Source organism: uncultured Fibrobacter sp. (genome assembly GCF_946062555.1).
In the GTDB taxonomy this organism is placed as follows: domain Bacteria; phylum Fibrobacterota; class Fibrobacteria; order Fibrobacterales; family Fibrobacteraceae; genus Fibrobacter.
Genome location: NZ_CAMGVQ010000020.1, coordinates 1 through 55,939 on the forward strand (window position 1 = coordinate 1; position 55,939 = coordinate 55,939).

The 55,939-nt window shown below is 51.5% G+C and carries 55 protein-coding genes and 2 tRNA genes; 47 read left to right on the forward strand and 10 right to left on the reverse strand.

Annotation, left to right across the window (positions count from 1 at the left end):
* From Q0P86_RS07690 to Q0P86_RS07780, 19 genes are all read left to right on the forward strand, one after another.
* Positions 1 to 293: hypothetical protein (locus Q0P86_RS07690; RefSeq protein WP_295038605.1), on the forward strand; the 293-nt coding region annotated here is incomplete at its 5' end.
* Between the two features lie 43 nt (positions 294 to 336).
* Positions 337 to 1,131 carry a 1,4-dihydroxy-6-naphthoate synthase gene (locus Q0P86_RS07695; protein ID WP_295038607.1) on the forward strand — a complete coding sequence of 265 codons (795 nt, stop codon included), beginning with the start codon at positions 337 to 339 and terminating at the stop codon, positions 1,129 to 1,131.
* A 126-nt stretch (positions 1,132 to 1,257) separates the two neighbouring features.
* Complete coding sequence (locus Q0P86_RS07700) at positions 1,258 to 1,458, forward strand: hypothetical protein (protein WP_072979155.1); 201 nt, start codon at positions 1,258 to 1,260, stop codon at positions 1,456 to 1,458.
* A gap of 25 nt (positions 1,459 to 1,483) precedes the next feature.
* Positions 1,484 to 1,648 carry a hypothetical protein gene (locus tag Q0P86_RS07705; RefSeq protein WP_175547424.1) on the forward strand — a complete coding sequence of 55 codons (165 nt, stop codon included), beginning with the start codon at positions 1,484 to 1,486 and terminating at the stop codon, positions 1,646 to 1,648.
* A gap of 4 nt (positions 1,649 to 1,652) precedes the next feature.
* On the forward strand, positions 1,653 to 3,170 hold the full coding sequence (locus Q0P86_RS07710) for an OmpA family protein (protein ID WP_295038610.1): 1,518 nt from the start codon (positions 1,653 to 1,655) through the stop codon (positions 3,168 to 3,170).
* Positions 3,171 to 3,181: 11 nt separating this feature from the next.
* A complete protein-coding gene (locus tag Q0P86_RS07715) occupies positions 3,182 to 5,428 on the forward strand; it encodes a tetratricopeptide repeat protein (RefSeq protein ID WP_294111131.1) in 2,247 nt (748 codons plus the stop codon).
* A gap of 73 nt (positions 5,429 to 5,501) precedes the next feature.
* Positions 5,502 to 9,395, forward strand: coding sequence for a tetratricopeptide repeat protein (locus Q0P86_RS07720; protein WP_295038612.1), 3,894 nt, complete (start codon positions 5,502 to 5,504; stop codon positions 9,393 to 9,395).
* Between the two features lie 187 nt (positions 9,396 to 9,582).
* A complete protein-coding gene (locus Q0P86_RS07725) occupies positions 9,583 to 10,203 on the forward strand; it encodes a MotA/TolQ/ExbB proton channel family protein (protein WP_290991871.1) in 621 nt (206 codons plus the stop codon).
* A 39-nt stretch (positions 10,204 to 10,242) separates the two neighbouring features.
* Positions 10,243 to 11,130, forward strand: a complete 888-nt coding sequence (locus Q0P86_RS07730) for a biopolymer transporter ExbD (RefSeq protein ID WP_290991873.1) — start codon at positions 10,243 to 10,245, stop codon at positions 11,128 to 11,130.
* 2 nt (positions 11,131 to 11,132) lie between these two features.
* The gene (locus Q0P86_RS07735) at positions 11,133 to 11,627 is read left to right on the forward strand and encodes a biopolymer transporter ExbD (RefSeq protein WP_295038615.1); all 495 of its coding nucleotides are present in this window, start codon (positions 11,133 to 11,135) and stop codon (positions 11,625 to 11,627) included.
* Positions 11,628 to 11,629: 2 nt separating this feature from the next.
* Positions 11,630 to 12,568: an AgmX/PglI C-terminal domain-containing protein gene (locus tag Q0P86_RS07740; RefSeq protein ID WP_291024675.1), complete on the forward strand. Its 939-nt coding sequence runs from the start codon at positions 11,630 to 11,632 to the stop codon at positions 12,566 to 12,568.
* A 185-nt stretch (positions 12,569 to 12,753) separates the two neighbouring features.
* Positions 12,754 to 14,064: a hypothetical protein gene (locus tag Q0P86_RS07745; RefSeq protein WP_294111116.1), complete on the forward strand. Its 1,311-nt coding sequence runs from the start codon at positions 12,754 to 12,756 to the stop codon at positions 14,062 to 14,064.
* 149 nt (positions 14,065 to 14,213) lie between these two features.
* Positions 14,214 to 14,588, forward strand: coding sequence for a hypothetical protein (locus Q0P86_RS07750; RefSeq protein WP_295038618.1), 375 nt, complete (start codon positions 14,214 to 14,216; stop codon positions 14,586 to 14,588).
* 171 nt (positions 14,589 to 14,759) lie between these two features.
* Positions 14,760 to 15,782, forward strand: a complete 1,023-nt coding sequence (locus tag Q0P86_RS07755) for a rod shape-determining protein (RefSeq protein ID WP_072979175.1) — start codon at positions 14,760 to 14,762, stop codon at positions 15,780 to 15,782.
* Positions 15,783 to 15,796: 14 nt separating this feature from the next.
* Positions 15,797 to 16,624: a rod shape-determining protein MreC gene (gene mreC, locus Q0P86_RS07760; protein WP_291024677.1), complete on the forward strand. Its 828-nt coding sequence runs from the start codon at positions 15,797 to 15,799 to the stop codon at positions 16,622 to 16,624.
* Positions 16,617 to 17,108, forward strand: a complete 492-nt coding sequence (mreD, locus tag Q0P86_RS07765) for a rod shape-determining protein MreD (RefSeq protein WP_290991606.1) — start codon at positions 16,617 to 16,619, stop codon at positions 17,106 to 17,108. Before mreC ends, mreD begins: the two co-directional genes overlap by 8 nt.
* Positions 17,101 to 18,960 carry a penicillin-binding protein 2 gene (gene mrdA, locus Q0P86_RS07770; protein WP_290991603.1) on the forward strand — a complete coding sequence of 620 codons (1,860 nt, stop codon included), beginning with the start codon at positions 17,101 to 17,103 and terminating at the stop codon, positions 18,958 to 18,960. The genes mreD and mrdA overlap by 8 nt, the downstream gene beginning before the upstream one ends.
* Positions 18,957 to 20,210, forward strand: a complete 1,254-nt coding sequence (gene rodA, locus Q0P86_RS07775; RefSeq protein WP_290991600.1) for a rod shape-determining protein RodA — start codon at positions 18,957 to 18,959, stop codon at positions 20,208 to 20,210. The genes mrdA and rodA overlap by 4 nt, the downstream gene beginning before the upstream one ends.
* Before the next feature lie 85 nt (positions 20,211 to 20,295).
* Positions 20,296 to 21,006 (forward strand): ComF family protein, encoded by a 711-nt coding sequence (locus tag Q0P86_RS07780; RefSeq protein WP_290991597.1) that lies wholly within the window; start codon positions 20,296 to 20,298, stop codon positions 21,004 to 21,006.
* An 85-nt stretch (positions 21,007 to 21,091) separates the two neighbouring features.
* Here Q0P86_RS07780 and Q0P86_RS07785 read toward each other — a convergent pair.
* Positions 21,092 to 21,172 (reverse strand) — tRNA-Ser (locus tag Q0P86_RS07785).
* Positions 21,173 to 21,324: 152 nt separating this feature from the next.
* Between Q0P86_RS07785 and Q0P86_RS07790 the strand changes: the two genes are divergently transcribed.
* Positions 21,325 to 22,371 carry an HD domain-containing phosphohydrolase gene (locus Q0P86_RS07790; protein WP_290991595.1) on the forward strand — a complete coding sequence of 349 codons (1,047 nt, stop codon included), beginning with the start codon at positions 21,325 to 21,327 and terminating at the stop codon, positions 22,369 to 22,371.
* Positions 22,372 to 22,462: 91 nt separating this feature from the next.
* Here Q0P86_RS07790 and Q0P86_RS07795 read toward each other — a convergent pair.
* Positions 22,463 to 22,535: transfer RNA gene (locus tag Q0P86_RS07795), tRNA-Phe, on the reverse strand.
* A gap of 187 nt (positions 22,536 to 22,722) precedes the next feature.
* Between Q0P86_RS07795 and Q0P86_RS07800 the strand changes: the two genes are divergently transcribed.
* From Q0P86_RS07800 to Q0P86_RS07820, 5 genes are all read left to right on the forward strand, one after another.
* Positions 22,723 to 25,233 carry a CotH kinase family protein gene (locus Q0P86_RS07800; protein ID WP_295038623.1) on the forward strand — a complete coding sequence of 837 codons (2,511 nt, stop codon included), beginning with the start codon at positions 22,723 to 22,725 and terminating at the stop codon, positions 25,231 to 25,233.
* A gap of 72 nt (positions 25,234 to 25,305) precedes the next feature.
* On the forward strand, positions 25,306 to 25,986 hold the full coding sequence (locus Q0P86_RS07805) for a ubiquinone/menaquinone biosynthesis methyltransferase (protein WP_295038625.1): 681 nt from the start codon (positions 25,306 to 25,308) through the stop codon (positions 25,984 to 25,986).
* Complete coding sequence (locus Q0P86_RS07810) at positions 25,983 to 26,597, forward strand: UbiX family flavin prenyltransferase (RefSeq protein ID WP_295038627.1); 615 nt, start codon at positions 25,983 to 25,985, stop codon at positions 26,595 to 26,597. Before Q0P86_RS07805 ends, Q0P86_RS07810 begins: the two co-directional genes overlap by 4 nt.
* Positions 26,598 to 26,662: 65 nt before the next feature.
* A complete protein-coding gene (locus tag Q0P86_RS07815; protein ID WP_295038629.1) occupies positions 26,663 to 27,574 on the forward strand; it encodes a 4-hydroxybenzoate octaprenyltransferase in 912 nt (303 codons plus the stop codon).
* Positions 27,561 to 27,794: a hypothetical protein gene (locus Q0P86_RS07820; protein ID WP_072979193.1), complete on the forward strand. Its 234-nt coding sequence runs from the start codon at positions 27,561 to 27,563 to the stop codon at positions 27,792 to 27,794. Before Q0P86_RS07815 ends, Q0P86_RS07820 begins: the two co-directional genes overlap by 14 nt.
* A gap of 330 nt (positions 27,795 to 28,124) precedes the next feature.
* Here Q0P86_RS07820 and Q0P86_RS07825 read toward each other — a convergent pair whose 3' ends face one another.
* The 4 genes from Q0P86_RS07825 to mltG all read right to left on the reverse strand — a co-directional run bounded on the left by Q0P86_RS07825 (position 28,125) and on the right by mltG (position 31,939).
* Entirely contained in the window at positions 28,125 to 28,997 is an 873-nt protein-coding gene (locus Q0P86_RS07825) for a biotin--[acetyl-CoA-carboxylase] ligase (RefSeq protein WP_295038631.1), read from the reverse strand.
* A 2-nt stretch (positions 28,998 to 28,999) separates the two neighbouring features.
* The gene (locus Q0P86_RS07830) at positions 29,000 to 29,425 is read right to left on the reverse strand and encodes a hypothetical protein (RefSeq protein ID WP_072979535.1); all 426 of its coding nucleotides are present in this window, start codon (positions 29,423 to 29,425) and stop codon (positions 29,000 to 29,002) included.
* A gap of 94 nt (positions 29,426 to 29,519) precedes the next feature.
* Complete coding sequence (locus tag Q0P86_RS07835) at positions 29,520 to 30,851, reverse strand: MATE family efflux transporter (RefSeq protein WP_295038634.1); 1,332 nt, start codon at positions 30,849 to 30,851, stop codon at positions 29,520 to 29,522.
* 80 nt (positions 30,852 to 30,931) lie between these two features.
* Entirely contained in the window at positions 30,932 to 31,939 is a 1,008-nt protein-coding gene (mltG, locus tag Q0P86_RS07840; protein ID WP_295038636.1) for an endolytic transglycosylase MltG, read from the reverse strand.
* A gap of 98 nt (positions 31,940 to 32,037) precedes the next feature.
* On the opposite strand from mltG, the gene Q0P86_RS07845 reads away from it, so the two are divergent.
* From Q0P86_RS07845 to Q0P86_RS07870, 6 genes are all read left to right on the forward strand, one after another.
* Complete coding sequence (locus Q0P86_RS07845; protein WP_072979199.1) at positions 32,038 to 32,475, forward strand: hypothetical protein; 438 nt, start codon at positions 32,038 to 32,040, stop codon at positions 32,473 to 32,475.
* A 177-nt stretch (positions 32,476 to 32,652) separates the two neighbouring features.
* Positions 32,653 to 35,184: a cellulase family glycosylhydrolase gene (locus Q0P86_RS07850; RefSeq protein WP_295038640.1), complete on the forward strand. Its 2,532-nt coding sequence runs from the start codon at positions 32,653 to 32,655 to the stop codon at positions 35,182 to 35,184.
* A 150-nt stretch (positions 35,185 to 35,334) separates the two neighbouring features.
* Positions 35,335 to 36,057 carry an AzlC family ABC transporter permease gene (locus Q0P86_RS07855; RefSeq protein ID WP_295038642.1) on the forward strand — a complete coding sequence of 241 codons (723 nt, stop codon included), beginning with the start codon at positions 35,335 to 35,337 and terminating at the stop codon, positions 36,055 to 36,057.
* Positions 36,054 to 36,371, forward strand: coding sequence for an AzlD domain-containing protein (locus Q0P86_RS07860; protein WP_295038644.1), 318 nt, complete (start codon positions 36,054 to 36,056; stop codon positions 36,369 to 36,371). The genes Q0P86_RS07855 and Q0P86_RS07860 overlap by 4 nt, the downstream gene beginning before the upstream one ends.
* 26 nt (positions 36,372 to 36,397) lie before the next feature.
* Positions 36,398 to 37,222, forward strand: a complete 825-nt coding sequence (locus tag Q0P86_RS07865; protein ID WP_295038646.1) for a hypothetical protein — start codon at positions 36,398 to 36,400, stop codon at positions 37,220 to 37,222.
* A 32-nt stretch (positions 37,223 to 37,254) separates the two neighbouring features.
* Positions 37,255 to 37,740 carry a hypothetical protein gene (locus tag Q0P86_RS07870; protein ID WP_291024698.1) on the forward strand — a complete coding sequence of 162 codons (486 nt, stop codon included), beginning with the start codon at positions 37,255 to 37,257 and terminating at the stop codon, positions 37,738 to 37,740.
* 17 nt (positions 37,741 to 37,757) lie between these two features.
* On the opposite strand, the gene Q0P86_RS07875 is transcribed toward Q0P86_RS07870, so the two are convergent.
* Positions 37,758 to 39,143 (reverse strand): MATE family efflux transporter, encoded by a 1,386-nt coding sequence (locus Q0P86_RS07875; protein ID WP_295038648.1) that lies wholly within the window; start codon positions 39,141 to 39,143, stop codon positions 37,758 to 37,760.
* 55 nt (positions 39,144 to 39,198) lie between these two features.
* Between Q0P86_RS07875 and Q0P86_RS07880 the strand changes: the two genes are divergently transcribed.
* The 5 genes from Q0P86_RS07880 (at position 39,199) to fabZ (ending at position 44,451) form a co-directional block, all read left to right on the forward strand.
* Positions 39,199 to 40,296 carry a hypothetical protein gene (locus tag Q0P86_RS07880; RefSeq protein WP_295038650.1) on the forward strand — a complete coding sequence of 366 codons (1,098 nt, stop codon included), beginning with the start codon at positions 39,199 to 39,201 and terminating at the stop codon, positions 40,294 to 40,296.
* A 111-nt stretch (positions 40,297 to 40,407) separates the two neighbouring features.
* Positions 40,408 to 40,653, forward strand: a complete 246-nt coding sequence (locus Q0P86_RS07885) for an acyl carrier protein (RefSeq protein WP_072979214.1) — start codon at positions 40,408 to 40,410, stop codon at positions 40,651 to 40,653.
* Between the two features lie 204 nt (positions 40,654 to 40,857).
* Positions 40,858 to 43,254: a beta-ketoacyl-[acyl-carrier-protein] synthase family protein gene (locus Q0P86_RS07890; protein ID WP_295038652.1), complete on the forward strand. Its 2,397-nt coding sequence runs from the start codon at positions 40,858 to 40,860 to the stop codon at positions 43,252 to 43,254.
* A 22-nt stretch (positions 43,255 to 43,276) separates the two neighbouring features.
* Complete coding sequence (locus Q0P86_RS07895) at positions 43,277 to 44,008, forward strand: SDR family NAD(P)-dependent oxidoreductase (RefSeq protein WP_295038655.1); 732 nt, start codon at positions 43,277 to 43,279, stop codon at positions 44,006 to 44,008.
* Entirely contained in the window at positions 44,005 to 44,451 is a 447-nt protein-coding gene (fabZ, locus tag Q0P86_RS07900) for a 3-hydroxyacyl-ACP dehydratase FabZ (RefSeq protein ID WP_295038656.1), read from the forward strand. The genes Q0P86_RS07895 and fabZ overlap by 4 nt, the downstream gene beginning before the upstream one ends.
* Positions 44,452 to 44,472: 21 nt before the next feature.
* Here the strand turns inward: fabZ and Q0P86_RS07905 are convergent, their stop codons facing one another.
* Positions 44,473 to 45,540, reverse strand: coding sequence for a GSCFA domain-containing protein (locus Q0P86_RS07905; RefSeq protein ID WP_295038657.1), 1,068 nt, complete (start codon positions 45,538 to 45,540; stop codon positions 44,473 to 44,475).
* A 113-nt stretch (positions 45,541 to 45,653) separates the two neighbouring features.
* Between Q0P86_RS07905 and Q0P86_RS07910 the strand changes: the two genes are divergently transcribed.
* Both Q0P86_RS07910 and Q0P86_RS07915 read left to right on the forward strand, forming a co-directional pair.
* Complete coding sequence (locus Q0P86_RS07910) at positions 45,654 to 46,211, forward strand: hypothetical protein (RefSeq protein ID WP_367181821.1); 558 nt, start codon at positions 45,654 to 45,656, stop codon at positions 46,209 to 46,211.
* Between the two features lie 177 nt (positions 46,212 to 46,388).
* Complete coding sequence (locus Q0P86_RS07915; protein ID WP_294111058.1) at positions 46,389 to 47,144, forward strand: geranylgeranylglyceryl/heptaprenylglyceryl phosphate synthase; 756 nt, start codon at positions 46,389 to 46,391, stop codon at positions 47,142 to 47,144.
* Positions 47,145 to 47,263: 119 nt separating this feature from the next.
* Here Q0P86_RS07915 and Q0P86_RS07920 read toward each other — a convergent pair whose 3' ends face one another.
* Complete coding sequence (locus Q0P86_RS07920; RefSeq protein WP_295038658.1) at positions 47,264 to 48,241, reverse strand: PD-(D/E)XK nuclease family transposase; 978 nt, start codon at positions 48,239 to 48,241, stop codon at positions 47,264 to 47,266.
* Positions 48,242 to 48,409: 168 nt separating this feature from the next.
* Positions 48,410 to 48,679, reverse strand: coding sequence for a hypothetical protein (locus tag Q0P86_RS07925; protein ID WP_295038659.1), 270 nt, complete (start codon positions 48,677 to 48,679; stop codon positions 48,410 to 48,412).
* A 561-nt stretch (positions 48,680 to 49,240) separates the two neighbouring features.
* Here Q0P86_RS07925 and Q0P86_RS07930 point away from each other — a divergent pair.
* The 9 genes from Q0P86_RS07930 to Q0P86_RS07970 all read left to right on the forward strand — a co-directional run bounded on the left by Q0P86_RS07930 (position 49,241) and on the right by Q0P86_RS07970 (position 55,905).
* Complete coding sequence (locus Q0P86_RS07930; protein WP_295038661.1) at positions 49,241 to 49,618, forward strand: hypothetical protein; 378 nt, start codon at positions 49,241 to 49,243, stop codon at positions 49,616 to 49,618.
* Positions 49,619 to 49,742: 124 nt separating this feature from the next.
* Complete coding sequence (locus tag Q0P86_RS07935; protein WP_295038663.1) at positions 49,743 to 50,372, forward strand: FISUMP domain-containing protein; 630 nt, start codon at positions 49,743 to 49,745, stop codon at positions 50,370 to 50,372.
* A 134-nt stretch (positions 50,373 to 50,506) separates the two neighbouring features.
* Entirely contained in the window at positions 50,507 to 51,793 is a 1,287-nt protein-coding gene (locus Q0P86_RS07940) for an ATP-binding protein (RefSeq protein WP_295038665.1), read from the forward strand.
* A gap of 623 nt (positions 51,794 to 52,416) precedes the next feature.
* Positions 52,417 to 52,755 (forward strand): DUF1232 domain-containing protein, encoded by a 339-nt coding sequence (locus Q0P86_RS07945; RefSeq protein WP_073323595.1) that lies wholly within the window; start codon positions 52,417 to 52,419, stop codon positions 52,753 to 52,755.
* A 37-nt stretch (positions 52,756 to 52,792) separates the two neighbouring features.
* Entirely contained in the window at positions 52,793 to 53,032 is a 240-nt protein-coding gene (locus Q0P86_RS07950; RefSeq protein ID WP_295038666.1) for a hypothetical protein, read from the forward strand.
* 12 nt (positions 53,033 to 53,044) lie between these two features.
* On the forward strand, positions 53,045 to 53,614 hold the full coding sequence (locus Q0P86_RS07955; protein ID WP_295038668.1) for a hypothetical protein: 570 nt from the start codon (positions 53,045 to 53,047) through the stop codon (positions 53,612 to 53,614).
* A 2-nt stretch (positions 53,615 to 53,616) separates the two neighbouring features.
* Positions 53,617 to 54,609, forward strand: a complete 993-nt coding sequence (locus tag Q0P86_RS07960) for a hypothetical protein (protein ID WP_295038670.1) — start codon at positions 53,617 to 53,619, stop codon at positions 54,607 to 54,609.
* 36 nt (positions 54,610 to 54,645) lie between these two features.
* Positions 54,646 to 55,482, forward strand: coding sequence for a hypothetical protein (locus Q0P86_RS07965; protein WP_295038671.1), 837 nt, complete (start codon positions 54,646 to 54,648; stop codon positions 55,480 to 55,482).
* A gap of 12 nt (positions 55,483 to 55,494) precedes the next feature.
* On the forward strand, positions 55,495 to 55,905 hold the full coding sequence (locus Q0P86_RS07970; protein WP_295038672.1) for a hypothetical protein: 411 nt from the start codon (positions 55,495 to 55,497) through the stop codon (positions 55,903 to 55,905).
* Positions 55,906 to 55,939 lie beyond the last annotated feature (34 nt).

Here is a 55,939-nt window from a genome sequence, read left to right on the forward strand (position 1 = left end):
ATCCTGTCGCCGAAGGGAACCTCTGGAAGATTACTCCTAAGGACCCGTCCAAGCCAACGCTTTACTATTCACAAAAGAAAAAGCGCGTCATGAAAATGTCTGTAGTCGTGAACGGGGCCAATGCCGTAAGCGAGTTCGAATATTGTGACAATTCTTGCCCGTTGCCGGGAACGCTTAAGAAAGTGGTTATCAAGACGACTGCACCGCAGGGCGGAGAAAGTACGGTCGTTCTCGAAGTGCTGAAAGCAAAACAGAGACGCGTCCTTCCGATGAAGATGTTTGACGTGGAGTAAATCTGCTTCATTCCACACCCCACACCCCACACCTCACACTATTATGCGTCTTTCTCTCGGTATTTCCACTTGCCCTAACGACACCTTTATCTACGAGGCCCTCATTCACGGTCTCGAAAATTCTCCCTTCGAATGGGACGTCCACTTTGCCGACGTGCAGACCTTGAACGAGATGGTGCGCCGTGGCGAACTCGATGTCGCGAAGGTCAGCGCTCAGGTCTATCCTAAAATCGAGGCGGATTATATCTGCCTGGGTTGCGGCGGCGCCATCGGCTACGGCTGCGGCCCACTACTGCTCTCCTCCGAGTCGCAGGAGTTCAATCCGGAGCTTCCCGTGACGCTTCCGGGCTCCGAGACGACGGCGGCGCTCCTGTACCGTTTCTGGCATTCCAGGACGCAGTCAGTGCCGTTATCCGTAAACTACGCCCTCTTTGACCAGGTGTACCGCTCCTTGCGCGAAAAGAGCGCCCCGCAGGGTGTCGTTATCCATGAACACCGTTTCACCTGGAAGCGCGACGGGCTCTACCTGCTTCAGGACCTGGGAGCCTTCTGGGAAGAAAACACGGGATCTCCCATTCCGCTCGGGATTGCGGTCGCTCGCCGTACGCTGGGGTTCACGGTGATCGAAAAAGTGGAAGCGGAAATCCGATCGAGTCTCCACGTGGCCCAAAATCGCCCCGAAATGGTGACCCCGTTCATCGACGAAAAGGCGCAAATCGACGACCCCGAAGTCATGAAATCGCATATCCGGATGTTCGTGAACGATTTCTCCGAGAACGTGGGGGAGCGCGGAAGGGCGTCCCTGGAACACTTGTGGCGGTTAGTTAAAAGTGAATAGATTGTTAAAAGACGAAAAAAAATGCGTTTTTTGGTTTATTTTGAACAATTTTTTACAAAATCGCAGATATTTAGTCCTAACATTAATTTATTTTCCCATACAGCATCTTTATTTTGGAGTTTGCTTATGAGTTTAGTGAATGATCTTGAACTGGAAGTCGAGAACTTCAAGCGCGAGTACGAAAAGTTCGAGCGCGGCAACAAGTCTGCCGGCACCCGTGCCCGCAAGATTTTGCAGGACATCAAGAAGACCTGCCAAGAGATTCGTGTGTCTATCCAAGGCGCCAAAAAAGAAGAGGAAAAGGCCGAACCGGCATCTGCCGATTGACCTCAAGAGGACTAGATATACCACGATGAATCGTCTTTTTCGACATTTTATTGGAAAAAACGGCTTTTTTTCTGAAAATCGTTTGACTAAAGCCGTTTTTGAAGGTATATTCCCACTTGAATTTTTACGCTTGTCTTTTTGGCAGGCCAAAGGTTTTAAACTAAAGTGTTCTATGATTGGAGAAACGTAGCAGTATGACCCTAAAGAAACTGGTCTTAATCACGGCCGGGGCGATGCTTCTTTCTGGAACCGCCATGGCAAAGAATATCAATGTTCCTGGCGATTACTCAAAGATTGCTGACGCTCTCGGTAATGCGGATGCTGGCGATACCATCTTGGTGAAGCGTGGCACCTATAACGAAAACATCACCCTGATCATGGGTGTCGTACTTAAGGGCGAGGATCCCCTTACGACCATCATCGATGGTGGCCGCAGAGGTCCGACCGTCATGGGTACTTCGGGCGCCGAAATGTCGCACTTCACCGTGAAGAACGGTATCGAAGGAATCCTTTGCGAAAACGCTGCCCCCTACATCCACCACTGCTATGTGCTTGATAACCACGCTACCGGTATCGGTGCGTTTATCTCGCTCCCGCATCTCCGCAACAACGTGGTGTACGGCAACCGCTGGTCCGGCATCCTCGCTTGGGGTGCCAAGTCCCTCGACGCCTTTATCGAACATAACGTCGTGCTCCGCAACGGCTATTCCGGCCTTGCTCTGAAGGGCCCGACCAATGTGATCGCCCGTAACAACATCTTCATGGAAAACCACTACTACGGTGTGTTTGCCGACCCGGCCGCTGGCCAGACGAAGGTGGAATACAACAACATCTACAAGAACTACTACCCGTTCAACGAATTCATCAAGGTGAACCGCACGAACGTTTCCCTCGACCCGAAGTTCGTGAACCACTCCCTTTCGAAGCCGAACTTCTACTGCCAGTCCACCTCGCCGATGCTCAAGCGCGGCAAGGGCAAGGCTGATATCGGCCTCACCGCTACCGAGCTGGTGAAGGAAGAAGAAGTCGTCGAAGAAACACGCAACCCGGATTCCGATGGCGATGGCCTTTGCGATCCGTGGGTTTCCGAAGAAGGCCTCTCCGACAAGTATGCATCCGTCTGCACGGGCCTCGACAACTGCCCCGAAGAAGCCGAAGACTTCGACGGTTACCAGGACGACGACGGCTGCCCGGATGCCGACAACGACCGCGACGGTCTCTGCGACCCGTGGGTCGAAGCCAAGGGTATGCTTTCCCAGTTCGCTCACATCTGTAAGGGTGTGGACCTCTGCCCCGAACAACCCGAAAGCTTGAACAGCTACAAGGACGACGATGGTTGCCCGGACGAAGTGCCGCAGCCGCCGAAGAAGGTCTTTGTGCTTGAAGGTGTGAACTTCGAATCCGGTAAGGCTACGATTACCCAGGATTCCTACATCTCCCTGATGAAGGTGGTGGACATTATGGAAACCTTCACCGAAGCTACGTTTGAAATTGTGGGTCATACCGATAACGTTGGTAAGAAAGAAAAGAACCTGCAGCTTTCCGCTGACCGTGCCGCTGCCGTGAAGAACTTCCTGGTGGAAAAGGGCATCAACGAAAGCCGCATTGTCACTTCGGGTAAGGGTGACTCTCAGCCGGTCGCCACGAACAAGACCCCGGAAGGCCGCGCCCAGAACCGTCGTATTGAGTTCATCCGCACGGATATCAATTAAAGGAGTAAGTGATGCGTACTAGTGTTATTAAAACAGCAGTCCTTGGACTCACGGTAGCCAGCACTTCCTTGTTTGCAGAAGCAACTTATTCTCCGCACAAGTACCAGCAGAATGACTGGTTCGCGGAATTCGGTGGCAACACTGCCATGTATGTGAACCCCGCTGGAATCTCTGAAACTGACCAGCTGGAATTCAGTGCTGCGTTCTTCAGCTCCATCAGTGGCGAAGCTAGCCAGGAATATGTGAGCTTGACTTTCCCGATGGATTACAAGCACACCCTCGGTTTCTCGTTCTTCGAAAACGGTGCATCCATCGACGGTGGCAAGTCCTACGGCGAATACGCCTTCATGCTCGGTTACGCCTACAGGCTGATGCACTGCATCGCCCTCGGTCTCGATGTGTCCGTGCTCTACATCAACCAGTTCGATGAAGTGACGCAGGTGACGCTCGGTGCCGACGTGGGCCTCAGCTGGAACCCGCTGAACTCTTCTAAGTTCGGTTACCTCTTGGTGGGTGTCGCCCTCCAGAACATCGCCCAGCCGGGTATCAGCATGGAAGAAGACGGCGGCTTTGTCGCTCCGGGTTTCTTCGGCGGAGACCGCGACGATGCATACAACATTCCTTCTAACCTGAACTTCTCCCTCTTCTGGCGTGGCTTCAACCGCCTGATCGAGGCGAAGGCAGAACTTTCCCTCATCGACGTGTTCCATTCCGACAAGGAAGGTGGCGAAGGCCTGAACCCGGAAATGAGCTTCACCTTGACCTACTACCTCTCCCCGCACCTTGGTGTCCGCCTCCGCTTCACGAAGGAAGGTTACCCGGTTGCCGGCGCTACGGTTAATGTCAAGGACGTGAGCATCTTCCGTTACCTCGCTCTCGACCTCGAAATGTCTCACGATGACCTCTACGCCAAGAAGAACCGTGGCTTCATCTGGGCTGTCAAGCTCACCAGCCGCTTCGGTGACACCCGCGAAGAGAAAATCGGCGAAGAACGTTACCGTCGCTTGAAGATCGAACCTGAAAACGACTACCGCGCCGCTATGCGCCTCTACTTGAACCGTCAGTTCTTGGAAGCTGCATACGCCTTCGGTAAGGTTCAGACCAAGTACCCGGCATTCCACCTTGTGGACCAGGCCGCCTTCTATAAGGCAAAGTCCTTTGAAAACCTCCGCATGCACAAGGCTGCAAAGTCCGTGTACGAAGACGCTATCAAGCGCTATCCGCAGAGTGACCAGCGCGCCAAGTACCACTTCCAGTTGATGAACATCGACTATAAGGAAGGCAAGTACATCGACGCCATGGCCAAGTACCAGAATATCGCCCAGAAGTTCGGTGAAAGCGACGTGAAGGCTGACGCTGACTACATTGCCGGCCAGATCAAGTTCGAACAGGGACTCTACCAGGAATCTGTCGACCTGCTCGCCGCCATCCTTCCGGGTAACGCCAACTACTTCTACGCCCGCTATACCATGGGTATCGCTTACAGCCGTCTCGGCAAGTTCGACGAAGCTGAAAACTGCTTCCGCGACATTACCGAACAGCCGGTTTCCAACCAGTCCGAACGTGACTTGCAGGATGCCGCCAAGGTGAAGCTCGGTCACTTGTTCTTCTCTGGCGAAAAGTCCGACATTCCGGCCGCCGCCCAGATGTATGGCCAGGTGCAGCCCGGTTCTCCGGTCTATGACGAAGCCATGCTCGGTATCGCTTGGTCCTTCCTCAAGGTGAACAAGCCTGATGAAGCTATCAAGCCGGCACAGTGGATTATCAAGAATATGCCTGAATCCTTCCTGGTTTCTGAAGCATACCTCGTTCAGGGTTACTGCTACTTCATCAAGAAGGACTACAACAATGCAGTGGAGTCCCTGGAACAGGCAGAAAAGCGCACCGAACAGCCGGTGGTGACCGTTGCCGCTCGCGATAGCGCTCGCCAGGCTTACGACGCTATGCAGGACGAATTCGACTCTGTGCAGGTGAAGGCTCTTGACCTCGCTCGCCAGCTCCCGACGCCCCGTGTGCAGAGCAAGCGTGAAGCCTTGCAGCCGACCTTTGATAAGGCTAACGCCGCTATCGAAGATTACGCCGCATTCACCCAGAAGGCAATCCAGAGCGACCGCTTTGAATCCAACCGTAAGCGTATCTTGGACGACGCTGGCTTTACCTTGGCTACTGTGAAGACCAAGATGGGTCAGGGTGCCGCCAACTCCGAAGCCGCTCAGGAACTTGAAAGCCTGGAAGACGACTTGGGTGATTTGGAATAAACTTTGAATAAAGGTAGACCTGGCTTTTTCAAACCAGGTCTTCCCCTTTTTTCTTAATAGGTGGAAAGAAAAAATGAAAAAATTTTTACTTGTTGGTGCAATCGTCTGCTCGCTTGTAGGTTCGTCCTTTGCAGCGTCGGATCCTTGTAAAGACAAAGTTAATGAGGCTAAGAAGCTGGCCGCGAAGTGCAAGGCCATGCCGAAGGGCTCCGAAAAGACCCAGTGTGCCAACTCCTACAAGGTCCTGAAGAATCAGGCTGAACAGGCTTGCCGTTCTGGCGGCCTCGACGAAAAGGGCATGGAAGATGCCATTAGGCAGTGGGAAAAGCAGGTCAACAACTGTAAGGGTAAGCAGAACAAGCGTTGCGCCTCTGCTCTCCAGCAGTTGGGCCACTACCAGTTCCAGCTCGAAGAAAAGCACTTCCTCGACAAGAATGCCCAGTACGAAGAAGACGTGGCGTGGTGCGCCGACCGCGACAACAAGCCGGCCAAGTGCGCAAACATCGACCAGCTTCCGAAGGCTGATCACCAGAAGTCCCTGGGCTACTTCCTCGAATACATCGACAAGTATCCGAAGGAAGACAAGACCCCGACGGTGATCTACCAGGCTGCCGCCGTGCAGGAAGCCAGTGGTGAAGACGAAAAGGCATACAAGCTCCGTATGCGCCTCGTTGAAAACTTCCCGGACAACGGTCTCGTTCCGAAGGCTTGGCTCCGTATTGCGGAATACCACTTCATGAACCGCAAGTTCCGCGACGCTATTAAGGCGTACAAGAAGGTGACCGGCTTCGAAACCCTTACGGGTAAGGAAGCTGCACTTGCCATGTACCACTTGGCAGAATCTTACTACAACATTGCTGAGTACGAAACCGCAGCAATCAAGTACTACGAATATATCATCGGTGCCGACAAGGGTAAATACCCTGCAGACTTGCGCGCAGAAGCTATGGACTTCATGGCGGCCTCCTTCTCTGACCTTGAAGGTGGTGGCGTGCAGGAAGCTGAAGCTTTCTTGAAGGACAAGAAGGTTCCGTTTAAGGATTCCGTGTACTACCGTATCGGTATGAAGAACAAAGACCACGACCGTAACGAAGAAGCCGTGCAGTCTTTCAAGCGCTTGATGTCCATCAACCCGGACTACATTGACGCTCCGCTCGCCGATATCGCGATGATCGAAATCCTCATCATCCAGCAGAAGTTCGAAGAAGCCCAGCAGCACCGTTACACCGTGGTGAAGCGCTATGACCGCAACTCCTCCTGGTATAAGAAGAACCAGAAGTATCCGGAATCGGTGAAGAACGCCGAAACTGCAATCCGTGGCGCTATGCTCGACATTCCGCAGTACCACCACGCCCGTGCCGCCAAGCTCACCAAGGAAGGTGACCTGGAAGCCGGCAAGAAGCAGTATGCCGAAGCCATCAAGGCCTACGAAGCATTCCTGAAGCGTTACGCCAAGGAACCGACCTGGGACGAATACAAGGTGCATATCAACTTGGCCCTCGTCTACCAGGAAATGGCTCAGTTTGCTAACGCTGCCAAGATGTTCAACTGGATCGTCGATACCGACACCACCCGTTACGGCCGTCGCCCGATGGGCTCCGAAGCTCTCCTGAAGAAGGAAGAAGCTGCGTATAACGCCGTGCTCATGATGGACCAGGCTCGCGAAGCCGCCAAGAAGAAGAACTACAACGACGACGCTGTCAAGGCTTACAGCTCCGCCGAAACCAAGGCCTACTTCGCCCAGGTGGACAAGTACATGGCCAAGTTCGGTCAGAACAAGGAAGCCGCAGAACTTGCTTACAACGCAGCTATCGTCCACTATGACGCCAAGCAGTTCAAGGTAGCCGTGGGCGTGCTCCGCAAACTGAAGCAGGACTTCCCGAAGCACCAGTACATTTTGCTTATCAGCCGTATGCTTGCCCAGTCCCTCTTGGAATCGGGCTCCTACGACGAATCCCTCACGGAATTCGAATGGCTCTACAAGCAGTACACCCAGGTCAAGGAAACTCGCAACGATTCCATGGCCAAGGAAATCGAAAAGGCAATCGCCTATGTGCTCTTCCAGATGGCAGAACAGTCCGTTAAGGGTGGCCAGTACGAAAAGGGTGCTGAAGCTTATCTCGCTCTCGTGAAACGTTACCCGCTTATCGACATTGCCGACAAGGCCGTGTTCGAAGCTGGGGCCGCTTACGAAAAGAACCAGAACTACACCAAGGCTGCCGAAACCTTCATGATCCTCCCCAAGCAGTACGCCAAGTCTCCTTTGACCATCAAGGGTATCGTACGTGCGGGTGACGCTCATAAGAAGGCCGCCAACCTGAAGAAGAGCGACCAGAAGTACTTCGAACAGGAATATCGCGAAGCCGCTCAGACCTACTTGTTCATCACGAACAACTTCCCGCAGGATTCCATGGCGTTCATGGCTATCGGTTCTGCCGCCCAGACTTACGACTCCATTGCCGACAAGAAGTCTGCCGCTATGACTTACGAAATCGCCTACAAGCGCTATCCGAAAGATGAACGTACTCCGGGTTACTTGTACAGCGCTTGCTTGAGCTATGACGAAGCCAAGATGACTGACGAAGCCATTCGTTGTAACAAGGACCTCGTCCGTGATTACCCGAAGAGCTCCTATGCTCTTGACGCCGCGTTCTCTATCCCGATGGCTTACGGCAACGCCAAGAAGTGGGATCTTGCTGCTCAGGAATACCACTTCTTCATCAAGAACTATGGCAACGATGATAAGGAAAAGCTAATTGCCGCCTACATCGGTGCCGCCCGAGCCTACATGGAACTTAAGGAAGAAGAAAAGGCTGTCGAAGACTACCGCAAGACTCTCGAAGCCTACGACAAGTACGGTCTGCAAATCAAGAATGCCGACCCGGGTGTCCCGGCTGAAGCTGCCTTCTACCTCGGTGAACACGAGTACCACAAGATGGAGCCCATTGTCCTGAAGGGCAAGGAAAAGGAAAAGGCCAAGATTATCAAGCAGTTGGTCGATATTCTCCAAAAGGCCATGAGCCAGTACTCCAAGTCTGCAACCTACGCTTCTGAACGCTGGACCTTCAAGGCCACCAACAAAATGGGTATGCTCTTCGTGACGATGGCTGCCAAGATCCGCGAACAGGAACTGAACGGCAAGAAGGAAGAAGAAATCTTCGCTGAACGTATCGGTATCGTGCAGCAGCTGCCGAGCTACTACGAACAGGCGCGTCCGATCTTCCAGAAGAATATCGACCTCGCTCGCGACCAGGGATTCTACAACCAGGACGTGATCGAAGCTGAAGAAGGCTACATCGAAATGTACTACCAGGGCTGCGCCGTGTTCGTCGAAGTGGCAGACGCGTTCGCCAACTCTCCGTTGCCGGACTCCGCTTCCATTGTGAAGGAATACGTGGAATACGAAGGCATGGTCAAGGAAGACGCTATGGAAGCCGTTCACGAAGACTTGGAAGCCTACCGTGAAGAATTGACTAACCGTTCTAACGGTGCCAAGGAACTCGCTGTCCCGCAGTGCGCAACCGGTATCAAGGCCGCGGCCCACTACGGCATCGAAAACCAGTGGACTGAAAAGCTCTTCGAACTCTTGAAGAGCCTTGACGAGAACAATGAGACCTTGAATACCAAGATTGAAAAGTTCGACCCGTCCACCCTGTTCTCCGATCCGGCCTACTTCAAGACGAAGGCTCGTCTCGAACAGATTGCCAAGTCCGAAGTCATGACTCCGGAAGAACAGATCAATACCTACCGCGACATTATCAAGGATGCGAAGGCCGAAAACGAAAAGTTGAAGGCTGAACTCGCTGAACTCAAGAAGCAGCTCTACGCTGGTTCCGCTTCGACGACCTCCGCTGTGGGTGGTTCTGATGCCTCCGTGGGTGAACCGGCCGAAGCCGCCGAAGAACCGGAAGCTGCTCCGGCTCCGGCTCCGAAGGCCAAGAAAAAGGCCAAGAAGAAGAAAAAGTAGCGGTAAAAACAATTTTACGGGGAACCTAGTTCATAGGGTTCCCCTATTCTATTAGGGCAAAAATGGCTTTTTTCGTGCAGTAAACAAGATTTTACGCATTTGAATCTCCAATTTTGCTCTAAAAAAGATTAAATATGAACAAAGAATTTTCAAAATAAACCAAAACACTCAATAAAGGAGTACTCTAATGTCTAAAATGCTTCAATCCTTCAGCCCCGAATCCGATGGTTGGCAGTTCATGTGGATCATCCTCGTGGTGTTCCTGATCGGCCTCGGTTTCTCTATCGAACGCATTATTTACATCATGGTGAAGAGCGCTAAGGGCCGTAAGGATTTCTTGGCTAAGTTCGGCACCCACATTTCCGCCCAGCGCTATGACGAAGCCCTGAGCTATGCCAACGCAACCAAGCTCCCGATCGCCCGCGTGATGGCTGCAATCGTTGCTGCCCGTAACGGTGGTCGCGAAAACATGTCTGCTGCTTGCGACGCAGTGTTCCTGACCGAAGCTCCCCGTCTTACTCGTTATATCAGCATTATCCAGGTGATGGCTTCCATCTCTACGTTGCTCGGACTTATGGGTACGATTTACGGTCTGATCTTCACCTTCGACGCCGTTGCTAACAAACCGGCTGCAGAACGTGCCAAGGCTCTTTCCGACGGTATCGCTATCGCTATGGGTACCACGCTCCTCGGCCTTCTCTCCGCTGTGCCTCTTCTGGTCATCGTGGGTCTCCTCAACATGAACTCCGAACGCCTCATCCAGGAAATGGAAGAAAAGGGCCTCAAGATTATCAACTCCCTCGCTTAACCGAAGATAGAGAGATAATTTTAACGGAGTTATATAAACATGGCAAGACAACTTAAGAAACCAGCAAAGCCTGAAGAACCGGACCTGTTGCCGGCGATGGGCTTGTTTACGATCCTGATTCCTATGCTGTTGTCTATGACCGCCTTCTCCAAGCTTGCTATCGTTGAAATCAACATGCCGGAACGCAGCATGATGAACATGGACAACGATACGCCTCCGGAACCGGACCAGCAGGCTCTTAACCTCTCGCTCGCTATCACTGGTGATTACCTCGTGATTGGCGCCCGCGGTGGTTTCCAGCCGAACGTCTACTTTAAGGAAATGTGGACGTTCCGTTGCAAGTCCGATGCGCAGCTCATTACGTATGCGCCGGAAGATGTGAAGTCGGCCGTGGAAAGCGGTCATGGTCCCAAGTGCAAGGATGGCTCTGAGATGGATAAAGACAAGTATCTTTATGAAATCGAGACCATCGAACTCTGGGCAATCAACAAGGAATCCGAAGAAGATCCGGGCCGCGTGATTTGGGCCGTGTATTCTTCTCAGTCCGAAAATGTGCCGGATAGTGCCTACGTAGATGGCAACAACGCCTTCCTCGCCGCTCCTGGTGAAGGTCCCATGGGCCTGACCCCGCCGCCGATGCTGAAGAAGCCGAGCGCTGGTGCCGTTCTTGCAACGATCGATCCGAACTCGGCTCGTACGCTGAAACCGGATGTCGCCGCGAAGAACATCATCTACCCGCTTTCCGCCTATGACCTGATCGCTAAGGACCTGATTCAGATCCATACGCAGTTCATTGACCTCGAAGACGTCGATAACATCATCATCGTTGCTAACGACGACACCCAGTTCGATAAGATCATTCAACTTATGGACCGCGCTAAGGAAGCCGGTTTCAGCAAGATCAACCTTGCTAAGCTGGGAGGTTAATCATGGCTAGAAAGACTCGTAAATTTAGCGAAGACGTACCTTTCTCCTTGACGTCCATGATGGACATGATGACCATCATTCTGGTGTTCATGATCAAGAACTTGGACGCTGAAGGTCAGCTTTTGACCCAGGCCGAAAACCTCATCCTTCCGGTGTCTACCTCCAAGGTGCAGCCGAAGGAAGTGGCTCTGACGGTCGTGGTCGATAACAACTATGTCGTGGTCGATAATGCCAAGATCGTTCCGACCGAAGACGTCTTGAAGCAAGAAGATCTTCTTGTGACCAAGGTGGACTCCGTTCTTAAGGAACGCCGCGCGACGGAACAGGAACACGCCCTCAAGATGGGTCTCCCTGCCAACGAAGCCGGTAACATCATCGTGCAGATCGACAAGAACATCCCTTACGATGCAATGTATAAGGTCATGGCCACCTGTGGCTTCTCTGGCTACACGCACATTGCATTCGCCGTGATGCAGAAGAACGGCGGGGAGGAATAACTATGGCTAAAAAGAATACTCCCGCAGTAGATCCGTTAGTAGCGTCCCTGATGCCGGAATCCGACAAGAAGATGGGTGCTATCGCCGGTATCTCTTTAGTCGTTGCTTTGGCTATCTGCCTTTGGGCTTCCATGTACGAACAGGTTGTGGACGAAGTCGTGTTCGACGACTCTGCCGCTGCCGACTTGACCGCTTCTATGACCATCGATGAAAAGAAGGAAGAGAAGAAGGAAGAGAAGAAGAAGGAAGAGCCCAAGAAGCCTCGTAAGAAGGCTGGTGGTGGCGGCAAACCGCGTGGTAAGGGTCAGCCCAACGCTCCCCAGACTCGTGGCGTGCTTAAGCTCCTGACCGCTCAGACCAAGAATGCCTCTGCCGGTGCCTACGACCTCATGAAGAACCAGAAGTTCTCCAAGGATATCGACAAGGTGCTGAAGGACGTGGCTGGTCTCCAGACGACGGGTAAGACCGTTCTCGGTGGCCGTCGCGGTAAGGCTGACGGTGGCTTTAACGAAGGTTACGCCGAAGGTGGTTCCGGTGGTATCGGTGACGGTCTCGCTGGCCTTCTGGGTGGTGGTGGCGGTGGTATCGCTACCAAGGCCAAGGGTTCTATCAAGACCCCGTCTGAACGCGATATCGACATGGGTGCCGGTGGTGGATCTCGTTCCGCTGCGGACATCATGAAGGTTGTGCGTCAGCGTACTCCTGGTCTCCGCCACATCTACAACAAGTTCCTGAAGAAGAAACCGGGATTCCAGGGTAAGGTTACCCTGAAGTTCACGATCGCTCCGGGTGGCGAAATTATCAGCATTTCCATTGCTTCTTCTACGACCGGTTACGGCGAATTTGACGGCGAAGTCAAGAACGCTGTGAGCCGCTGGAAGTTCAGCAAGGTGAAGTCTGGTAACACTACTGTTACGATCCCGTTCACCTTCTCCGAATAATATTTCGGAAAAAACTTGAAAAAGGACCGGACTTGATAGTCCGGTTCTTTTTTTATTCATCGAACGGTGGATGGCTCTTGTTAGGTACTTTTGTACAAAAAAAGACGAATTTATTTATATTTTTGTTGCGATTTTGATTTTATATAACTAACTTTAGGATAGAATTTCCAAGAGGAGTTTAACTAATGAATTTAAGAACTGCAGCTGCATTCGGTGCCGCTTTCGGTATCTTGGGCGTTGGTTCCGCATTCGCGACTTTTGCTCGTGTGGAATCCATGGGCAAGAACACGACCTACATCATGGATGACGTGAGCATCTTTGACAACCCGGCTAATGCAAACCTTTACTCCAACTACTTGATCGGTGGTTTCGGTGCCTACACCGATAACGACATGACGGCTGGCGGCAACAAGGATCCGCAGCACCCGACATTCGGTGGCATTTTCTCGATCTCTTTTGGCGATGACAACAACCCCGACCCGAAGTTCACGATCGGTGGCCTGTTCGGCCGCATGAATCCGGAACTCGCCATGTACCTGCCTGACTATGTGCAGACCAGCACCCAGGGCTACGTTGTTGTTCCCGAAACCGTGACCAACTTCGACGGTTTCTTGGGCGGTACGTTCTCCAGCGGCGACGCCTGGGGCTTGCATATCTATATCGCTCACCAGGACGGTGGCGACCTGGACGCTGAAAGCGGTACGTACCAGCCGAACAGCAAGGCTTACGCCTCTATCGTGGAAGCGGACGGTGGCTTGAATGTCCAGACGAGCTCTGGAACCTCTTACGAAGCCTCCTTCGGCCTCGCCCGAATCCAGTACGGTCCGGATCACCACAACTTCTTTGACGACGGTGACTTCACCTTCCTCGCCAAGGCTCGTGCCTTCTTCACTCTCGAAGCCATTGACGGCGAACTGGTACCTGCGGTCTCTATGAAGCTCGCTCAGGCTCCCGGTATCGACGACAAGCGTGCCCAGGCCGGTGCAGGCATCAACGTTGCCATGGACCGCGGTTTCTTCTGGTTGGGCCTCGACTTCATCTGGAATCAGCTGAAGGCTCATGACTGGGTCTATGACAAGGCCGTGGGCGACGGTGCGTGGGTCTACGATTCCCGCAACGAAGACGATCCGCACTGGGACAAGCGTTCCGACATCGGCGGCAAGATCAGCTTCGGTATCGAACGTAACATCTGGTGGGATTGGTTCGTAATCCGCGTGGGTGGCCAGAAGAAGATTCTCTACACCGACTGCGACGTGAACGACAAGAACTCCTACACCGATTCCCGCTACGGCATCTGCAAGGATGACGGTACGTTCTTCACGACCAACCCGCTGGCTGACGGTTCCAACGAAGACCATGTCGGTTTCGGTTTCGGTATCAACATCGAAGAACGCCTGAAGATCGACGTGACCGTTGCTGAAGACCTGCTGTTCCGTAACCCGTTCCAGGGTGAAGGCCGCATCTTCTCTCGCCTCGATGCAACCTACTCCTTCTAATTCATTAGAAAAAGCTCGGACTTGAATACGAAGACGCTTCTCGATAGAGGGGCGTTTTTTGTTTTAGTTGACAGTAGGATGTAGGCTGTAGACAGTTTTTTTTCTGAAGCACTTCCTACTTTCCACTTCCTACTTCCTACATTTTAATTATGAAATTTCTGCTGATTGCGCTTTCTTTCGCAGCCCTGCTGCTAGGCTGTTCCGAACCGACGGAACGTATTGAGAATAAATTAACGGACTACCTACAGGATGACCTGAAATTCATGGTGGCGGAGACGATAAGGTCTTCTAAGGATAAGGGCGTGCTGTTGGATACGCCGTACTACCGCGTCAAGGACTTTAGGTTGTTCGATGGCGCCGAGGCCCGAATCTATGCCGCGTACGCCGAGGTGGATTTCTTTATCTACAAGGACATCGCCATGCACGAGAAGCGCAAGTACCGCTACGACGTGAACACGCGCGGATGGGACCGCTACAAGAAGGAATGGAAGTTCGGCGCGGACAGTCTGGGAAATAGGGAATAGAGTTTAGGGCTTAGAGCTTAGGGCTTAGAGCTTAGAGCTTAGAGCTTAGAGCTTAGAGCTTAGAACTTAGAACTTAGAACATCTCTTCTTCTTTAGGTTCTGCCCACTAAGTTCTACTAACTTTTATATATTTTTATCATAAAGTTTAATTTCAAACAAAAGGATAGGATTTTGTTCGGCCTCTTTTCTTGCGATATCGGGATTGACCTTGGCACGGCGAATACGTTGGTTCATGTGGCGGGTCAGGGAATTGTTATCAACGAACCTACGGTGATTGCTGTGGACAGCAAGAACAACCGAGTCTCCGCTATCGGTTTCGAGGCGAAGAAGATGCTTGGCCGCACACCCGGCGAAAGCCGCGCGGTACGCCCGATGCGCGATGGTGTGATTGCCGATTTTGAACTGGTCGAGACTCTTTTGCAGACCTTTATCAAGCGCGTGCAGAAGTACCCGCTGTGGATGGTGAAACCCCGTGTAGTGGTGGGTGTTCCGTCCGGAATTACCGAAGTGGAAAAGCGTGCCGTGATCGATGCCGCGAAGCAGGCCGGTGCCAAGGAAGTCCACCTGGTGCACGAACCGATGGCTGCCGCGATTGGCATGGGTATTCCTGTCGAAGACCCTGTGGGTAACATGGTCGTGGATATTGGCGGCGGTACGTCTGACATCGCAGTAATCGCCTTGAACGGAACGGTCTGCAACGCCTCTGTGCGCGTGGGCGGCGACGAAATGGACGAGGCGATTGTGCGTTACCTGCGCACGATGTACAACCTCTGCGTGGGTGAAAGCACCGCCGAGCAGATCAAGATCCAGATCGGTTCTGCAAGCCCGCTCGAAGAAGAACTGAGCATGGAAGTGAAGGGCCACGACTTTATTGCCGGAATGCCCCGTACCATGACCATCAACAGTGCCGAAATCCGCGAAGCCCTGAACGAGCCGGTGACCGCCATTATCGAAGCGGTGAAGCAGGCCTTGAGTATTACGCCTCCGGAACTTTCTGCCGATATTTACGACAAGGGCATCATCATGACGGGTGGCGGTTCTCAGCTGCGCGGCTTCGATGAACGCATCCGCAAGGAAACGGGACTCTCGGTGAACGTGATCGACGAAGCGCTGACTTGCGTCTGTAAGGGTGCTGCTCGTGTCCTGGAAGACCTCGACAAGTACCGTCCTGTTCTGATTGCATCTTCGAACTAATTTGAAAGCGCTCGATGTTTAGGGCTTTCCGCTTTATAGTCGACTTGTTTTCGCAAAGGCACGGTATCGTTGCCTTTGTCTTTTTCTTGGTGCTTGGTCTTTTGATGCGCCAGGCGCCGCTTCCGATACGTGAAAGTATCGTGACTACGGCTGTTTCGACGCTGTATTTCCCGGCGCAGAGGATTGTGTCCGCGGTAGGACATTACAAGTCGATTGCGCTTGAAAACGAGCAACTGAAAGAGGAAAATGCGCGCCTGAGGCAAGAAACGTACCATGCTCGCGAAGGCTTGCAGGAACTCGCCCGACTGCATACGCTGGTCCGGTTTGATGACAAGTGGGATTATCCGATTGTGACGTCCCGCGTGGTGGGGCATAACCCGGGAAGGTTCCTTACGACGATGGTCATCAACCGCGGTACGGAACACGGGGTGCACGAGAATATGCCCGTATTTTCGATGAACGGTCTTGTCGGTAAGGTGTCCAAGGCAACGCTGAACCATTCGCGCGTTCAGCTCCTGGTCGATCCTAATCTTAAGTTGTCTGTAATGGACCGCAAGACCCGCGTGGTGGGTTTCCTGGAATCGATGGATGGAGTCCGCTTGACGGCGATGGTCCCGACCCATGCAGGGATTCGTCCGGGCGATACCCTGATTACGTCTGGACTTGGCGGAATTTTCCCGAAGGGAATCCCGGTGGGAACGGTGAAGGATGTCCGTAAGTCCGATTTGGACGTGATGCGTCAGATGGACGTTGAACCTTTCCAGGACTTCACGACTTTGGAAGAAGTCTTTGTCATGGAAAAGGAACCGGACTGGATTGTGAAGGAGCTGCTCGATGAGTAACTTGAAGTGGCTCAAGGTTCTTGTTTTGTTTGTAATCGTCTTTGCGTTGCAGATGACGGTTGCCGACTGGCTGAGTTTTTTTGACATCGGTCCTGATTTCGTAATGATCTTTATCGTGGCGGTTGCCATCAGGATGGGCCCCGCTGCGGGTTGCTTCTGGGGCTTTGTAGCGGGCTTTACGCAGGACGTGTACGCGCCCGTGGAGTGGCTGGGCGCACATTCCATTTCAATGACGGTGCTCGGTTTTGCCGTGGGGCAACTTGAAGAAAGGTTCCTTTCGCTGAACCTGCCTGCAAAGGTGGGGGTTCTCGGACTCGGCTTTTTTGTCTGCGATATGATTTATTTCTTGGTGACCGGTCTTGGCAAGGATGTCGTGACCAATCTGTTTTTGACCAAGACCCTGCCCGAATGCCTTTATACCATGCTGATTGGCGGAATATTCTTCTACCTGGATATAGGGAAGAAAAAGAAGAAGCATGCTTAAGGGAATGTCTGAAAACGAGGTCCTGCAGAACAGGAACTGGAACGTGCTCATCTACATGGCGGGAGTTGTAATTCTGTTTGCAATCCTCCTGATGCGCCTGTTCTCGTTACAGTATACCCATTACGACGAAAACCTGCAACGCTCGGAAAACAACCGAATCCGCAAGGTGGTGCTTGTGGCCGAACGCGGCTATATTTACGACCGCAACGGCGAGGTACTGGTTCGCAACCGACCTTCTTACCAGATTGCCCTGATGTCGATGAACATGCCGCGCAAGAAGGCGGATCGTGATTCGCTGTTCAATCGGCTGCTCCGGATCAAGGATGTATCGGGGGAAAGGCTTTTTGATTCCCTGTCGCTGGATACGGCCTTTCAGCGTTCCCGCTGGATAAAGAACCGACCGATTCGTATGCTGGAAGACGCTTCGGAGGAACAGGTGGCGGTAATCGAGGAACATTCCGAAGAATTGCCGGGCGTGGTGACGGTTATCGAGTCGCGTCGCGACTACCCCTACGGAACACTTGCCTCGCATGCGCTAGGCTATACCAGCGAAATTTCGGAAGAGCAGCTGAAGTTGCCTGAATACGATGGTTATACGCAAGGTGACCGTATCGGCCAGAAGGGACTGGAACAATTCTACGACAAGGAATTCCGCGGGAAGAACGGAATGAAGCTCGTGGAAGTGAACGCCTCGGGGCGCGAGGTGGGAACGGTGGACGGCGTGGATGGAGACGCCCCGGTTCCTGGACTTCGCCTGGTTTCGACGATTGACCTTCGCTTGCAGAAGGTGGCCGAGGAGGCCATTCCCGATTCGGCGAAGGGGGCGCTCGTGGCGATTGACCCGCGAAACGGGGAAATCCTTGCGATGGTCTCTTCGCCGCGCCTGGACCCGAATATATTTTCTCTCAAGAAGCGCGAACGCAACAAGGGCTGGGCGCAGGTGGCGCTGGATTCGATGCGTCCGCTTACGAACCGAGCTATTTCGGGAACTTATCCGCCGGCATCTGTTTTTAAACTGGTGACGGCGGGCGCTGGCCTCGAGAACGGAATCCTTACGGAAAACAAGTATTACCCGAAACCCTGTACGGGTGGCTACCAGTACGGGGCGCGTTACCAGAAGTGCTGGGGAACGCACGGTAACCTGAATGTAGTGAATGCAATCCGCCTGAGTTGCGACGTGTTCTTCTACCAGGCGGGACTCGATATCGACATGACCCGCATCAATGAGTTCGGCCGTCGCTTCGGCCTGGGCGAAAAACCGCTCGGGATCGATATCCCTGGCGAAAAGGCGGGGTGGCTCCCCGATTCGGCTTCGTTTAACCAGAGAAACAAGCGTCTGGGATGGCGCTGGGCCCGTGGCCTTATCCTGAACCTGTCGATCGGCCAGGGACAGATCGTGACCCCGTTGCAGCAGGCGACCCTTATCGGTTCGCTTGCCACGGGAAAGGGCGTTTACAGGCCGCACTTCATGAAGGAACTGCGCGACAGCCAGGGAAATGTCGTGCGCCGTTACGAACCTGAAATTGTGCGTCCGGGAAACATGAAGGAATATACGCACCGCATCTTGCTTGCGGCGATGGACTCGGTGGTGAACCATCCGGGCGGAACGGGAAAGCGCGGCGCTCTCCCGAATGTGCGCGTGGGCGCGAAGACGGGTTCCGGCGAATGGAAGAAGGGTGAAAAGACGCACGCGTGGTATGCGGCGGTAGCGCCGCTCTATGACCCCGAAATAGCCGTGGCGGTAATCATGGAAGCGGCGGGTGGCGGCGGTGCCGTATCGGGACCCATTGCGAAAAAGGTGATGCAGGCCTACTTCGAGAACAAGGAAAAGGATGAGGAGGGCGAAAAGTGATCTCCGGACGATTCCTGGACCAGTCGCTGAAATTCGACTGGCTGTTCATCTTGCTTACGGCGGCGCTTATGTGCTGCGGCGTGACGCTCGTGTATTCCGCGACTGTCGCCGAGGATATTTCCGTCTTAGACATGTTCTGGTTCAAGCAAATCGTCTACTTCGTGTTCGGTAGCGTTTTTGCGGTTGCGCTAGTCTTTGTAAGGATTGACTGGTTGAAAAGGGCTGCGTTGCCGTTGTATTGTATCTCGCTTATCCTGCTTTGCGTGGTCCTGTTCATTGCGGGCGATGTCGTGAAGGGGGCGGGCCGCTGGATTGACCTCGGCATTTTCAAGCTGCAACCGTCTGAGTTCGCAAAGATTGCCTACCTGCTGACGATTTCCTACTGGCTTTCGAAACATCCCGTTAGCTTGTTCAAGATGAAGACCTTCGTGGTCCCGTTAATGCTGTTTGTCGTGCCTTTCGCGTTGGTCCTTAAGCAACCCGATCTGAGTACGGCGTTGGTCTTTATTGCTGTCACGATGGTGGGGTTCTTCTTTGCGGGGCTCACTCTGACGGATATGTTCCTGATCGTGAGTCCGGTGCTTTCGGTGCTGTTCTCGCATTCGCAGGCGATTGGCTTCGAGGTTCTATGGGGGCTCCTGATTTGCGTCGTGGTGTTCGCCCTGGTGCGTAGAAGGCTTCCGAAGGTGCTGACGGGAATTATTCTGCTGGCAAATATCTTGGCGGGGTATACGAGCAGCATGGCGTGGAATATGCTGGAACCGCACCAGCAGAAACGCGTGAACACCTTCCTGGATCCGATGAGTGACCCGTTGGGGGATGGCTATCAGGTGCTGCAGTCGCTGACGGCGATCGGTTCGGGAGGCCTGACCGGTAAAGGTTTTGGCAACGGAACGCAGACGAATCTCGCCTTTTTGCCCGAGGAACATACGGACTTTATTTTCAGCGTGCTGGGTGAACAGTTCGGTTTCGCCGGATGTGCCTTTGTTTTGTGCCTGTACGCGCTGTTCCTGTGGCGTGCGACTTCCATTTGCAAGCAGTCTTCGGATCCGTTCGTGACTCTTATGGTCATGGGCGCGTCTACGATTTTCCTGTTCCATATCCTGGTGAACATCGCGATGACTATCGGACTTATGCCCGTGACGGGACTTCCGCTCCCGTTCCTGTCGTATGGCGGCTCGTTTGCGTTGACTTGCATGGTGCTAGTCGGATTCTTGCTGTGCCTGCGTTACCAGGCGCGCCGTCGGTAATTTTTGTCGGTAAATTTTCCCATTTTTCCCGTTTCGTGCGTGTATAGAAGAGAGGAACATGTTTTGTCCCGAGGAGGTCTCTTCTGTGAAATTCTTTCGGAATGTGGAAAATTTTGTGTTCGGCGCGGAATGCCTTGGCTGCGGCCAGGCGTCGGGATATCTGGATCCGTGGCTATGTCCCGGTTGTGCCGAAATGCTGGATCGTGAATCCAAGGCGGTCGTGTCTCCAGGACCCGATGCGTATAGTCTCTTCCCGATGCGGCCCCTGACGCGCCGTCTGGTGCATGCGCTCAAGTACAAGGGAATATCGGGGATGGCGACTTACCTGGTTCGGCATTCGTCGGTTGTCGGCGGGACGATGGGGACGGAACTGGCTCTTTTGCCGAAGCCGCTCCATTTTGTTCCCGTACCGCTTCATAGGGCAAGATTCAGGGAACGCGGCTACAACCAGGCGGAGATGATCGCTTCGGCGCTCGCCGTGGTGACGGGAGGCAAGGTGTGCAAGTGGCTTCGCCGTAGGAGTTTCGTGGTTTCGCAGACCAAGTTGTCGAAAGAGGAGCGTGAGCGCAATGTGGCATTTGCGTTCGAGGCGCAGCTCCCGCGGAATTTGCCCGAACGGGGAACTATGGTGGTGGTCGATGACGTGTTTACGACGGGGGCGACGACGGCGGCCTGCCTTGACGCTTTCGGACGGGATTTCCCCTTGCCGCTCAAGGTCTGTACATTGCTGTACGACGAGCCTGCGTCGGTCGTGGCGGACTATGCGGCGGACTGCCAGATGGAATGGGATGTTTGAGTCATCCTGGAGCGTAGCGACGGGATCCAGGGATGATATAACAAGCCGACGAAAATAAGAAAAGCTCCCTAGAGGGAGCTTCTAGCGGAGGAAGAGGGACTCGAACCCCCAAGCCTTACGGCGGCGGTTTTCAAGACCGCTGACTTACCAATTAGCCTATTCCTCCAGGGTTTCCCAAGGATAGAAAATTTAGGGCATTTCTGTCAACTCAAGTTGGAAAAACCTATCAGTTTATCTAGATTTTACATTGTTATGACGGAGTTTGATCAAAGACAGGCTGTAGAGTCACAGAAAATTCTGGACCTATTGTTCTCTTACATGCCCAAAATTGCAGCCGAACGCAAGATGGACAACTTGCTGGTGCTGATGGCCGATTTGGGACGATCCATTGTGTCGGCTGATCGCTGCTCCCTGTGGCTGATCGATGAAGACAGTGGCGAACTGTGGACCAAGGTGGCCCATGGCGTAAGTGAACTACGTATTCCGCGCGATGCAGGTTTTGTCGGTTATTCCGTGAGGACGGCGGAACCCCTCTTGATCGAGGACGCCTACAAGGATCCCAGGTTTGATCGCCGTAGCGACGAAAAGACGCATTACCGTACGACATCCGTGATGACGGTGCCCCTGCTGAATTCCATGGGGCGCGTGATGGGTGTGTTCCAGGCTATCAACAAGCAGGGCGATGCGGCGGTATTTTCGACGCAGGACCTGGAACGCCTTGCGCTCACTGCCGTGTATTCTGCGAAGACGGTCGAATCGGCGATGCTGAATGCCGAACTGGAAGCGACCCAGCGGGAAATTATTCATATCTTGGGTGAAGTTTCCGAATACCGTAGTCAGGAGACGGGCGACCACATCCAGCGCGTTGCCGAAATTTCCTACATGTTGGCGAAGTTCTTGAAGATGCCTGCCGAAGAGGTGGGACGTATCCGTCTGGCGGCTCCGATGCACGATCTAGGCAAGGTGGGCATTCCAGACGCGATCCTCAACAAGCCGGGGCGCTTTACCGACGACGAATACGCCATCATGAAGACCCACTCCGAAATCGGCTACAAGATGCTCAGCAATTCCAAGCGCAAATTGCTTCGCTTTGCGGCCTCCATTGCGCGTTCACACCATGAGCGTTGGGACGGCAAGGGGTATCCGTTCGGTCTTGCGGGCGAGGCAATTCCCCTGGCGGGTCGCATCTGTGCCGTGGCGGATGTCCTGGACGCCTTGTCGAGTCCCCGTTGCTACAAGCAGCCGTGGTCTGAAGAAAAAGTCAAGGCTGAATTCCAGAAACAGCGCGGCGGACAGTTCCAACCGGAACTGGTGGACGTGCTCATCGACCACTGGGACGAAATTTACGGACTCTACCGTCATTAATCCCTGAAAGTCCCCGATAGAATCGGGGATTTTGCGTTTCTGGAATGTAATAAAAAAGAAAAAGACCCCGATGGATCGAGGTCCTTTTTCGTGGCACCGGTCAGAATTGAACTGACGACACGCGGATTTTCAGTCCGCTGCTCTACCAACTGAGCTACAGCGCCGACTTGGTAGGCCAAATATAGCACATCGTGTGACGCTTGTCAAGGGTAAATAGAATATTACTGATTTTTTTTCCTTTTTCCCCAATAATCTTCTAAATTTACTTCTTGGGTGTCCAGGAATAAGACTTCGGAAATCGGGATTTTCCGAGAAACTTTTATAGGTGGCTTTGTGTACTTATTCAAAAAAATGAATGGCTTTGCTGTAATAGCAGCTCTCGGTTTGGCTTTCGCAGGACTGATTGCATGTTCTGAGGATACGATATCTTCGGATAGGGAGAAGGATCAGTTACCCGTAAAGATTGAAACGACGACGGTCGTGGATTCGAACGGGAATACCATTACGAGGGTTGATACCCTTTCCTCGCAAATCGATTCGTCAAGGACGATTGACCCGGTTACGGGAGATACGGTATATAAGTATGATACGCTTTATGTTCCTGCGGACACGACTGTCCAGTGGAAAGGCAATTCCGCCTTGGTGATTACCGAAATTTCTCCGGTGAACCTGGACTGGCTCGATGAAAACGGTGACGATCCGGGTTGGATTGAAATTTACAATGCCGGCTCCGAAGCGGCGAATCTCAAGGGGTATTCCCTTGTCGAAAACTTGGATAAGCCGCGCAAGTGGGTGTTCGGTGACGAACTGATTGCCCCGAAGTCTTTCCGCACGGTATTCTGCGACAAGAACGACGTGAAGGCCGCGGCGGCCGATAATGGGACTGAATTGCATCAGCGTACCCATACTAACTGGAAACTGGAAAAGAAGGGCGGCTCAGTCTACCTGATCGACCCGTATTTCGCTATTCGCGACTCGGTGAACTATCCGGAACTTTCTTCGGGGATGAGCTGGGGCATTGTGGATGGCGGTGCGTGGAAGTACTTTGAAAAGCCGACGCCGGAACAGCCGAATACGGCAAGTACGGCATACGACGGCGTGGCTCCCAAGTTTAACTTTAGCGGAAACCAGGGTGGTTTCTACAATGACAAGGTTGTCTTGAATGCTCCGACGGGCCTTCCGGAAGGAATGAAGGTGCGCTGCACCCAGGACGGCTCCGCTCCGACTGAAAGCTCTCCCGAGTTCAATAGCGAGCTGGTCATTGACCATACGATGGTTTTGCGTTGTGCCGCGTACAAGCAGGGCCTCTTGACCAAGGATGTGGTGACGAATACGTACTTTATCGGTGAGACGGTGAATATGCCGGTGGTGGCAGTGACTGTTGACCCGAGCTTCTTCGTGAAGTATTATAAGAAGACTAACGGTGGTGCACCGGATATGGAGCATGACCAGATGTATGCTCCGAATGAGTCCTACCCGAATGATTCTGGCGAAATGGCTGCCCATGTGGAATATTTTGAAAACGGTTCCAAGAGTACGGACAAGGCCTGGGAAGCCGAGGCCGGAATTTCCCTGATGGGTGGCTGGAGCCGTATGGAACGCAAGAAGTCCCTCGCTGTCGTGATGCGCGAGGAATATGGCGGAACCTGGTTGCATTATCCTTTGTTCGAAACCCGCAAGGGCGTTAATGACAAGTACAAGGGCTTCAACCTGCGTAACAACGGCAACCGCTTTGTGAGTGACTATTTTGCCGATGCCGTGGGTGGCGCCATTCTTGAAGGAAGCGGCGTGGATTACCAGCGTAGCCGTCAGGTGGTGGTGTTCTATAACGGAACATACTACGGCATTCACGACATGCGTGAACGCTACAACAAGAACTTTGTAGAAACGAATTATGGAATCGACGCCTCTTCGGTCACGTTCCTTAAACATTTGGGAAAAGAAATCGAGGCGAGCAATGGTTCTCCTGACGAATACATTGCCTTGTTGGAATTTGCCGCGGCGAACGATCTTAGTGCAAATGACGAGGCTTACGCCTATATGGCATCGCAGATGGATATGGGTAACTTTGCACGCTATATGCTTGCTGAAATGTATACCCATAACGGTGACTGGCCGAACAACAACGTTCGTATCTGGAGGGCTCCGGAATCGCCTCTTTGGAAGTTCATGGTCTATGACCTTGACCATGGCTTTGACTGGGAATGGGGCGTGACTGGTTTTGGCTCGTCCACGAATATGTTTAAGTGGGCCAAGCAGGGTGGCCGCACGGATGGCAGCTGCTACACGAGTAGTGACAATGAGTTTGTTGGTGGCAAGGAACATTGTTTCCATGTCCTTTATGCTCGTCTGATCAAGAATCCCAAGTTCAAGAGTCTGTTCCTCAACAATGCCGCTGTAATGATTGATTCCTACTTGAACGCAAAGAACATTAGGGCGAAGACGCAGTTCCTTGCCGGCATGCTCAATGCGGAGGATGTCGCCAGGGATATGGCTGTAGAAGCTTACGAGAATAGAAGAAGCCAGTATAACCACAGCTTCGATCCGTATGGCGAAAGGCTGGGTAAATGGGCCGATGACCGTGATCCTGAATTCCTGACTCAAATCAAGAGCGAATTCGGCGTGAGCGACCCAGTCTCTGTGAACATTTCTGCAAACGGAAACGGCACGATTCTTATGGATGGCGCTAACCTCCCGAACGGAAGCTATAAGGGCAAGCTCTTTGCCGGAAATACGGTGGAACTGACGGCTGTTCCCAATGCTGGTGCCGTGTTCGCAGGTTGGTCCGATGGTGCTACTACGGATGTGACCCGCATTGTGACTGTTACGGAAGGCTTGACTCTCCAGGCTAATTTCAAGTAATAGCACTTTATAAGCGTTTGAATAAGGAGTGTGTGGCTTTGCGCCCCACTCCTTTTTTCTAAATTTGGCACCATGAAAAGCCCCGTGCGCAAGATGTTCGACGAAATCGCCAACCGCTATGATTTTCTGAATCATACGCTGAGCTGCTTTCAGGATATCCTGTGGCGCCGCAGTTGCTGTCGTGAGCTGAAACGGGTGCGGCCGGGAAAACGCCTGCTGGACCTTTGCGGTGGAACGGGCGATTTTGCGGCTACTTACGAGAAGTTCAATGGAACGCCTGACAAGGCTGTACTCGGGGATTTTTCGTTCGGGATGCTGAAGGGGGCTAGGGGCAAAAAGACCGTTGCCGTTCCCGTGCAGCTCGATGCCATGAAGATGCCCTTTGGGGACGCATCTTTCGATGTTATCTTGAACGGATTTGGAATGCGAAACTTGCCCGATGCGGAATTGGGACTCAAGGAATCGGCGAGAGTGCTTTGCGGTGGAGGTTACCTGCAGGTGCTTGAATTTTTCTCGCCGCGCAATGCATTCAACAAGTTTTTCTACAGGAGGCTTGCACCGCTCTTTATTCCGGTGCTGGGGGCATTTTTTAGCAAGCGGGAGGCTTACGAATATCTGGTGAATTCGGTGCTCCGTTTCTTGCCGGTTGCGGATTTCGTCGCCTTGGCGGAATCGAACGGCTTTGAACTGGTGCATGTGAAGCCTTGCTTTTTCGGGGTTGCTTACCGCGTATTGTTGAGGAGACGGTCATGAGCCGATATATTTTGGGGGTGACGGGTGCAAGTGGCGCTATCTACGCTGTTCGCACCGCGATGCATTTGAAACGACTGGGGCATCACGTGACGGCCCTGGTGACTCCGCCGGGGAAAGGAGTCTTGCGTTATGAGGAACAGAATTGCCTGTTCGATTATGTGGATGCCCAGCCGGACGTGGATGATTTCTTTGCGGAATGTGCAAGCGGCAGTACCGATTATGCGGGGATGGCCGTGGTGCCCTGCTCCATGGGAACGCTGGGACGCATTGCGGCGGGAACGTCGGACAACCTGCTGATCCGTGCCGCGGATGTATGCCTCAAGGAACGCCGCCCGCTCATCGTGGTGCCGCGCGAGACTCCTTACAACATGATTCACCTGGACAACATGATGCGCCTGACGCGTATGGGCGGCGTCGTGATTCCTGCCTCTCCGCATTTTTACGATCGTCCGAAGACGATTGAAGAGGCGGTGGATACGGTGGTGGCGAAGATCCTGATGCACCTGAAGGCATTCCCCGAAGAGAATGATGTGGTCAAGCCGTGGAAAGGAACATCGATGCTGAAGGTGCTTTCGAAATCCACGGGTAGGGCGAAAGGGAAGAAGAAATAAAAAAATCGTCCTGGCCCCTCGAAGGGGGTGGAATCCTGTGCAGGACACCCTCCCGTCGGGCGAGAATGACTGATAATCTAGGTATGCTGAAAAAGATTCTTGAATTCGGGCACATGGTGCGCTTTAGCCATTCGCTTTTCGCGATGCCTTTTGCGATTGGTTCCATGTGGGTGGCGGCTGATGGTTTCCGCGGTATGGATGCCGCGGAGGCGTTTAAGATGATTGCGTTGATTGTGGGTTGCATGGTGACCGCCCGCAACAGCGCCATGAGCTTCAACCGCATTGCCGATGCCGATATCGATGCCAAGAATCCTCGTACGGCGAAACGTCACTTGCCGGCAGGGCGCCTGAGCAAGAAATCCGTGGTGGCATTCCTTGCTGTAAATGGCGTTCTGTTCGTTCTGTTCGCTGCCCTTTTGCAACCGCTTGCGGGCCTGCTTGCTTTGCCGGTGTGGCTCTTGTTGCTTTCTTATTCTTACTGTAAACGTTTCAGCTGGCTTTGCCACTGGTTTCTGGGTTTTGCCATCGGCATGAGCCCGCTCGGGGCCTGGATTGCAATCCGCGGAGAATTTGCCGTGTTCCCGATTTTCTTGCTTGTGATTCTGATGCTCTGGATGGGCGGCTTTGACATTATTTACGCAACGCAGGATGAAGAGATTGACCGTGCGATGGGGCTGCATTCGGTGCCCGCCCATTTTGGCCGCAAGCGCGCCCTGCAGATAGCTTTCTGGAGCCATGTCGCGATGCTTGCTCTGTGCGTGGCGTTTGGCGTGTTCTGGGGAATGGGCGCTGCCTGGTGGGTGGTAACCGGCTTGATGACTGCCGCTATCCTTTATATTCACCTGTTCCGTAAATCCGACGACCTTGACGCCATGAACCGCGATTTCTTCTTGGCGAATGTCGCCATCAGCGTTCTTGTGATGGTTGGGCTCATCGTGTGGATTTGCATGGGAGGCGATGTCAATGCCCTTTACTAATGGCCCTTTCAAGAAACCCTTTTCTATCGAAGACAAAATCAAGATGTTCGACCGCATGGGCGCTACCGCTGCCGTGATTGCGCTTGTGCTCATTATGCTGATAGAATCGGGCTATGCTGGCGAATACAAGAACCTCGCCGATATGGGTCTTACCGCGATGATCGTGGTACTGGCAGTTTCGCTCGCCGGCAGTCTTTTTTATAAGACGCGAAAAAAATAGCAGAATACCTATAAAGGTTGTTTTCCCACCGTGTTTTATAGGTGCGTTATGCGAGTTTTTTGTGGAGTGTACCTATAATTAGGCCTGAGGCAGTATTGTTATAGGTACAATGTTTTGCTTTGCAGATAAATTAATCGTATTCTTTGCTAAAATCTTTCCGAAAAATACCTATAAGCTGTGCGAAATTGTGTCTTTTATAGGTCGAGTCGATCGTTGTTTTTCTTATATGGCTTCTTTTAACGAGTGCTTTGTACCTATAAGAAAGCTTTTTCCCTTTTTTTATAGGTATGTTTCAAAAAAATGGGATTGAATTTCCGTGATTCGCGGTTGTTAGATTTCCAGGTCGGCGCTATACACGGTTTCGACCGTTCCGTCGTCGCATTTGAATAGCAGGCTTCCGTCGTCTTGCATGTCGAGGATGGAGCCTGTTTTTTTGATGACGCCTTCACCGCTGTCGCGGTTCTGGTCGGTGCAATGGTTGTTGACGACAATCGTTCCGCGGGCGCCGATAAACTGGTCCATGCGCTTCCACGCGGCAACCCACGGGCGGATGCCGAAGGCGCGGAACTGTCCGACGGCACGTTCAAGGTTCGCAACAAGCATTTGCAGTAGCTTTTCGCGGTTGATGCGCTGGCCGCAGATATCCTTGAGGGTCGTGACGCTGCGGCCCAGGTGCGCGTAGTCGTCGGGGGAACTGTTCACGTTGATTCCCACGCCCATGCTGATGGCGGGCTTCGGAGAACCTTGGGACGAAGGAACATAGACGAGCTCTGCCAGGATTCCGCAGAACTTGTGCTTCCCGCAGAGGATGTCGTTGGGCCACTTGACGGTGACTTTGCCGATGCTGGGGTTGCCTTGCCTTTGGGCGTGGGCGTCGTCCTGGAGTCCCTTGAAAATTTCTGCGAAGGTAAGTGCCGCCACTTGCGTAATCTGCGGTGCCGAGGCGAGCGGGATTCCGTCCAGCGGAATCAGGATGTTGAAGTAGAGGTTGAGGCCGGCGGGGGAGTCCCAGGTGCGTTCGTGGCGGCCCCGTCCTGCGGTTTGCGTGTCGGCGACCATCAAGGTTCCGGGGGCAATATCTCCGGCTGCGGCGCGGGCCTTCATTAGACTGTGGGTGCTTTCGAGACTGTCGAACAGAAATGCGGGGGCGTTTCCGAAACCGCCAAGATGCCAGTCACAGAATGGTCGTTCGGGGCTGAACACGGCTACTCGTCTTTTTTCTGGTCTTCAATCATCTTCAGGGCCTCTTCGGGGAAGATGGCGAAGTATTCCTTCTTCTTGTCTTCGAAGAGCTGCAGCAGGCGTTCCTGCTCGAACTGCTCGCGGTCGATGTTCTGCATGAAGAATTCGTCGCGGGCGAAGTCGCGGGTGGTCATCATCTTCTTGATATCCTCGGAGAGGTCCACCTCGTCCCAGAGGATGTAGTAGGAACCGATGATTCCGTCGGCGAAGATGTCCACGTTCAGGGTGACGGCGTTGTTCTTGGTCGAATCGACCAGTTCCACCTTGGTGTCGCGTTTTTCGGGGCGGAATACCTCTGCGTCGTTGATGGGTTTGTCCAGGTCCTGGGCCCAGCAGAAAGCCGCTGCGCCAAGCAAGAACATCGCCTTATGTTTGAACGGGAATGACATACCCATAATATACAATGAAAAAGCCCCAAATAAAAGGGGCGAACAAAAAAGCGTGACGAAAAAGGCTTAAAAGTCAAATTTTCGGTGTTTGCGCTTACACGACCCCGTATTCTTTCCACTTGCCGCCGCGCCAACGGATGTAGTTGACGATGGAACGGTAGAACTCGTCGGCGGCCATGCCGAGCCAGATGCCTACAAGTCCGAGGTGCAGGCCGAAGGCGAGCAGGAGGGCGGTGCCGAGACCGCAGGTCCACATCATGGCGGAACCCACGATGGCGGGGAACTTGGAGTCGCCCGAGGCGCGAAGCGCCGAGGTGATGACCATGTTCGCGGCCTTGAACGGTTGCAGGATGACGTCGCACCAGAGGCAGTACCTGCCGAGGCGAATGATTTCGGGATCGCTCGTGTAGAATGAAAGGAGTTGCTCTCCGAGGAGCGCAACGATGATGGCGACGATAAGTCCGCTTGCGCTGCCCGCAATGAGGCTCTGGTGAAGCCTGCGGTTCGCCTTGTCGAAGTCGTGGGCGCCTACAAGGTGGGCGACCAGGATCTGGTTCCCGCAGCTGAGGCCGACACTCAGGATGACGGCGAGCATGGCGAAGTTCGCACTGAAAATGCGAGCCGTCATGGCGACGATACCCAGATGCACCACGATGGCGGTAAGTACTACCTGGAATATCTGAAAGCTCACCGGTTCGACCGCGGCAGGAAAACCGATGCGGATCCAGTCGGGCAGAATCACGCGCGAGCGCTTGAAGTCGGTGCTGCGGATTTTATGGTGAACCTTGAATCGTAGGATAAAGTATAGGATTGTCGAGGAGATAAGCCATGAAAGCATCGTGGCGAGTGCCACGCCCTTGACGCCCATCTGCGGAAAACCGAGGTAGCCATTCAAGAAGACCACGTTCATCGCGGCGTTCGAAATGATGGTGACGATGTTTCCGAGCAGGTTCCAGGTGGTAAGCCCGTGGGTGGCGATGAGAGCCGTGAGTGTCGATTGCAGGGCGCGGAAGGCGAAACCGATGGCGACGATGTGCAGAAAGTCGCGGGCGTGGTGGGCGGCTTCGCCGGTAAGTCCCATCCAGGCGACGATTTGATTGGCAAGCGGGATGACGATCAAGGTGATGGCGATGCCGAGTAGAAGGCTTCCGAGCAGCACCATGGTCTGGGTGGTGCCCGCTTGCCTGGGGCGATCGGCGCCGATAAACTGCGAGGCGATGCTCGCCCCTGCCTGGGCGAAAGCCTGGATGGCCATGAAGAGGGCGCCCAGGACGGGCATGAGTGCCCCCACGCCCGCCGCCGCTGTTTCTGACGTCCGCGACAGAAACCAGCTGTCCATCATCGGCTGGCACGTGGCGATACCGAAGGTAATAAAGAGCGGCCACGAAAGGCTCAATAAGGAACGGTCCTTGACTTGCACCTGCATACGCTACCAATTTTAGAAATGCCCCCAGCAAAAAGCTAGAGGCAAAAAGAATACTTTTTGTATACAGGTGTGTGCAGAACTTATTCCCCTCTGTTCTTTGCGGCGATGTCCTTGTACTTGTTGTGGTCGGAGAGGTTGGAGCTAAAGAAATGCGTCATGCTCCCGTCGTCTTTTGCAACAAAGTAAAGTGCCTCGGTTTTGGCGGGGAATAGCGCCGCTTCGATTGCCTTGCGGCCCGGATTCGAAATGGGCCCCGGCATGAGTCCCTTGAATTTGCGCGTGTTGTAGGGACTGTTGCTGTTGAGTTGGCTCTTGTAGATGGGACCGGTCAGGTTTCTGAAGATGAACCGCACCGTGGGGTCGGCCCCGAGCGGCATCCCGATGCGGAGTCGGTTGTGGAACACTCCGGCAATCAGCGGGCGTTCTTCGGGGATTCCCGTCTCTTCTTCCACGACGCTTGCTAAGGTGAGCACTTTGTGCCAGCTGCCGAGCGTATTCCACATGGAACCGGGTTTCTTCTGCATTTCGTCGCGAACCTTCAGGTTCGCTGCCACCATCTGTTTCAAGATGGTTTCTTCGTCGGCGTCAATCGGGAAGGGGTAGGTGTCGGGGAGCAGGTAACCTTCGAGTGAATTCGCCTCGATTCCGAGCGAACGGGCGAACTTCGGGTCCTGGACGAGCTTGTTCCAGCGGTCCACACTCAGGTCAGGGTAGGCTTTTTGCAGGTAGGCGGGGATTTCCCAGGAGGCGCGCCCTTCGGGAATGGTGACGCGGCGAACGGCGACTTTCCCCGATTCGATAATCGAGAGCACCTGCGGCAGCGTGAGCCCTGCGGGAATTTCGAACCATCCGGCCTTGAGGCTCGGGTTCAGTCTTTTTACGGTCAACCGGAAGGCGAGGTCGTCGGTCCACACTCCGTTCTGCTTCAGGATCTGGAAAACTTTGGCGGGAGAGCTGCCTTTGGGGATTTCCAGGAGCACTGTTTGGGTGTTTTTCGCCTGTTCGCCCATCCTGGACTTGAGGTTAAGGGCCAAAAAAGTGCCCAAAAGTGCCAAAACGAGGGTCAAAATAAGTAAAATCTTCTTCATATCGCAAAAATTTAAAAGAAATTCTAACGGAAGTCAAAAATAAAAGGTATATTCCTACTTGCATTGTCAAGTTTTTTAACCTGTTTCTGAGGAAAGATATGAAAAAGGTGCTTTTAATTGCTCTTGCCCTGATGGTAAGCTTCTCTTTCGCAGCCGGCAAGAAAGTCAAATCCAAGCTGGGCGACGTGGACCTGACCAAGGAAAAGGACGGCGGTTCTGTCGTCTGTACGGCAGGCTTCAACGACGAACTGACAATCCTTAAGGACGGCGATACCGACGTGCTCGTGAAAGGTCCTTGCGGACAGGGCTGGGTTCAGAAGTCCAAGATTGAATACGTTGCACAGGCCGCCGGTGATAAGTCCATGAAACTCGACCAGGTGGACGTGGTGGGCTGGCTCGATAACCCGAGCGCCGTGTTCGTGTTGGAAAACGACGATATCGACCTCGACGGTGTGAACATCGACCGTGACTTCAAGGAATACCTGCAGCACACGATGGACCGCGAACAGATGGAAATGCACAACAACGAAAACTAGTTCGCTGCGTTACATTGCGCTTTCGAATCGCCTGGCTTTCCGCCGGGCTTTTTTCGTTCTCTCCGTCCCGTGTACACTCGTGTACGGTTAAGATTTTTTTTGTGTTTTTTATCACGTGGAAAAAGCCCCTCTTTTAACTAAATTTGTTCCCGGAGATTGGTGAAAAAAAGAGGATGTATGAAAATTTCAAACAGCATTAAAGTTTTTAGCCTGGGCGTTCTCGCTGCGGGTCTTCTTTCCACTTCTTTTGCCGCGAACCGCGTAGGTCCGGTGAGCCAGTACGGTCAGTTGCAGGCTGGAAAAAATTCCGCTGACAAGGGACAAATTTACGGCTCTTGTAAGGGCGTTGCCGATGGAGCCGAAGTCCAGGTGAAAGGCATGAGCCTCTACTGGAGTTCGGGAGATGCTGCCGCGACGGATTATTATTCCGAAGCGGCCATCGACAACTTGGTCAGTTCCATGAATATCCAGATTGTCCGCTTTGTCATGGGCATTAGCGAATCCTGGGACAATAACCGTGGATACCTGTCTGGCGGCGCTGAACGACAGAAAACCTACCTGAATACCGTGGTGAATGCGGCCGTGAAAAATGATATTTATGTCATTATCGACTGGCATTCTCATCAGGCCGAGAACCAGACTTCCAGCGCCGTTGATTTCTTCGAATGGGCCGCAAAGACTTATGGCGGTTACGACAACGTGATTTTTGAAGTGTATAACGAGCCTATCGGTTCTTGGGGTGAAGGAGCCGCAACTAGTTATTGGCCGACCATCAAGAACTATGCGGAATCCGTAATCGCAGCAATCCGTAAGCATTCCGATAACCTGGTTGTTGTGGGGACACCTTACTATGACCAGTATCCTTCGGTTGCTATAACGAATGCGATTAACGACAAGAACGTGGCGTACACGTTCCACTATTATGCGGCTTCTCATTCCACGGGAACGGAAGGGGCTAACGCAGTAAAGGCCATGAATGGCGGCTTGTCCGTGTTCGTGACGGAATGGGGTACCGGTACTGCAGATGGTAAGGGTTCAGTTGACTCTGGTGTCAATGATTCCTGGCAGACCTGGATGAACACCCACAAGCTTTCTTGGGCGAACTGGTCCGCATCGCATATTGGCGAAGGCTCGGCTGCGTTTGAAGGTGGAAGCTCTGCAACGAATTTCGTCTATACCTCGTCGGGTAAGCTGGTCAAGGGGTACCTGGCAGGCAACCCGACCACTTATACGGCTTGCTCCGGCACTCCGGTTTCCAGCAGCTCTATCGCCAGTTCCTCCAGTGCGCTTCCTTCCGGTTATACCGATTACATCGATGACCTGGAAGATGGCGATGGTTATACTTTTACCGGTGGCGAATGGTATGCCTATACCGATATGGCCGATAAGGGTGCATCGACGATTTCGAACGATGAAGGCGCAAAGGGTGGTTACGATGTGGTAATTGCAGGCTCCAAGGCAGGAAACTCCACCAAGTATGTCGCGGGTATTACCGGTATCAACCTTTCCCAGGGCGATAACTTGTATGATCCTTATGTTGCTTTGGGACTTGCCTTGAACGAAACCCAGACGGCCTATGATCTTTCTGCCTGCACGCAGATTTCCTATAGGTATAAGGGAGCGGCTCACAACTTCAAGGCGGAAGATACTGACGTTTTGGATTACGCATTCCATCAGATTGAAAAGGCTGCCGCATCCGACTGGACCACGGCGACTATCTCGTGGGGCGCGCTTATGCAACCTTCTTGGACGGATGACGATGTGACGATTTCCAAGAAACGTATCAACAAGTTCACGTGGGAAGTCAAGGGTGTTGCAGAAACGACGACCCAACCGAAGTACAACTACCTCTATGTGGATGACGTGCGTTGCTCTGGCTGGGCCATTCAGCCGGTACCCTCTCCGGTTTCCAGCAGCTCGGCTGCAAAGTCCTCTTCGAGCGTAGCCTCTAGCAGTTCCGCGAAATCTTCGTCTAGTGTCGCAAGCAGTTCTTCTGCGAAGTCCAGCTCCAGTCTCGCCTCTAGCAGCTCCGTAAAGAGCAGCAGCTCTGTGGCATCTTCTAGCTCCGCGAAGTCTTCGTCTAGTGTCGCTTCTTCCAGCTCCGTACGTTCTAGCTCCAGCGCAAAGTCCTCGAGCAGCGTGGCGACGCAGGTGGTTGTCGTCGGTGACCTGGAACAGACGGTCGCTCAGGGGGGCAAGTTTGAAACGGTGACCTTCAAGAACGTGCAGACGTTTAATCGCGACACCTGGAATTTCTATTTCTTCAATATCGAAAAGTCCGGTAGCGAAGTGACCGTTGCAGGCTCGGTCCCGAATTATGTCCAGGTTGGCGATCTTACCGAAACGCTGACAATCAACAATACGAAGTTCGAAATCAAGTTGACGGTGAACGCCGCGGCAAGCAGTTCTTCTGCCTCGGTCGAAAATTCGTCTAGCAGCTCGGTTGAAGAGTCTTCTTCGAGCGAAACGACGACGGTTGTGAACGCTGTCGCGGTGAATCCGCTCAAGGTGTCCATGGCTGGCCGTATGTTGCAAGTTGCCGGTGCCGAAAAGGCATCTGTTGATGTGTTTGACATGCAGGGTAGCCCGGTGGCAAGCTTCAAGCAGGTGGCAGGTTCCGTGAGTCTTGAAAGTCTCCGTCAAGGAAACTACATCGTGCGTGTGCGTTCGGGTTCCATGAACCTGACGCGTCGCATCGCGATTAAGTAAAAATTGGCATCTCTCAAGAAAATCCTCGGCTACCCAGCCGGGGATTTTTTGTGTATCGGGTCCGGTTGATTAATATTTCGAGCAAGTCACGGTTATGCGTAAATTTATATATCTGCATAAAATGACGGGCGGGATTGCTATATTTGGGCCATGAAGTTTTCAAATGGTGTAAAAGACGGTCTGCCGATAGGCCTCGGCTATTTCGCCGTCTCGTTCTCGTTCGGGATAGCCGGTTCAAAACTGTTGAGTTGGCCACTGGTCACTTTTATCTCGATGACGAACTTGACCTCGGCAGGGCAGTTCGCCGGGCTCCAGATTATGTCCGATGCGGCGGGAACCTTTATCGAAATGGCGCTCGCCACGTTCTTTATCAACCTGCGGTATAGCCTGATGGCTATTTCGCTGTCGCAGAAGGTTGCGCCCTCGTTCGGTGTCGGGAAACGCCTCATGCTGGCGACGGGAATCACCGATGAAATCTACGCCCTTGCCGTAAGCCAGAGCGAACCTGTGACGGCGCGCTATTTTGCGGGGCTCATGGTGCTGCCGTATTTCGGCTGGTCTTCGGGAACGATGTGCGGGGCCATTTGCGGTGAAATTCTTCCGGTGATTGTGACGAATGCTCTGGGCGTCGCCCTTTACGGAATGTTCGTGGCGATCGTTGTCCCGCAGATGAAGGCGCATGTGCCTACGCTGGTGGCCGTCCTGATTGCGATCGCCTGCAGTCTTGCTTTCAAGTATGTCCCGGCGTTGAGCGGGATGACGGTCGGCTTTGCAATTATCATTTGCGCACTGGTGGCATCCCTTATCGGGGCGGCCCTCTTTCCGGTCAAGGATGATTCCGATGATCTTGAACAAACGACGGGGGATGCATGAACCTGAGAGATTACGCTTTGTTCCTGCTGGTGATGGCGGGTGTGACGTATCTGTTACGTGCGGTTCCGTTTGTTCTCTTGAAGGGTAGAATCAAGAGCCGCTTCTGGCGCTCGTTCCTCGCTTATGTTCCCTATACGGTGCTTGCCGCGATGACGGTGCCTGCGATATTCTATTCGACCGACAGCAAGTTCTCGGGGGCGTGTGCCCTGCTGACGGCGGTGGTTGCTTCGCTGTTCGGGCTTGGGCTGGTGGGTGTTGCCGTGGTCGCCTGCCTGACGGTCCTCGGTGTCGACGGCATCTCGATGCTGCTCTAGTCAGCATCATTTTCTATCTTTGCCGCATGCTCCCTGAACAGTGGAAAAAAATCCAGGACATCTGCGACAAGCTGTCCAAGGTCACCTATGAGAACCTGACGAAGATTATCCGTCTGGAATCGACGGGGAGTTCTACTGCCGCGCAAAAATTGGACGACAGTTTTCAGAACGATGTAGACGCCTGGATGGGCGGCGGAACCTGCTTTAGCATGACTTGGCACCTGTACCAGGTGTTCAGGGACATGGGGCTAAACCCGCGCCTTGTCATGGGCCACAAGCGCAAGGAGCGCAATATCCACTGCGCCCTCATCTTACCTGACGAAAACCCTTTGCCGCTGCAGTTTGGAATCGCGACAGTCCCTTGTTCAAATTCTGAATTCCGATCTCCGAAATCCGAATTTCTCTTTGATCCCGGCTACCTGATTTTCGATCCGCTCCCGATTCCCTTGCCGCCTCCGCAGGGGACTGGCGAGGCTTTTTTCCCGTTGGTTCCGAACAGTGTCCGCCTGGTGCGTCCAGATGCGTCGAGCATGGAACTTTGGACGGGCGGAGCAGGGGGACCGATGAAACTCCGCTTCGAGTACCCCGTCGAAGGCGTATCTGTAGAAGAGTTCAAGCAGCACTGGAACGAGAGCTTTTACCGCGAAATGATGACGTACCCGGTACTGAACCGCCTTGACCGTGAAAAGGGCGTGCAGTACTATTACCAGAAGGGAAACCTGGTCACTCGAGACCGAAACGGTTCCCGTATCGAAAAAATTGAAAAATCGGCCCAGATCGAGACTCTGAGCCGTGTTTTTGACCTCAAACCGGAATTAATTGAACGCGCCCTGGTCATTTTGAACAAATAAATTATATATTAGTTCAAAAAAGAGGTGAAAATATGAAGAAACTTGCCCTAGCCGTTCTTTCCGTCGTGTCTCTCGCCCTCATGGCTTGCGGACCTTCTAAGCTTGAAATCCAGGAGGCGTCTACGCAGAGCGACGTGCTCCTTGAAGTGCGTCAGGTTCTTAACGATTCGATTAGTTTGTTTGTCGGCAACACCCTTTATCTGAATTCCAAGCAGATGATTACGGACGATATGTATCCGCTCCTGGTGAGTACCCGCGATCCGGCTGAACTCGAAAAGCCGACGGCGACGGATATCCTCAATAATGACGAGGAATTCCTGAACTATCTTCGCCGCAAGGCTCCGGACTTCGTAAATGTGGGTGTCGTGATTGGCGAGACCGCCTACAACGAAATCGGCTTTGAAGAAAAGGATGCCGTCGAAAAACTTTCCAAGATCTTCAAGAAGGTTCAGGGTGGCACGCTGGTGCTTTTCCACGAAAAGGCCGGCGAACTTACCGATATGAAGAAGCTGTACTAGTTTTCAAGGAACGTTGATCACTTCAGTTTTTTCAGCTCGTGCCAAAGCATGGCTAGGCCGATAATTGCGGCTCCCGTGTCGGCAATGGGCTGCGCCATGAAAACGCCCTTGAGTTCAAAGAAGTGTGGAAGGATCAGCAGGAAGGGAATCAGCAAGATCACTTGACGGCAGGCGTTCAGGAACATGGCCCTGAGCGCCTTTCCTGTACCCTGGAAAAAGTTTCCCGACACCATGCCGAAGGGAATCATGAAGAAGGCGGCTGCAAAAATGCGCATGGCCCAGGCGGAAAGCTTGATGAGTTCGGGGTCGTTCGGAGCGAACGGTGCCACGAAGGTTTCCGCTTGCCACATGAGGACTGCCCAGGTGACGAACATGAATCCGCCGGCGTAAATGAAGGCGAACTTGAGAGTTTCCTTGACGCGGCTATTGAGGTGTGCCCCGTAGTTGTATCCGATAATCGGCTGCGTTCCGTGAACGAATCCCAGGAGCGGCAGGATGATGATCGAAATGATGCTGTTGGTAATGCCGAACGCTGAAATCGCCATGTCGCCGCCGGAGAGTGCGCCAGTCGTCTTGACGCTGATGTTGCCGTAGGTGGTCAGGCTCCAGGCGAGAATCGCGTTCATCAGGCTGTTGCAAATCTGCATCACGGAAGGCGGCAGACCAAGAATGTAGATCTTGCGTACGTAGGCGACGCGGAGCTTCATGTGCCGCCAGCGGATCTTGATCGGCGTATCCTTCTTGATGAAGAATTGGGTGATGAGCGCCGAGGCCACCAACTGCGAAATGAGGGTCGCCCAGGCGGCACCTTCGATTCCCCAGTGGAACTTCATGATGAATATGTAGTCGAGAATGATGTTCGTGACGGCTCCCACGATTTCTCGGAACATGGCCGTCTTGGGGTGACCCATTGAACGAATAAAGTGGTTCATGCCGGGGGCGATCGTCTGGAAGATTGCCCCACACAGAATGATGCGCATGTAGCTGCTGGCTACAGGCAAGGTCTGCTCGCTTGCACCGAAAAGCTTTAACAGGGGTTCCATGAAGATTTCGCCCAGCGTGAAAACGCCGATAGCCATCAAAATCAGGAGCGAAAAGGAATTGTTCAGGATGATGCTTGCCTGGATGTACTTCTTTTGCCCGAGGCGGATGGCGAAGATCGTGTTGCCGCCCACGCCGACCATCATGGACATGGCCATCATGAACAGGAAAATCGGAAAGCAGAGTGTAATGCCTGCGATACCGAGACTGCCGACACCTTGGCCCACAAAGAAACGGTCCACTACGTTGTAGAGGGCGTTCACCAGCATGCTGATGATGGCGGGGACCGAGAACTGCAGCACCAGTTTCGGGATGCTTGCAGAACCAAAGGAGTTGAGGCGATCGGAGTTCAGTTTTGACATTTCGGAGCCAAATTTAGCTTTTTGAATATCGGGTGACAATGGTATATTTTTATCTTTGATCGCAATGTATTTCTGGAGAAAATTTTGGGTGGTTCTGATTGCCTGTGCAGCCTTGGCTGTTGCGGGTGAAAGTGGTGGAGCAAAAGAAAATGCTCCTGAAGAGGATTTCCAGCGCTATTCGGTGGTGCCCATCTTGGGGTATACCGAAGAGACTGAGTTCCAGGTTGGCGTGATGGCCCTGCTGTTTCTGAAGCCGGACGAAGCGGCAGGCAAGGTCCCTGAAATCGGACTTACGGCATACGGCTCGACGCGAGGCCAGCTGCAGTTGCAACTGGAACCCTACTATTACATGTTCCATGACCAGGTCTGCATTTGGGGCCTGCTCAAGTACCAGGACTGGGTGGCCGGTTATTACGGTCGAGGCAACGATCCCGACATCGATGTGTTTACCAATTTCAACCGGAAGAAATTCCAGTACGGTACCAAGATCGAATCGCGGGTGGGGTTGCCGTCTACGCTTAAGTACGGCATCGAGGTCCACGCCGAATACACTGAAATTGATTTTGAACAGGGCGGAATTGAAGACTTGCCCGATGAACATTCCGGGTGGCGAAATGGCGTGGGATACCTGTTCGGACTCGATTCCCGAGACAATATCAACTGGACCCGTCACGGATTCCTGGTGCAGTGGCAGCAGATGTTCTACAGCGACCGCCTGGGCGATTACACATTTGATGTTGAATCGCTGGATTTGCGAGGCTATTCTAGCTTGTCAAAGACGACTACGACGGCGGTGGGCTTCCTGTGGCAGCGCGCCGATGGCGACGTTCCGTTCGATATGCTGGCGGGGCCCGATGGAATTTGCCGTTTCCGCGGCGTAGAGAGTCTATACTTTGGCGACAACCAGGCAGTCATTATGCAGGCGGAATTGCGCCAGTACCTCTGGTGGCGGCTTGGTGCGCACGCTTTTTTCGAAGGGGGCAAGTCGGGTCGTTACTTTAGTGAACTTGTACGCAACGACTGGCACCGGTCGATTGGCGTGGGTGCGCTTCTCGGTTTGAACCTGAAACAGACTCTTTTTGCTCGCGCCGACATTTCCTGGGTCGATTTTGACCATCTGGGACTGTCTTTTTACGTGCGTCAAGCATTCTAGTGCCGTTTTATCCTTGATTTCCGTCAATATGTCAGTTTTGTAATGTTTTTGAAAGATGAATTCTTGTTTTTTTCTATCTTTTAGCGCAAATAAAAAATAATGAGGTTAATTATGTCTTCTGAAGAAATGAAAAGCAAACTCAAGTCCTTCTTTATGTCCGATCTCGGTGTCGATGGAGACGTTCTCCAGTTCGATACTCCGCTTTTTGGTGAAGAAATCGGTCTTGATTCCGTGGATTCCCTTGAAATCATCTCTTTCGTGGATTCCAACTTCGGCGTGTCCATGACCGGTGTTGCCAAGGAAAACTTCCAGAGCATCGATACGATCGCCGCCTATATTGAAGCCCACAAGGCCTAATTATCTAAGTGAGACCTGGTCGGTCTGTTAGAATGACAGATGGGTAGGGTCTTCGAGGCCAGTCATTCTGAGCCCTATCGGTCGTCTTACGGATTCCTTCCAGGGTGATATAAGACCGTCATTCTGGAGTCCTGGAGCGTAGCGAAAGGGCGATAGAATCTGGCCGTGGCAATCTCTAGTTGAATTCTGTAGATTTGGAGTAGTATGACCCCTGACGAACGCCGCTGTGTAGTTACTGGCTTGGGTGTTATTTGCGCCGTCGGTAACAATGTCGAAGAGACTTGGAAAAGTGCCCTTGAATCAGTTTCGGGTATCCATAAGACGACTTCGGTCGATACTGTAAATTGCTATGCGGACTTGGCTGCCGAAGTCAAGTGCGACACCCTCGATAACCTGGACGCTCCCGAAGAAAAGGACCGCGTCTCTAAGCTCTGCATCAAGGCCGCGAACGAGGCCTTGGCCGATGCGGGGCTTTCTAATTTCGGTGACGATCAGCGCGTGAGCGTGGTGATCGGCAGCTGCGTGGGCGGTGTGCTTTCCATTGAACAGTATCACCAGCATGGTCGCGACGCTTCTGAAATTGCAAAGATGCCTATTGCCGCCATTGCTTCGCAGGTTGCTGAATCTTGCGGCGCTGGCGGTATCGTGACGAACGTGGCGAACGCCTGTGCGGCGGGCACGATTTCGATTGCGGTCGCCTGCGACCTGATTCGTGCCGGCAAGGCCGACGTGGTGATTGCGGGCGGTGCCGACTCCTTTGCTGCGGTTCCGTATTCCGGCTTCCTTTCTCTCCATGCCCTCGACGAAAACGGCTGCTCTCCGTTCAACCGTTGCAACGGCATCACGCTTGGCGAAGGTGCGGGCATCGTTATCGTAGAATCTTACGAACATGCCCAGAAGCGCTCCGCAAAACAGTACTGCGAAGTGCTCGGTTCCGGTGTCACCAGCGACGCAAACCACATTACCGCTCCGCGTGAAGATGGTGTTTGCCTGATGGAAGCGATTAACCGCGCCGTCAAGAATTCCGGCATCGACAAGTCCGATATCGGCTACGTGAACGCTCACGGTACGGGTACGGGCAAGAATGACAACGCCGAGATTACGGCGTTCAAGAATTTCTTTGGCGAAGACAACGCAAGTGTCAGCGTGAGCTCCACCAAGGTGATGACCGGTCACTGCCTCGGTGCCGCCGGTGCTATCGAGGCCGTGTTCAGCATCAAGGCTCTTACGACCGATACGGTGCTCCCGACATTCCCCTACAGCGAAGAACAGTCTGCCGCCCTCAAGGAGAAGGTGGGTAGTCTCGACTTCGTTCAGAACAAGGCGCGCCACAAGGAACTCAAGTGCGTGCTGAGCAACAACGTGGCGTTCGGCGGCACGAACGCGGCGATTGTTTTCTCGAAGGTCCCCGGCGAAGTTTCTGCCCTGTCCGCGAAGGCAAAGAAGATTGCCGTGACGGGGCTTGGAATCGTCTCTCCGCTTGGTAACAGCAAGGCCGCTTACCTTGCGGCCGTCGCAGAAGACAAGAAACCCGAATCCGCCTCGGTGCATTCGACGATTGCACTCGACGACTACAAGGAACTCGGCATCAAGATGGCTTTCTACCGCAAGCTCGACAACCTGGGACAGCTCCAGACGGTGTCGGGTATGCGCGCCTTGCAGGATGCGAATTTCCAGGTGACTGACGATAACGCCAAGGATATCGGCATTATCGTGGGTACCAGCGAAGGTGGTCTCGGTGCCACTTATGATTTTGAAGAACTCATTGCACGTGAAGGCAATTCCCAGGGTTCCGCGTTCAAGTTCCCGCATACGGTTTACAATGCGGCGGGCGGTTATCTTTCCATTTGCTCCGGCATCAAGGGTTACGGTGTCACGATTACGACGGGTCCGCTTTCCGGCCTCGACAGCATCGGGTACTCGATGAACGTGATTCACGACGGTCAGGAACAGGCTATGATGGCGACTGGTACCGACGAGAACCTGCCGATTATTACCGAATTTGCCCAGAAGCTGGGCGTGGCCGCCGCTGATGTGGTGGCGCCTTTCGCAGACAACGAAGGCTGTGTGGTGGGTGACGGCTCCGTGTCGATCATGCTTGAAGAAGAAGGCTATGCCAAGGGCCGCGGCGCGAAGGTCTACTGCTACGCGCTTGGTTTCGGCCACGGTCGCAAGAACGTGAAGTTCGGCAAACTGGTCGGCTCTGACGAGGCGTTGGATAAGGCGATTGCCGATGCTCTCGCCGATGCCGGGATTTCCGCTGGCGAAATAGATGCGGTTTGCGGTTTCGCCAACGGCTGCAAGCGAATCGACGATATCGAGAAGGGCGCACTCAAGCGCGTGTTCGGTGAAAAGCTTGCCTCGATGCCGCTCTTTGAAGTCAAGGAACGCACCGGTGAAGGCCGTGCGGGGTCTGCTGCCTTGGCGGCAGCCGAAGCGGCCCTCCTGTTGAGCGGTGAACTTGCTGGCGACAATGCCTACTTTGTCGCGGCCGACGGTTCCGTGGCGTCCAAGAAGGTCGATGCGGCTGGCCTCAAGAAAATTTTGGTGATTTCGTTTGCGGCGGGCGGCTCCTACAGCGCTGTCGTATTCGGCAAATAGTTTAGAAGAAGGAGACTTGAAGATGAAAGTTGCTTTGGTGACAGGTGCGTCTAAGGGAATCGGCAAGGCTTGCGCCCTGCGACTCGCCCGTGACGGTTACACGGTCGTGGTGAATTATTCCTGTTCCGACGAGGCGGCGAACGCGACGCTCGACCAGATCAAGGCTGAAGGTGGCGACGGCATGATTTACAAGGCCGATGTTTCCAAGCTTGACGAAGTCAAGATGATGGTGCGCGAAGTGTTCAAGGCTTACGGCCGCATTGACGTGCTCGTGAACAACGCGGGCATTGTCCGCGACGAATACCTGATGATGATGAATCCGGCAACTCTCGACAAGTGCTTCGACCTGAACGTGAAGGGCTACTTCTACTGCGCCCAGCAGGTGGCCGTCAAGATGTACAAGCAGAAGTCCGGCGTGATCATCAACATGAGCTCCGTGTCTTCGAAGTTTGCCCTCGCGGGCCAGGCTGTTTACAGTGCTACGAAGGGTGCTGTGAATTCTTTGACCCAGACCCTCGCGAAGGAACTGGGCGGTTTCGGCATCCGCGTGAATGCCGTGGCTCCGGGCTTTATCGCGACCGATATGATCGAGGCCATTCCCGAAGAAACCCGCAAGGGCTATCTCGAAAAGATTCCGCTCAAGCGTTTCGGCTCTGCCGACGAAGTGGCGAACATCGTTTCTGCACTTGCTTCCGACCAGTTCGCTTATGTGACCGGTCAGGTGTTCGTGCTCGACGGAGGACTTTCTCTATGATGAATATTTACGAAATCAGCGAAAAGATTGCGCAGCGTCCGCCTTTCCAGATGATCGAGAAAGTGACGGAACTGGTGCCGAGCGAATCTGCCGTGGGCATCAAGAACGTGAGCGTGAACGAACCGTACTTTACGGGACACTTCCCGGGTACACCGATTATGCCTGGCGTGCTCATTGTGGAAAGTTGCGCTCAGCTTTGCTCGCTTGTGATTGAAAAGCCCGCCGAAGATTTGGAAAAAAATCTCTACGTGCTTTTGAAGATTGACGGATTCAAGTTCGTGAAACCGGTGATTCCGGGCGATCAGCTTGAAATCTCTGTCAAGAAGACGAAGGAAGGCGGCGTGCTGGTCGGTTTTGACTGCATCGTGAAAGTGAACGGCAACGTTCATGCGAAGGGCGCTCTAACCTTCACCAGCATCCCGAAAGAAAGTCTCGGAAAGTAATCGCTTTTTGATTGCGCTCGGTTATTTGACCGGGCGTTTTTCGTTGCTCAGGTCGAGCCCTGGAATGTCTGATTCCAGTAGGGTCGCCTGGGCGTTTAATTTTTTTAGGAACTCCTGCGTGGCGGGTGCGCTTTCGTCCTGGATTCGGTGGCTTGCCATTTTCAGGAACTTTTCTACTTTCGCCATGTCTTCGCGAGTCCTTTCGTCGCAGTATGCGGAAACCATGCGCTCAAAGATGTAGGCTTCTGCGGTTTTGGATAAATGAATCATATCGTCGCTGTAAAAGCGATAGTCGCGCAGCTCGTCCATCACGATTTCGTAGCTCGGAAAATAATCTACGGCGGGAAAGGTCCCTGAGCTGGCCGAAGGGACGGTGGTGACATTGCTTATTGCGCTATTTACTGCGAGCTGTAATGTCGCCTTCGAAAGTGTGTTGTTATGGGCGCCGTCGCTCAGGTGTCGCAGCGGCGATACGGTAAAGATGACGTGGAACTTCGTGTCGTCATCGCGAATTGTAGGCGTAGCGATTTGGTCTTGCTTGATTTTCTTCAAAGATCGCACAATGCTTTTTAGCGCCTGAGCGGCCTCTTCTACGCTAATCATCCTGCGTTCAAAAAGTGCGGTGTCTTGTCGGTGGCAATTCGAAACGGGCTTACCGCTGTCCTTTAAATAGTAAACGAATGCGGTGCCGAGCGTAATAAAGACGGTGTCTGCCTTTCGCAGAAAATCCCGTGCCCGCGTTGTCGCGGCGTTCAGCTTGTCGACGCATTCTTCGCGCGAGCTTGCCGAAAGTGAACTGTGCGCGTCCCAGCTGTGCCAAAGGTTATCGCCGTGGCCGTTGTCGCGACATACATCTTGGAACACGTCGGTGTCGCCGTAGACTTTACCTTCGGCGATGTTCTTTACCATTTGGGCAATTGAGAGTGGGTTGTGAACCGTTCCGAATGGGTTTGCCTGCACTTTGAATTTACGCGACGCGAACTGTGCCGAAATGTTGTCTGCAAAACAGGAACCGATGAAAACCAGGTTCGACTTGTAGTCGATGCGCAAATCGCTGGCGGGAATGTCTACTTTCGAGAAAAAGTTCATACAGCAAATTTAAATAGAATTTGAATGGCAAGAGATGGGGTGCATTTTCCATACGCAATTTTTTTACCTAGTTCTAAATAGATTATTCGTCGAATTGCTCTGTGTATGGGCGCTTGTATTCAATTTTCCCGCTGGATTCGATTTACAATAAATATGCGTCAGAAGAGGACTGCATTGCGGATCGCATGAATGTTTGGCAGACAGAATATCGTGCAGTTGCTGACTCGTTGGATGTGGTTGGCCCGTTGAGTGAAAGTGATTCCTTGCGTTTTATAGATGATGCTCATAGACTTTGTAAGGAACTTCATAAAAATCCGGAAAATCCTGACAATGTGAATTGGAGTAAGGTGATTGACTCGCTGGACGTGCTGAACTATGATGTGTGTCCTGAGGGCTGGCGAATGCCTTCGTATGAGGATTGGAATACTTTGCTGGCGTATGTCGATTATGATTTGCTGCATTCCGCTAATGGGGATCCGGTGGGCTTTGGACTCGAAACTGTAGGTTGGGTTCGTGGCGGTGAAGGCAGGTATAGAATGACGCTAAGTGCTGGTCCTAGCTACCTGTTTACGCCGAGGCCCACGCCTGAAGAATTCTTGCAACCTGGGATGCCGTATGTAGGGAATGCGATGTGGAGTGCCGGTTTTGTCCGCTGCATCAAAGACGAATAGCGAATTTGGTGGTTAGGCCTGTTCGAAGGACCGGTTAGGAGGATTCGGTTGGGGGAGAACAGGCCGAGAACGAGAAGGAGGGTCTCTAGCCCTCCTTCTTCATTTTTTTATGGCATGGAAGGAAAAATATTGTATCTTTATGATATCTTGCGGAATAGACGCAAGAAAAGGAATTGTATGAAACCTGGTAAGACCGAACTTCGTCTGAATGCTGAAATCGAAAAACGCGGTGCGCTTTTTGCCGTGCTGCTGGACCCCGATACGTCTGACGAAGCCGCTTTTGTGAAGGCGGGCGCGATGGCCGCCGAAAATGGTGCCGACCTTTTGCTGGTGGGCGGTTCTTACCTGGGCAACTTCACGCTCCCCAAGCAGGTGGCTGCCCTCAAGGCAAATGTGGACCTGCCCGTGGTGCTGTTCCCGGGTGGCGCCTCCCAGGTGGTGCCAGGCTTTGACGCGATGCTTTTCATGACCCTCGTGAGCGGTCGCAATCCGAACTACCTGATTGATGAACAGGTGCGTGGCGGTGCGCTCGTGCGCGCGCTCAACATGGAAGCGATTCCGACGGCGTACCAGCTGATCAATAGCGGCAAGCGTACCACGGTCGAATACATCAGCGGCACGATGCCGGTACCTGCCAACAAACCCAAGCTTAGTATGGTGAATTCCATTGCTGCCGAACTTATGGGCATGCGCTACGTGTACTTGGAAGCGGGCAGCGGTGCCGAAGAACCGGTGCCGGTGGAACACATCGCCTATACCCGCAAGGCGACAGAAATGACCATCATTACTGGTGGCGGAATCAAGGATCCGCAGACGGCTGCCATCCGCGTGGCCGCAGGCGCGAACATCATCGTGACCGGCACGCTGTGGGAAAAGGTCGAAGACCCGAAGCTGCTGGCCGAATTCGCCTCTGCAATCCACATTAAGGGATAAAAAAACTTCGCATAAGTGCGTTGTAAAACTCCTCGCGTACTCTTTGTACGCCATGTCGTTTTACGCCTTCTTCTGCTTTTTTTACAAAGCCCCGGCTGTGAAGCCGGGAAGCAAAAAGATTACTTAAGCGAAAGCATTGTGGAAATCACACTGTCTGGGACATTTTGCGAGCGGAGATAATTGGCTCGTTTTGTAGTCAGAGCATCATTCTTTTCGCGTTCCTGCTGTGCACCTTTTTCCATACCTTTTTCCATACCACTAGCAAGGCCCCTTGCTTCGCCTTTGAGGAAGGCTTCGGCTTCGATAGCTTCGTATTCATGATGGTCGAACATGTTTGCCTCCAATGCTTTCAAAAGTTCAGGGTTCACGCGGCTTACGCGCAAGCGGTCAAGTGCATTCGCAAAGATCGGATCTTCGGTTTCGGGAACCTGGAGCGGTCCCCTAGAGATAAGCCTAAGCCAGAAATCCTCGCGGGTTTTCACACCCTTGCGCAGCTTCACGAAATTAGGCAAGTCAATAACAATATACCTATTTTTCCGCGAAATGGGAAGAGCACTTCCCGATTCAACATCATGTTCGCTATAGGTGGACCATACATCCTTGTAAATATCCTTAGACTTGAGAATTGATTCATTGCAAAGCCAGATGGATACCGTTTCCGGGAGTTCATAATAGCGATACTTGCGTTCCTCGTCGGACAAACCCAAGAAATAGGGAGAACGATTAAACTCGTACTTGCCGCGCAACGTGAGGTACGAATTGTAGAGCTGCATGCGATCGTAAAGGAACGAATGCACCTTGTTCTGCATCTCGATGTTAAGATAACGATTGTCCCGAGTATGCACCCAGACATCAAGGCGGGCAGGGTCGTTCTCCGGCATAAAGATGTCGATGGGCTTCTCGAATTCGTATTCAAGCTCCGCGATTTCGTGGTCGCAGTCCAGCTGGAGCAGGCTGTTGAGCACGTCGCGGATTGTATCCTTGTCATCCATCAGGATGCGGAAGGTCGCCGCGTATTTTGGCAACAGGAATTCCTCGCCGCGCTCGTTCGTGACGATGTACTTCTTGGTAGATTGGCTTACATTTTCTTCAGGCATATATATTTCCTTTCTTGTTAAAATAGGCGTAATCCCTATTACTAAACACGTTTGATTCAATCCGCCAATGCCCGAATTTTTGTAAAATTTTTGTAAAATCCGCAAAAAGCCCGGCGGAGAGCCGGGCTGCAAGGGTTTGTTTCCTAGGAAATAAAACTTCTTTTGAATTTACGCAACCTCGATGTCGAGCTTGCTTTCGGTATAGCGATTGACCACGGAATTGAGCAGCGTCTGATAAGGAATGCCGACGCGTTCTGCCTTTGCCTTGAACGCTTCTAAAACACCCGGATCAAAACTTGTTCCTACCTTGGTTTTGCGTTTCTTGACTGTGGCAATGGCTGCAGCCATTGAGGGGGCTGGAGGCATGGTGAAGCCGGCATTATCACTCGTTTCGTCATATTCCCTTTCAAGGGTCAATGCAAGTTCTTTGTCTGTCATAATCTACCTCCTTGGGAAAAGTGTTATCAGCGTATCCGTGAGCGCGTTACAAACTAGCCTAAACCCTTGTTCATCAAACACTGTATCAACCAAAATCACTGAGTTGTCGGAGTCCGATATTTTCCAGGAGATAATCGGCTCGTTAGCATCAAAGGACGACCTCACTTGTTTTTCGAAAACGCCTCTCGTCCATTCGCTGTTTTGCGTGATCGCTTATCTTTATGTCCATAATATATATCTTTATCTAGATAATGTCAAGATATTTGTTGTAGGGTAAATTTTATTTGCCCCTATTACTTAACACGTTTGATTCAGCCCGCCAATGCCCAAATTACTGTAAAACTTTTGTAAAACCCGCAAAAGCCCAGCTATGATGCCTGTTTAGGAGGTTCTTGCAAATGACACTAATTGTCGCCACCTCAATCTATATTCCTCTTAAAAAAGCGAGGAATTATGACAATCAAGGAATACTTAAAGTTTAGTTGACTGTCGCGTGTTGCGAAAGGCGATATCCTGGATGCAAGAATTGCTGCGGCACTTGCGGAGCGCCCCCTTTGGGAATTGGTCGAAGAATCGCAGGAACTGCTTGGCAAAGTGTGGAACAAAATCGTCGACTCGAGCCCTTATCGCAAACTCAAATGGAGCTGTAGAAAAGACACTCCGTATGTTCTTGTGTATAACGATGTGGCGGAATACCAGTCAGACGATGCAGATTGTCAAATAACGAAGGAACAGCTGCAGAAATTTTTTGATGGCTTCAGGAACGATGAATGGAAGTCGCTCTCGTGGCTCTCGAATATGCCGGAAAGTCGTGAAGAAAAAACGGTCAAAGTCTATCCAAATGGTGTTGTGGAATACACCGAGGAATGTTCGATAACAAGTCCGCTCTGTTTTATGTTGATTCCTCTGGAAATCTGGCAGAAAGCGGAGGAAATTTGAGAGTATGTCTATGTACACGCGAAGCGTATGTCTGCGTTGAACGGTTCTGCAGCTCTCGCCTTGCACGTCATTGCGAGGCCCGAAGGGCCGCGGCAATCTCTAGAAGACTTCATAGGTGGAGCTTATGACTAACTCATACTTTACAGACCCGCGAGACGGTGAAACCTATCGCACCGTGAAAATCGGAAATCGGATTTGGTTCGCCGAAAACTTGTGGCATAAATGCGAAGGCGCGCAGGCGTATGTCGGCGGCATGGGGTATTTGTGCTTGAATGGCGAAACGCCGCCTTACGATTGGAACTGCGACCCAGATGTGAAGAAATATGGCTTGTGCTACTACTGGAAATTTGCAGAAGCCGCGGTCCCCAAAGGTTGGCGCTTGCCGAACAATGACGATTGGCGAGACTTGTTTAATGCAGTTGGCGCAAAATGTGAAATGGGTGAGCATGGTGCCGAAACTTACCTTGGGGCGGCTCTTGCGTTAAAGTCCAAAGACGGTTGGGAAGAAAACGTACTCTTTCCTGTTGGCAAAAGTGCTGATGCATTCAACTTTACGGCGTATCCGGCGGGTTGCATGGAAGAATTCGGTTTTTGCGGAGCTCGCGGCAGACACACGCGATTCTGGAGCTCCGTCGGGCAAAACAAATGGGCGTATCGCGTTTGCCTAGACAATTGTTACGACGATGCCGTTCTCGACCGCTTTTGGAACGATTTCTCCTGCGCGAATTCAATCCGCTGCGTGAAGGATTGCTGAAAACATAAAATTGCCCTTTTTAGGTAAAATTAGGCAAGAAATTGGATTTTAGTCCATTGTAACGAACTATTTTCTGCATTTTAGTCCATTTTGTTGAATAAAAATATATATTTTAGTCCATTAAGAGGTGTCTTATGGACGAAAAAAAGCTATTACAGGTTCTTGCGGAACAGAAAGAAGAAATCACTGTCAGGCGTAATTCCTGGGTGTCTCGTAGCGAAGAATCCCTGTTTGAAATGGATAGTTCGCTTGCACAGGTGGTCATCGGTGTTCGTCGTAGTGGAAAATCGACGATATGCCACAAGGTGCTGCAAGATCACGGCATCAACTATGCTTATGCGAATCTAGATGACGATCGTCTGATGTCGCTTACCGTTGAAGATTTGAATACGCTTTTGCTTTGCCTTTATCAGCTCTATGGTACGGACCTGCAGTATATCCTCCTCGACGAAATTCAAAATGTTGATGGATGGCATTTGTTTGTGAACCGTCTTTTGCGACAGGGCCTGCATGTGTTTGTGACGGGCTCCAATGCAAAGTTGCTGAGTAGCGAGCTTGCGACACACCTGACCGGACGTTACAATGAAATTCGTCTCTATCCGCTTTCGTTTGCGGAATACTGTGCCTTTCATCAGGTGAATCTGCAAGATGTTACGACTAAGGCTGAGGCCGCTCGTAAATCGGCCTTCCTTGAATATCTGCAATATGGCGGGTTCCCGGAACTGCAAAACATTAACAACAAACGTGCTTACATACAAAGTTTATTTGACTCTATAATACTAAAGGATATTGCGGGTCGATTCAAAATCCGCCATGCCGAGGTACTCCGCACCATCGCAAATCACATAATCAGCAATTCTTGCCAAGAGGTCAATTACAAATCCCTGGCGGAGAATTTTGGACTGAACAGCACCACGACCGCGATAAAATATGTGGATTATCTTAAACAGGCTTTCTTGATTGGGCTATTGAGCAAGCATTCGTTCAAGAGCAAAGTCCGGCTCCGTAACAGCAAGGCTTATGTGATTGATACGGGGTTTATCGCCAATCGTGAAAACTCCCTCTCGCAAGAGAATCTAGGCTGGCGACTTGAAAACATGGTTTACATTGAACTGCTGCGTCGAGCCGCGAAGGAGTTCGACGATGTGTATTATTACAAACCGTCTTCGCAATCTAAAGAAGTCGATTTCGTTATTTGCAGACAAGATAAAGCAAAGGAACTCGTGCAAGTCGCTTACGAGATTGATTCTGCCAAGACATTTAATCGCGAAACCTCGGCCTTGGTCCAGGCTTCGGACGCGCTCAAGTGCAATGAATTGACTTTGGTTTGCTTCGATGAAACTCGGGATGAAGTCGTGAAAGACAAGACCATTCACATAAAAAATGCACTGGAATGGTGCATTGGGTCTGAAAAAGTGTAGAAATTGGCTTTTTTTGAAGGCTGTTGCTCCATTCTTACATTTTTAGGTTATATTTATACCGTAAACTATAATAAGAGGCTTTATCGAGTAGTAACATTTTGACATAAGTTTGAGCTTTGCTCTTGGCTTCCTACAGAAATCGGCAAAATTTTTGAAATACGGAAAACTAAGATGCATAGGTTCACGCCGCGTGGCGTGGGTTTTTGCATTTATTCCGTATAGGTTTTGCCGAACCACTGTAGGGTAAGTAGCATTAATTCCACGCTTTTTTTGTGGAGTTATGAAATCCGAGAGCAAACGACATTAATTGTCGTCTGCTCGTTTTATATTAAGAATGGTCGGCAAAACCTGTGGATAAATGTGAGGATCAATGAAAACAAATACAGCATGCAAAATACTAAAAGCGGATTTTGAATCTGGAGCGAAGATTGGAGGGGCGAACTTTATAAGACGCTACTGGGCCAAAGTCAAAGACTGGGGTGCTGTGCGTTGGCTGGCGTGGCTAGGAGGGCGCCCGTTACGACATCAAAAATGAACATGCGTATGGTAAAGACGTATTTTTCTTCAAAAAAAGTGCACTTTTGAAAAAAACAGGATATATTTCTTTTTGAGAAGGAAAAAATATGGATAAAGAACCAGAAGTTTTAGATGTGAAGAATTTAAACGGTGCCTCGCCACTGCAAAAGGGGCTCGCCGTTTTTTTGATGATCATGTCGCTTTTGTACACCGTGTCGCCCGTTGACTTGGCGCCCGATGCTATCCCTGTAGTGGGTTGGCTCGATGATGTCGGCTTTCTCGTGACCGCGACAATGAATGCCGTGCAGCAGTTCACGAAGGACCAGAATTCCGCCATGGTGAAAATCCTGAAATACGCCAAGTGGTTCATGGTCATCGCCGTCGTAATCGCTGCGCTGTTGCTAGGTGGCTTGATTGCTGCAATTGTGGCGCTGATAATGAAGTAAGAAAAAAAGCTTATTTTAGAAATTAAAGGAGTTGAAGATGGCGTACTATTGCTCAAAATGCAGGAAAAGGTTTAAAAACTTTGAGGATGGTGTGTGCATGTCTTGTCCAGTAGAAGGGGTTCATGATTTATATGAAAAACGTGTGCTTTCTGCTGGTGAAAGACTTGCTAGAGCTTGGGGCTTTGGGCCTAATGACTATGCGAAAACGATGGGGTTGGATCAGGATCCCGATTGGGATGAAAGTTTTGATCTTGATGATGTTGGTGAGGGTGAATGAGGAAATGGAAAAATGGAAATAGAGATTTATAATGACAATGAACCCGACGGTAGTAAACCCAAACTATCTCCTGAAAATTTAAGATATTTTTTAGAAAAGTTTGTCCTGCATTATACTCTTGAACCACAAAAGGTCGCCTCAAAATTAGGGTGGTCTGTTTCTGTTTGGAATCGATTGATTTCAGGCAAGACTTGTCCTACAGAACGGTCTATGAAAGAATGTGCTTTAATGTTTTATTTGGGCTTTGATGAGTATTCACGATTGTCGAAAAAGAAGGTAGAGTCAATTACAGAAAAAATGGGAGGGGTGGCGTCGGCTTCGTTTGGGACTATAGCCGTAAAGGCAATAATTGGCTCGTTAGGCGCGTCTTCCGGTTTGAGTGCAGCGGGAATAATGTCTGGATTGAGAGTGTTGGGGACTTTAGTTGGTGGTGGCGCTGCTGCAGGAATTTCTGTGGCGGCAACAATTCCCGTTGCTGCAGGGGCTGCTGGTTGGGGCATTATCAAACTTTTAAAATTGGGTGTTTCGAAAATGGATCGGTTTAAGAATAGATTGGATGAACGATTTGAACGGGAGTGGTGATTATGATGCAGGGAACATTGTTTGAGAATGTTTTTTTTCCTAATCTGTCAGAAGGTTTCAAAGCCCCAATGATTGTAGAACTTGGGGATATGATTAAAGTTCCTGATAATGTGTGCGAATGGATAAAAGAATCTTGTAAAAATAAAGAAGATTTGGAAGTGTTTGGCACAACAGTGATATTGAAGTACTGTTTTTACAGGGTCCAAGGTGCTTTTATCTTGGCTAACTTACAGTATGATAAATGTATTGATTATGATAAAAGAGGTTTTGCATTTAATGTTGGATTGATGGATGAAAAAACAAATGATGAAATTTTAATGTATTGTGTTCACAATTCAAAAAGTAATCCTCCCTTCAAATTTTATCGTTGGATTCGCAAAAGCAAATTTAAATCTAGGTCTGTTGAAAAAAACTTAGATAATCCCTTTGCGATTTTGAAAAAATTTGCACAAGAATTAGACTGCGTTGAGAATTGGAAAGACGATATTACAAAGCACTTCAGAGAAGATCATCTTGAACGGCTTCCATCTGGATATAGTGTTTATGAATTGGTGCAAGGGTTTAAGGAATCTTTAAGGAATTTAAGGACTCGGCCCGATAAAATTGAACCATTTGTTCATGATGAAGGAGTTCAATATCTTGTCCCAATATCTTTTGGGTATGGTCAGGATTATGAACTCTATGCAGTATGCTCTGTTAAAATCGATGGTGATACTGCAACTTTTTCTGCGATAACAAAATATACCAAGGAAATGGTTCGCCAAAAGAATCTTCTTACATTATTTGATAAAGAACATGCTGATTGGATGAGTCCTTCTAATGATAATGTAGATATGGAAAAACAGGTGTCTAAAATAGATCCGATTGATAATGTGATGATTCGTAAAACAAAAATAATGCGCATAAGCATCCTGAAAAAATTGATAGGTTGTGTTATTTCGGGACCCAAATTTGTATGTTCAATTGTTTTGAGGAAATTGAAACTCAAAGGATAAATTGTAATCTGTTTTCATAAAAAATAGGAACGCTTTATGGAAAATGAAAAAAAGAATATTGAAACTGTAGAATCGGTGACTAAGGCTGTTGTTGTAAAGGAAACTCCATCTAAAGGTCTTGCTCTGGTTGAAAAATCTTTTGAGTTGGCTTTAAAAATTCCTGGCGTAAAAGTAAATAGAACTGCTTTTTTAAAGCATCAATTGCGTCCCTATATTTCTGATGCGAAACTGGATCAGATTTCTCAAAAGAGAACTTATGATATTGCTGAAGACAAAATATTGGATATCGTTGCAAATGCTACAATAAAAAATCATGTGCGTACTGTTACATTGTTGTCCACTGCATCTGGGTTTCCGGCTAATCCTCTAATTGCTGTTGGACTTGCTTCTGCTGATGTTGCACAATATTTTGCACAAGTTTTGATGTTGTCTCAAAAAATTGCCTACATATATGGATTCCCTGATTTGATGGATGAAAATGAAAATTTTACTGAGGTTAGCAAATCAATGCTTTTTGTATTGCTTGCGGTTGCTTTTGGATGTAAAGTTGGTAATCAGAAAATTCGATTAGTTTTAGCGGCCCTAGCGAAAGGTGTTGAAAAGAAATTGCCAAAACAAGCTTTGATGCATACCTGGTGGTATCCAATTGTAAAAAAGATTGCGCCCTGGTTTGCAAAAAAAATGACAAAAGAAAAATTGGGTGCAATTGTTGGAAAAGCTATACCGTTGATTGGAATGCCTTTAAGTGGAGGCTTTACATATTTTTCATTTCGTAAAGCAGCAAAGCATTTGAAGGTTGAATGCCAAAAGCAAATGGAATATTTTAAAAGTCATAATGTTCAAGATGATAACTCTTCAGAGATTGAAAAATGATAGGGGGTGAAAATGACCTTGGAAGAAAAATTTGATCAAGTGTATTGTCCGTTAATGGATGAGTTTGTAAAGAAATTGTCTGAACGAGAACTTTCTGATTATCAAGGGATTCCTCATCCGTTTGTACCAATATGGGGAAAAAATTATGAGAAGGCTTTTAAAAAGATTGCGATTGTAGGCAGGGATACTAACGGGTGGGGAATTTGTTTGGATGAATTCCTTGATAAATATAAGCTTGGTCAATATCGCTTCGATGATGACAGATGTGAATTTAGAAATCTGGATTTTAAGGATTGGAGAACTGATGCACCGGGTTCTTTTTGGCGCTTTTTTATGGAGGTGCTTGCAAATGTATATGGTTTGGAAAAATGGACTGAAATAAAAAATGGTAAATGCGATTATTTAATGGCTCTTCTGAGCTAAGTGTGGAACATTTTTCTAAAAAAATAGCCTAAAA

Coding starts and splice junctions, on each gene's coding strand:
- Q0P86_RS07830 (WP_072979535.1), bottom strand. CDS start 29,425: ATGTCATTCCCGTTCAAACATAAGGCGATGTTCTTGCTTGGCGCAGCG.
- Q0P86_RS07850 (WP_295038640.1), top strand. CDS start 32,653: ATGAAAATTTCAAACAGCATTAAAGTTTTTAGCCTGGGCGTTCTCGCT.
- Q0P86_RS07935 (WP_295038663.1), top strand. CDS start 49,743: ATGACTAACTCATACTTTACAGACCCGCGAGACGGTGAAACCTATCGC.
- Q0P86_RS07810 (WP_295038627.1), top strand. CDS start 25,983: ATGAGCCGATATATTTTGGGGGTGACGGGTGCAAGTGGCGCTATCTAC.
- Q0P86_RS07720 (WP_295038612.1), top strand. CDS start 5,502: ATGAAAAAATTTTTACTTGTTGGTGCAATCGTCTGCTCGCTTGTAGGT.
- Q0P86_RS07820 (WP_072979193.1), top strand. CDS start 27,561: ATGCCCTTTACTAATGGCCCTTTCAAGAAACCCTTTTCTATCGAAGAC.
- Q0P86_RS07860 (WP_295038644.1), top strand. CDS start 36,054: ATGAACCTGAGAGATTACGCTTTGTTCCTGCTGGTGATGGCGGGTGTG.
- Q0P86_RS07695 (WP_295038607.1), top strand. CDS start 337: ATGCGTCTTTCTCTCGGTATTTCCACTTGCCCTAACGACACCTTTATC.
- Q0P86_RS07960 (WP_295038670.1), top strand. CDS start 53,617: ATGATGCAGGGAACATTGTTTGAGAATGTTTTTTTTCCTAATCTGTCA.
- Q0P86_RS07940 (WP_295038665.1), top strand. CDS start 50,507: ATGGACGAAAAAAAGCTATTACAGGTTCTTGCGGAACAGAAAGAAGAA.
- Q0P86_RS07800 (WP_295038623.1), top strand. CDS start 22,723: ATGAATGGCTTTGCTGTAATAGCAGCTCTCGGTTTGGCTTTCGCAGGA.
- Q0P86_RS07705 (WP_175547424.1), top strand. CDS start 1,484: ATGAATCGTCTTTTTCGACATTTTATTGGAAAAAACGGCTTTTTTTCT.
- Q0P86_RS07955 (WP_295038668.1), top strand. CDS start 53,045: ATGGAAATAGAGATTTATAATGACAATGAACCCGACGGTAGTAAACCC.
- Q0P86_RS07845 (WP_072979199.1), top strand. CDS start 32,038: ATGAAAAAGGTGCTTTTAATTGCTCTTGCCCTGATGGTAAGCTTCTCT.
- Q0P86_RS07915 (WP_294111058.1), top strand. CDS start 46,389: ATGAAACCTGGTAAGACCGAACTTCGTCTGAATGCTGAAATCGAAAAA.
- Q0P86_RS07730 (WP_290991873.1), top strand. CDS start 10,243: ATGGCAAGACAACTTAAGAAACCAGCAAAGCCTGAAGAACCGGACCTG.
- Q0P86_RS07855 (WP_295038642.1), top strand. CDS start 35,335: ATGAAGTTTTCAAATGGTGTAAAAGACGGTCTGCCGATAGGCCTCGGC.
- Q0P86_RS07790 (WP_290991595.1), top strand. CDS start 21,325: ATGCCCAAAATTGCAGCCGAACGCAAGATGGACAACTTGCTGGTGCTG.
- Q0P86_RS07805 (WP_295038625.1), top strand. CDS start 25,306: ATGAAAAGCCCCGTGCGCAAGATGTTCGACGAAATCGCCAACCGCTAT.
- Q0P86_RS07950 (WP_295038666.1), top strand. CDS start 52,793: ATGGCGTACTATTGCTCAAAATGCAGGAAAAGGTTTAAAAACTTTGAG.
- Q0P86_RS07920 (WP_295038658.1), bottom strand. CDS start 48,241: ATGCCTGAAGAAAATGTAAGCCAATCTACCAAGAAGTACATCGTCACG.
- Q0P86_RS07815 (WP_295038629.1), top strand. CDS start 26,663: ATGACTGATAATCTAGGTATGCTGAAAAAGATTCTTGAATTCGGGCAC.
- Q0P86_RS07725 (WP_290991871.1), top strand. CDS start 9,583: ATGTCTAAAATGCTTCAATCCTTCAGCCCCGAATCCGATGGTTGGCAG.
- Q0P86_RS07710 (WP_295038610.1), top strand. CDS start 1,653: ATGACCCTAAAGAAACTGGTCTTAATCACGGCCGGGGCGATGCTTCTT.
- Q0P86_RS07700 (WP_072979155.1), top strand. CDS start 1,258: ATGAGTTTAGTGAATGATCTTGAACTGGAAGTCGAGAACTTCAAGCGC.
- Q0P86_RS07740 (WP_291024675.1), top strand. CDS start 11,630: ATGGCTAAAAAGAATACTCCCGCAGTAGATCCGTTAGTAGCGTCCCTG.
- Q0P86_RS07715 (WP_294111131.1), top strand. CDS start 3,182: ATGCGTACTAGTGTTATTAAAACAGCAGTCCTTGGACTCACGGTAGCC.
- Q0P86_RS07865 (WP_295038646.1), top strand. CDS start 36,398: ATGCTCCCTGAACAGTGGAAAAAAATCCAGGACATCTGCGACAAGCTG.
- Q0P86_RS07885 (WP_072979214.1), top strand. CDS start 40,408: ATGTCTTCTGAAGAAATGAAAAGCAAACTCAAGTCCTTCTTTATGTCC.
- Q0P86_RS07835 (WP_295038634.1), bottom strand. CDS start 30,851: ATGCAGGTGCAAGTCAAGGACCGTTCCTTATTGAGCCTTTCGTGGCCG.
- mrdA (WP_290991603.1), top strand. CDS start 17,101: ATGCTTAAGGGAATGTCTGAAAACGAGGTCCTGCAGAACAGGAACTGG.
- Q0P86_RS07750 (WP_295038618.1), top strand. CDS start 14,214: ATGAAATTTCTGCTGATTGCGCTTTCTTTCGCAGCCCTGCTGCTAGGC.
- mreC (WP_291024677.1), top strand. CDS start 15,797: ATGTTTAGGGCTTTCCGCTTTATAGTCGACTTGTTTTCGCAAAGGCAC.
- Q0P86_RS07735 (WP_295038615.1), top strand. CDS start 11,133: ATGGCTAGAAAGACTCGTAAATTTAGCGAAGACGTACCTTTCTCCTTG.
- Q0P86_RS07945 (WP_073323595.1), top strand. CDS start 52,417: ATGGATAAAGAACCAGAAGTTTTAGATGTGAAGAATTTAAACGGTGCC.
- Q0P86_RS07870 (WP_291024698.1), top strand. CDS start 37,255: ATGAAGAAACTTGCCCTAGCCGTTCTTTCCGTCGTGTCTCTCGCCCTC.
- Q0P86_RS07890 (WP_295038652.1), top strand. CDS start 40,858: ATGACCCCTGACGAACGCCGCTGTGTAGTTACTGGCTTGGGTGTTATT.
- fabZ (WP_295038656.1), top strand. CDS start 44,005: ATGATGAATATTTACGAAATCAGCGAAAAGATTGCGCAGCGTCCGCCT.
- Q0P86_RS07965 (WP_295038671.1), top strand. CDS start 54,646: ATGGAAAATGAAAAAAAGAATATTGAAACTGTAGAATCGGTGACTAAG.
- Q0P86_RS07895 (WP_295038655.1), top strand. CDS start 43,277: ATGAAAGTTGCTTTGGTGACAGGTGCGTCTAAGGGAATCGGCAAGGCT.
- Q0P86_RS07925 (WP_295038659.1), bottom strand. CDS start 48,679: ATGACAGACAAAGAACTTGCATTGACCCTTGAAAGGGAATATGACGAA.
- Q0P86_RS07745 (WP_294111116.1), top strand. CDS start 12,754: ATGAATTTAAGAACTGCAGCTGCATTCGGTGCCGCTTTCGGTATCTTG.
- Q0P86_RS07875 (WP_295038648.1), bottom strand. CDS start 39,143: ATGTCAAAACTGAACTCCGATCGCCTCAACTCCTTTGGTTCTGCAAGC.
- mltG (WP_295038636.1), bottom strand. CDS start 31,939: ATGAAGAAGATTTTACTTATTTTGACCCTCGTTTTGGCACTTTTGGGC.
- Q0P86_RS07905 (WP_295038657.1), bottom strand. CDS start 45,540: ATGAACTTTTTCTCGAAAGTAGACATTCCCGCCAGCGATTTGCGCATC.
- Q0P86_RS07970 (WP_295038672.1), top strand. CDS start 55,495: ATGACCTTGGAAGAAAAATTTGATCAAGTGTATTGTCCGTTAATGGAT.
- mreD (WP_290991606.1), top strand. CDS start 16,617: ATGAGTAACTTGAAGTGGCTCAAGGTTCTTGTTTTGTTTGTAATCGTC.